Origin of the sequence: uncultured Methanobrevibacter sp. (assembly GCF_937881195.1) — an archaeon.
Lineage (GTDB): Archaea > Methanobacteriota > Methanobacteria > Methanobacteriales > Methanobacteriaceae > Methanobinarius.
This window is the reverse complement of the sequence record NZ_CALGFC010000024.1, coordinates 57,672-115,342: the sequence shown is the minus strand read 5'-3', so window position 1 is coordinate 115,342 and position 57,671 is coordinate 57,672. Positions and strand designations below refer to the sequence as shown.

Here is a 57,671-nt window from a genome sequence, read left to right as displayed (position 1 = left end):
GATTTGCCATGGATTATCTACCATCAAGAACATTTCAAGACCAATAGCCCATTGAACAGAGTGTACACTGTTTCTTCCAGAGTAGATAAATGGTACAATACCAGCAGCTGTTTCGAGTTCAATATCTTTATTAGCCCATTTAAGGCCATTTAATTGGTGAAGATCGAATTCCATAGGAGCATCTGCTGTCATAGTAGTAGTTTCATCCAATGTAATTTGACCAACATCACAAGTAACATAATCATTTTTATTAATAAATTTTGCAACTTCTTCAGCACCAGATTCAAAGTCTCTCCAATTGTTTCCAGCATAAGAGTGATATTGAATATGAGTCATGTGAACAGTTTGATCTCTTACAGGAGAATTTTTAGATATGTCTTTAATAAGATCCATGGTGTCTACTGTAGTATTATAGTTACCTGGATGTCCTAAATCATTAGGATGAAGATGTATAGAGTGAGGAAGTCCTAATTTTTCATTAGCTTCTGCTAATGCATGAATAACTTCACGAGAAGTGACATCCCAATATGGGACTGGATCATCTAACCCATGTACATTCATACCCCAACCCCAAGCTTCACTACCACCAGGGTTTACAATTTTAACACCATAACCTCTTGTAATTTTCAACCATTTAGATATAAAAGTAGCCAAATCATCAATATTTTTTTCTTTTGCATATTCTAATACAAACCAGTTATTACCAAACAAAGGTAATGCTGGGATATCAAGATTAGGAATTGCTAAAATTTCTTCATGAGTATGTTTTGCTTCTAAAGGAGGCATAGCTGCTTCCACAACAGTTCCATACCCCATTCTTGAATATCTGTAACCAGTTGCAGGACAACTTGGAATAGAAAATCCAGTTTCTGCACGAGTAGTAGCGGTTTTAGGTTTAACACCCCTTCTTGAATCTTCAGGCCTGTATAATCTTCCAACAACTAATTTTGGCCCAGCAATATGAGAATGAGGATCAACACCAGCAGCCATAACAACTTTATCTGTTGCATCAAGCACTTTAGCATCAGAAGAAACGCTGTCTACAATTTTACCATCCTTAAACATTACGTCTTTCTTTTCCCCTTCTACTTTATTAGTAGGATCATAAACGATACCATTTTTAATTATGTATTCCATTAGATCACCTATTTATTTAGCAGCCATCTGTGAGCCTTTAATTTTTTGAACTCTTTCGTGGAGTTCTCTAACAATCCATTCGTCATCCCTACAAGTTTCAGGTTTATCGATAGCCTTTTTCATATAAATTGGAACACCATCCATCCTATAACTAGTTCCAGCAGCTTCTACACCAATGAAAGAACCAGGTAGAACAATATCAGCAAGTTCTGTAGATGGCCCCCAATGAATATCAATTTGTATAACAGGGATATTAGCTAAATGTCTGTTAGCGCCTCCAGGGAAATGAGCTCCAGGATCAGCAGCTATTACCATAAAAACATCAGGTTCTTGTCTTGTTAATAAATCAATAGTGTTAGTTTCACCATTCATATATCTTGGATAACCTCTTGAAAAGTCAACACCATATGGGAATCCCATTTCAAATGCCATGAAAATATTAAATCCATTAACATTAAAGTGTCCTCTCATAGGAACTAGATTCCATTTGGTAAACTTGTTTAAATCTTGGATTAAATTAATCGCAATATCAATATTTCTTTGTTTAGATAAAGTATGAGTTAATCCTAAACCAAAGAAAAGAGAACCATATTGAGTAGTTTTCATAGCTTCAACAAGCTCTTCAATATCTTCTTTAGGAATTCCAGAAATTACATCTTTTTTAAGTTTTTTACCTCTTAAAACAGCCCTCATAGCATTGTAAAATTCATAATCCCCATTTTGTTCGAATCCTACCCATATATCAGACATCTTTGCAGTATCTGTATATCTTGGATCCATAGTAACAACAGTCTTGTCAAATCTTCCTCTTTTTCTGAAATATCCTCTAGGGAAAGCAGAATATCTTCCTAAATGTCTTGGATGAGAATTCATTGCGTTGTTTCCAGAAAATACAATCATATCTGCTCTATTTTTAACTTCTCCTAAAGTGTTAACAGGATATCCTGCATTTTGAACAGCCTGAAGAGAAGGCCCGTGACAAATAGTAGCTTGATTATCTAAAACTGCACCTACTAATTCTCCTAATTTAATACCATGTTTCATGGTTTCAATAGAAGTTTCACTCCATCCATAGAATACTGGCCTTACAGCACCAGCAATAAGTTCTGCAGCTTTATCCAATGCAGTATCCCAGTCAGTTTCAACAAGATCTCCTTCTTCATTACGAATCATAGGAACCAATAATCTTTGATCCATATCTTCCATAACTTTACTTGCACCTAAACGACAAGCATGTCTTACTCCAACAACATGCCCATTTTTAACCAAATAGGCCAAATCATCACAATTACAACCACAGAAAGCACAAGTACAATTTTCGACTATTTCATCATAGTCTGTAATTGGTTCTTCATATGCCATATTTACATCTCCTATTTATTCTTCTGGCTTGGTTATACCTACATTAATTCTTTTGTCAGTTAGACAATTAGTAGATTTTTCGGCATCTTTATCATATTTCATATAAACTTCTGCCATTAAATCAGCCATAAGTAATGGTTCTTTATCAGTTTTTTCAATGGTTGCTTCAACCCCTTTATATGTAGGGTCACAACAACAGTAAGTCTCAGGACTTACAACAACATTTGCCCATGGCCCTTTACAAATAAAAATTTGGCCTTCATGAGGAGCATCCCTGGAATGAGCTGTAAAAACTACAACTTCTCCCCAAGCAGTCTTCACTAAAGCAGTATCCCAATTTTTAACACCTAATCTTGCCATATCTCTAGGATCCATATAAGCAGTACCAGAAGCATGTCTATATTCATCTTTTAAAGTAGAACCTCTCTTTTTACATGCTCCTTGATAAATATCAGACCCAGTGTTTAGCATAACTTCAAGTTTATTTCTCTTAGTTGCCATAGGTTCATCATATTTAACAACATTTGGAACAGGTGGTTTTTCAATATATGTCATAATTAGCACCTCTATTCTAAAAATATGGCATCAACAGGACAAAACATTTGACAAGTTCCACACTTAGTACATTTGTCCTCACTAAAAAGTTTAATAACACCATTTTCAACCATCATTATTACTTCTTCTGTTCTAGATCCATGCCCACCAGCAACTTCATTACTGATTGAAACATTTACTGGGCATGCAACTACACATACCCCACATCCAAGGCAGTTATCTTGATTTACTTTAAGTTCCATATAATCACCAAATAAATAATAAAATAGCTATATTATAGCTATTAGTTTTTTAAAGCCTCAAATTTCTCTATCCAGGATTTAGATTTAGTTGGAGTGTGATCAACATTAGTAATTTTAACATCTATAGCATCAACAGGACATGCTCTCTCACATGCACCACAGTGTATACAATATTGTTCATCTTTGTTGATTTTATCAACCATAGTAGCTGGTCCAGGAGACTCAGGGAATGATAAAACATCACAAGGACATACATCAATACAAGTTCCACAGACAGTACATTTATCTTCATCAACATCTAAAGTTCCTTCATATTGTTTTTTAACTTTAGCTGCATCTACTGGACAAATTTCTTCACACCAACCACATTTAACACAAAGTTCGTCATCAATAAATGAACTTCCAGTTGTTACAGCATCCGCAGGATTTATATCATATTCTCCATAAGAACAAATCCGACAAGCTGCTTTAATTGCATCCACAGGACATGATTTCTTACAGATTAGACAATATACACATTTATCTTTGTCGATATCAATATTTTCTGCACCAGGAGTCCTATCAACATCTATAGCATCAGCTGGGCACATCTCATCACATATTCCACAATGAATACAAGTATCCTCATCAACTTCTATTTCACCTGTAACTAAGTTTGGTCTTTCTGGTAAAGATCTAGCTATAGTTATAGCATCTCTTGGACATGCGATTTCACATCTTTGACAATAAATACAAGCATCATCATCAATTTCAGCAGATGCTACATAATGAGGATATGAAGCAATAGCAGAAATAGGTTCATTATCTATAGTGAAGTCCAAAGCATTTACTGGACATAAACCACTACACATACCACAAAGAACGCATTTATCTTCATTAATATCGATTTTAGAAACATCTACTTCTTCTCTTACAATAGGTCCCATATCAGAAACAGATATGGCCTCTACAGGACAAGTAGACTCACATATCCCACAACCAATACAAACATGATCTTTGAAAGATAAATTTCTTACTTCTTCTGCTGATCTTTTAATGTCAAAGCCTTCATCTTTAACTTCTTTCGTATTCGCGATCATTTTTTACCTCCAAAATTTTTATAGAATTTGTTGGGCAACCTTCTTCACAAAGGAGACAACCACAACAGTAAATGGAGTCTATATGAGCTTTCAAGGAGTCTAAAGTGACAGCCTTCATTAAGCACAAATCTACACACAATCCACAGCCAATACATGAATCTGAAACTTCTGCACAGTAATCTCCATTTTTACAAATTAGAGTAATTTTACGAGTTTTTTGCTCATCTTTAAACAAAGTTTGTGTCATAATTAAAAAATCTTTGGGACACATATTTGTTATAGCCTTAGCTACTTCGATAGAATTCCAAGATAAATTTCGACCATTAAGATAATGAGAAACAGTTGAACGATCGATATCAAGTTCATCTGCAATCATTTGCTGATTAAAACCTTGTTTTTTCAGCTCAATTGCAGCTAAGTATTTAAGACCAGAAGCAATATGATTTGGCATGCTCTCTCACCATGTGTATTATATACACATTTAATTCCTATTAATATAAAGATATCTACTAGACATATGTAGAAAGATTTATATAATAAAGTGTAATTAGTACACAGTGGACATTTATTAAAAATGATTAAAATAAAGCAAATAATGAATAAGACGATTAATAGCTGTATTAAATTGAAAAAAATGATTTAAAATTATATTCAAATAATATAAGTTTAAATATAAGATATTTCAGAAATATAAAGATTTTGAAAAAATAGAAAATTTCAAAAAATGAAACAAAAATTAGGAGTTCCAAAAATATTTTATTAATATATCTAAATGATAAAAATATAAAGAAAATTAAATAAAAAATTATAGATAAATAAAAATTAAATAGATAAAATAAATTTAAATATAATTTTTAAAATCAATTTATTTAAAAAATTAATTTATTATAAATTTATGATATCAATATATGAAAAATAATATTTAAAAATTTTAGTTGAATAATGATAGAATATAATAAGTCAAATATATTTTTGATTAGAAATTGATTCTTTATTTAAGTTATGTCTTTCTAGACTTATATCTAAAATACTTTCATTTAGAGATTCTCCATTGAAATAGTTAGAAATAATTAGAGATATAACAATAGCTAGAATAGAAAATAAAGAAGTTGAAAAGCTACCACTTATCTCAAAACAAAAAATAAATGCAGTAATAGGAGTTTTTACACTAGAAGCCATAAATGTTATCATTGAAATTATAACTATTGTACCATAATAAGAATTATTTAAACCTCCAATTATCAAAAATTCTGCAATTATTCCACCAATTAATGCTCCAACTACAAGCATAGGTAAAAATAAGCCCCCAGTAGATCCAGTAGCGGTTGAAAATCCTATAAGGAATATTTTAATAATTAGAATAAAAATTAAAGCATATAAAAAATATTTAAATTCAAAAATATGGAATATGATATCTATTCCACTTCCAGATGTATCTATAAATAATAACCCAATAAATCCAGATAGCGTGAAAGCTAAAGTTATTAACAAAAAAGACAGATAATTATTAGATTTGAGTTTAAGAAAGAATATTAGGAAGTTTTTAATAATTAAATTATAAATTAAGGATAAAAAACCTATAAAAACACCAATTATAATGGGAATATAAATATAATTTAAATTTAGATTAATATTTCCAGATACATCTAAAAGTATGAAATTAATATTAAACAAATAGCATAATAAATAAACTATACAAGCGGCAGACAATCCACCAATAATAATAGAGATAATTAAATAAAATGTATGCTTGTTTTTTAAATCAATTATAGAAATTGTGTGGTTTTCTTCAATGGAAAATAATATTGCAGATAATGGAGTACCCAATGCAGAAACAAACCCTCCAGCTGACCCAACTGTTAGAATTACTTTTTTAAGATGAGAATTAAAAATATTTAACTTATTAAATATCTCATTTCCAATAAGAGTTCCTAAAAAAACAGAAGGTCCTTCAGCACCTAAAGATAAACCTCCAAAAAAACTTAAAAAACTACCCAAAGTTGTTGCAATAATTATTTTTAAATTATCATGAAAATTTATAGATCCTCCAATTAATGCCATACTTCTTGATATACCACCACCAGAAGATTCTCTAACATTTTTAATATTAAAATACATTAATATGCTTAATACAAATAATAATATAAAAAATAGAGGAGCATAATTAATATTTAAAGAGAAAAAATTATATAAATCTTTAGAAAGTTCCATTAAAAAGTTAGAGGAATATCTAAAGAAAAAAAGAATAAAACCAGAAATGACGCCAGTAATTATACTATAAAATATATATTCTCTAAATTTATTGCCCTGATTAAAATTATCCTCACTCAATTTATACACCATAATAATATAACATTAAAACAAAAAAATTACTAATTATTAAAAAATTACTAGTTACTGAAAAATTGTTAATTAGTAGAAAAATTATAATATAAAACCTATTAGAAAATAAATAAAAAAGCAATAGAATATTTATTGGCTTTCATTAGTATAAAAAGGTTTTCGATTGTTAATTCCATCTAAGAATATTTTTTGAAGAGTTTTATCAGAAGCACCTTCTCTTAAAGGAGTAATTATATCAATGAGATTATCATTTCTAAGCAAACAAGGTTTAATTTTTCCTTCTGGAGTTATTCTAAGCCTAGTACAATTTTCACAAAATTTGGTATTATCCATTGGGCGAACAATTTCAATTTCACCATCATCAATGAAGTACTTTTTCCTATCTTGCATAAACTTACGAGTTCTAACTTTTTTTGCTATCTTTTCCAAATTTTTTTCTATTGAACTAATATCAAAATGATATTCTTCACTAAAAGCATTATCATCACAATTTTCAGATGTCATTAATTCAATTAGTTGAAGAACAATACCATTATTTTTTGCAAATTTAAACATTTCCATAACTTCATCATTATTAATATTTTTCATGACAACCATATTGAGCTTAACTGGATTTAAACCAACTTTAACTGCCTTTAAAACCCCCTTTTTCGCTTCTTTAAGATAATCTTTTGTAGTAATCTTTTTATAAGTTTCAGCATTTAATGTGTCAAAACTAATATTAACCCTATTTAAACCAGCATTAACAAGATCCTGAGCATATTTAGCTAAAAAAATCCCATTGGTAGTTATTGAAATATCTTTAAATCCTAAAGAAGAAGTTTTTTCAATTATTTCAACTATGTCTTTCCTAATAAGAGGTTCTCCGCCAGAAAATCTTATTTTTTCAACACCTATTGATTTGGCAATTTTTAAAATTTGAAATATTTCATTTGGAGTCATCTCATTATTGGAAGGCATCATACCATCATGATGACAATATAAACAGTTTATATTACATCTATTAGTTATAGAAAGTCTAAGAGAAATTATGGGACGATTATATCTATCTTGAACTTTTTTTGAGGAATTATTATCCAGAGTATCCTCTAAAAAAGGAGATAGTTTCTCTTTTATATTATTCTTTGTTTCCATTATCAATCACAAGTTCCACTTTATCAAATTTTTTTATCCCATATTCTTCAGTTTTAAGAGAATCTAACATCCCTAAAATACTATTTTTCATGAAACTACTTACAAATGAGTTTACTCCAATGACTTTTTCATTTATAGAAAGAAGTACCTCAACATCATCAGTTTTAATTTGATTTTTTTGATTTATAATAGCTTTTGCAATAGATTCACCATCATTAAGTCCACAAATATCAGTATACAATGTGTCAACTATATCATAACTATTATTCTCAATTAAATCAACAAGATCAGGTATTTCAGAATCTTTAATATTCAATGCATCTACATTTTTTAAAGTAAAGTCATCAGTAATCTCTTCTGATGTGGAAATTTTAGCATAATTATAATTTTTGAACCCCTCAATTACAACAAAATCTGGTTCATCAATTATTTTTATTAAAAATAGCAATCTTTCTAAAGGTAAATCTTTAGCTATGTTAAAAAAAGTACGACTACCTATCCCAACTACTGTTTCAGAACCGGCTTCTTTATGTTTCCAAGTATCAGTGTTTTCTCTATCCATTTCAAGCATATGATGAGAATGTTTAATACTGGCAACCTTTAAACCCCTATTTTTTAGTTCTTCTATTATTTTAACAGTTAAAGAAGTTTTACCAGTGTTTTTCTTACCCACAACAGAAATTACTTTAATCTTAACACTCTCCCAATCTAATAAAACTTATTTAATATCTTCTCCAAATCTAATGAAAACTATTTAATACATGAAAAATCTAATTTAAATCTAATTTAAATCTATTGATATATATAAAGATAATGAATTCAAACATTATAATTAATGTAAATTTATATAATTATAATAATTATTATGATAATAATTTTTATTTTAATTATACATAATACATTATTTATAAAATTTTTTGATTAGATAATTTTTTAGTTTATAATATATATAGTTTATATTTTATTTAATATTAAATTTATCATACCCAATATTATAGTTAAAAATAATAATGAAAATAATGAATAAAAACATTTTAAATTAATAAACAAAGACAATGATAACTTAATATTTTTGAAATCTAAATAAAAAAAGAAGAAAAATAAAATAAAGACATTGATAAATTTAAATGATGAAATCTTAATTAATCAGATGAGCGGTTCTGATATTATTAAAGAGGGTACCTATTTCCAATATCTAATTCTTATTTTCTTCTGAAAAAAATTTTTCTACTATAAATAATTTTATTACCAAATTTAAAATAATATAAATTTTCTCGCCATTTTAAATTTATAGAAATCCAAATTTTAGTCATTGAAATTATGAATTTTAGTTATATCCAATTTTACAACTAAAAATTAATAATTTTTTTAATTAAAATAGTAGAAAAATAATCTAATAGGAAAAATCTATCAGATTCTAATATAGAAATATCTTAATATAAATTACATAATTCCTATTAGAGTAACATCTACCAATACAATATATTAAAAATATTTTCTAATTTAATATTATTAATAAACTCAATCTTTCAATCCTTTATCCTGATAGTAGGTTAATGGAGAAACAACTCCACCAAATTCATCTTCTACACCACGATAATAGTCAAAGACTTCTTGTATTTTAGCATTAATAGTATCCCATACTTTAGCTACGGGAATTTCAGAAGGGCATACTTCTTCACATTGTCCACAATTAGTACAAGAATCTACCATATGAATCATTCTTTCTAAATGGAACATTGGAGCTGCAGGAATTAAAGCCTTTGTAAGCCATTCAGGACCATTAGATTCTAAAGAACATTCTGAACAGTAACATATAGGGCAAGCTTCACGACAACCATAACATTTCATACATCTAGAGAATTCATCTTGATATTCTGCAAATACTTGAAGGATATCTCCTTTAATATCCCCATAAGCAAAATTTTTAGATTTATTAGCCAAATTAACCATTGATTGATTAATTTTACCTCTGATTTCGATTCCTTTAGGATTAGCTTCTTCAATATTCACTACTCCAGCACCTATAGCTTTATCTAAAACTTCTGCACCTTTATCTGAGAAAACTTCAACAAATGTTGCTTTTCCAGCTAATGGACCAATGACTCCCCAGTTACCTAAAGCCATGTCAGCCATTTGAGGTATGTTGACTTCACATCTTTGACAGTTAGATCTTCTACCTAACCCCTCTTCTTCAAGTTCATCAATACCAAATGATTTTTCATCATTTTCTGTTTCAATTATTAATTTTCCCTTAGCTATTTCTTCTTTAACTACCTTATCTGGATCCATTTCATAGACTTCTTCAATCATTTGTCTTGTTTTGACAGGAGGCATTGTTCCGCCACAGTTAACACCAACCATGATCAAATTATCTTCTAAAACTCTTCCTTTTTTGATAAGCTCCCGTATAGTCATTGCATCACATGGTTTACATGTAACTGCTACTTTAATATCATGTAACCCATCAAGATATTTTTCCACAACTTTAGCAATATTTAGAGTACCACAATGAAGAGAGCCCGCAGATTTTTCAATATCTTTAGGATCATTTATCAAAGTAGGAACAGCATCATAAAGGTCAGCTCCTTTTTCAACAGCCAAAACTGCATCAACTATCCCATTTTCAAGCATATATTTCATTAATGTAGTTACAGCACCACCATATTCACCTTTTTTAGCTAAATCATCATCAGCAGACCACATATAACACATATCATTAACTTTTACTGACATTTCAAATCACTTCCTTAACCAGTTACCCATTATTCAATTTTTTCAACAACTGCAGCACAAACTTTTAGCTCTGCCATTTTTGACTTAGGGTCAAGTTCTTTAGAAGTAGTTAACCTATTCGCTGAAGCTTCTGCAAAATGCATTGGTATGTTAATTTCTCCTTCTTTTATATCATCAGTTACTCTTGCAGAAATTTCAATTTCTCCTCTTCGAGATTTAACTTTTACAAATTCCCTGTTTAATATACCTAACTTTTTAGCATCATTTGTATGAATTTCAACATAGCCCATCGGCAACTCATTGTCAAGAGTTTTACATCTTCTAGTCATACTAGCATGATAATGGAATAATGTTCTTGTTGTAGTTAATATTAAAGGGTAATCTTTATCTGGAAGTTCAGATGGCCCAATATATTCTGCAGGTTCAAATACTCCCATTCCATCAGGATGAGCAAATGTATCTACATGCATTAAACCAGTACCGGGGTGATTTTCATCAGGACAAGGCCAATGTAATGCTTCAGGACGTTCTAAACGTTCTCTATTCATACCTTTATATTGAGGAGTAATTTCTCTCATTTCATCAAAAATTTCTTCTGCATTTTCATATGTAAATTGTTCTGGTTCTGCCCCCATTTTAACAGCAATTTCTTTCATAATTTCCCAGTCAACTTTAGCTTCACCTGGTGGGTTAACAGCTTTTCTTACAAGTTGAACTCTTCGTTCACCATTAGTAAATGTTCCTTCTTGTTCACCCCAACCTGCAGCAGGAAGGACCACATCAGCATATCTACCAGTTTCAGACATGAAAATGTCTTGAACAACTAAGAAATCTAGATTTTCCATTGCTTCAATAACATGATTAGTATCGGGATCTGAAAGTACAGGATCTTCACCAGTTATATACATTGCTTTAATATTACCTGCAGCTGCAGCATGAATCATTTCAACAACGGTAAGTCCAGGTGCACAATCATCTAAAGTACAAGTCCAATTCTGTTCTACTCTCCTTTTAGCATCTACATCAACTACTTTTTGATATCCCGGATAATCTGTTGGAAGTGCACCCATATCACAAGCACCTTGAACATTATTCTGTCCTCTTAGAGGATTTACACCAGTTCCATCCCTTCCAATATTCCCAGTTAACATTGCTAAATTAGCTGTTGACATTACATTATCAGCACCATGCCTATGTTCAGTGATACCTAATGAATAAACAATTGCTGCTTTATCTGCTTTTGCATACAACATTGTAGCTTCAACTAATTTCTCAACATTTACTTCAGCTATTTCAGAAACTTTTTTAAGGTCATATTTACTAACAACTTCTTTTAACCTTTGATAATTTTTAGTTCTATTTTTAATAAATTCATCATCTTGTAATCCTTCATCGATGATAATTTTCATCATAGCATTTAAAAGTGGTACATCTCCACCAGACCTAAATTCCATATAAATATCTGCAAGCTTTGCTGTTGGAGTAAATCTTGGGTCAGCAACAATAATTTTTGCACCATTTTTTTTAGCTCTTATGACCCTTCTACCAAATAAAGGATGAGCTTCCATATTATTGGAACCAATAATAAAAATTACATCTGCTTCTTCAATGCTTTTAAAGTCATTGGTCATGGCCCCAGACCCAAAAGTTCTTGCGAGCCCTGCTACAGTAGGCCCATGACAAATACGTGCACAATGGTCTACATTATGAGTACCAATAACTTTTCGTGCAAATTTCTGGGTGACATATATGTTTTCATTTGGTGACCTTGCACAAGCTAAAAAGCCAATATTATCAGGATTTTCACTTTTAATTTCACCTAACTTATTTGCAATAAGATCTGTAGCTTCATCCCAGCTAGACTCTTTAAATTCACCATTTGGTTGTTTTATAAGTGGTTTAGTCAACCTATCTTCCCTATGAATAAATTCATGAGAAAACATCCCTTTTGGACATAATTTTCCTTCATTTACTGGATGTCTTTTCCATGGTTCTACACCAACGACCTTTTCATCAACAACAACAAGGTTAAGTCCACACCCAGTTCCACAATATGGACATATTGTAGGAACATATTTCATTTCAATCATTCAATACTCTCCTTAAATGATTTATATAAGTCTTAAATGACTTATATAATAATATAATTATTATTCTAATAAAATTATTTTTCAATATAAATTTAACAGGACAATTTAAGAAATAATCAATTATAATGAATCAATATAATTGAAAGTACCTTATATTAAAGAAAAGTTGTATAGATAATTGAAAACATTTGCATATAAAGCAAATTAAAAAAATTTATAGTATAATGCCTAATGCTAAATTAATTATCTAAATACTATAATATTTAGTATATTAGTCTTAGTTAATATATTATTCTATTATTCTATCATAAGTCTAATTAAATCAACATATTATCAATTTAAAAACTAAATATCTAAATATAAAGTAATATAAGCAATATCTAATGGAATACTATAATAATATCCAAATAAATAAAAATAATATTAATTATTATAAATATTTATATTAGTATTACTCATTAATACTACAAATACATTAAACTTAATAATTTATTACTAACAATTTGGATTCCTATTTTAAAAAATGAAAGCTAATAAAATTTGAATGATTTATTGATAAATAATTATTAATAAAATTCTTATTAACAAAAAATTTAATAATACAATTTAAACTAATTTAAGTAATTAAATCAAGTAATTAAAATATTGTAACCAATATTTATTTTTAAATTAATATTATCAATAAATTTTGTCAAATCGCAACGTTAAATCGTTAAAATTATCATAAACTAATTTTATTAGCTATCTTAAATTATTCCATTTATTATATATCCTGTTTTATTTTAACTTCATAGTCTTAATTTTTAGCTAAGTACTCAGATCCTGTCCTCTTAAATAAGTATACCAATACAAGAATCCTACAAAAATAGCCCCACCAATAATATTACCTAAAGTAACAGGGATTAAATTATTAACAAATAGTTGATACCAAGTTACTTTTCCAAGGAAAATTCCCACAGGTATAAAAAACATGTTAGCAACACTGTGCTCAAACCCTAAAGCTACAAAAGCCATAATTGGGAACCAAATACCCATAATTTTTCCAATAATATCATCAGATGCAATAGCCAAATAAACAGCTAAACAAACAAGCCAGTTACAACCAATAGCCCTGATAAATGCCTTATCCCATGTTAAAGAAACAACAGACTTACCTGCTGCCATAAATTCAGCACCACCTAAAGCTTTAGTCTGAGCAATTGTAAGAGCATTACCCATAAAAGGTTCTACAGTTAGAATACCTGCTAGATATGCAAAAACATAAGCAACAAAAATAGCACCTACAAAATTGAAAATCCAACTAACAACCCAATTCTTACTTAAACCTTTTAAACTTGACTTACCAGTTAAAACACCAACAGCCATATACATATTATTTCCAGTGAAAAGTTCTGATCCTGCTATTACAACTAGCATCAAACCAACTGGAAATACACCTGCGAAAAATAGTTTCACGAGTCCAGGCGGGAATCCAGCAGCAGCCATACCACCAGTAACAACCTCAGCCAATAGACCTCCAAATGCGATATATGCACCAGCAAGGAAACTTAAAATAACAACATTTCCAAATGGTGCTTTCTCTTTAAGTTCTGCAATACCAGCAATAGCTTTAGCAGTATCAACAGGACTTTTAAAAGACGAACCCATAATCTCAACCTCTTAAATATTGTGTTTAGATCATATTAATACATAAAAATGTACTAATATGCAATTTTATTTTATACTTAATTTAATATTAAGTAAATTTATTGTAATACTTTTGTAATAAAATTTCTATATTTTTTAATATATTTTTTAATATAATTAAAAAATTCAATAATACTCTGATGTTACGAATTTTTAAAAACTTATCATAGTATTATTAACATATGATTTGTGAGATAGTATAAAAATAATTATCTTTTAAAAACAAAAGACAAAATTTATATATAAAATAATACAAAAATAATAATCTCCTAGTAAATAATTAATAATATTATAAAAAATCATTAATTATTTAATTAAAACAAACAAAAAGAAATAATAATAAATATAAAGCTTTTAATTAAAATATAACTAATTTTTAAAAAATATTTAATAAAGATAATAATTTTAAACAAATTAAAATTTTAAATATTTTATTTTTTTGATTTTTGTATATACGAATAATTTGAAAATTAATTCAATTATATATAGTATCTAATTGCAAATTACTAACTATTAATTTTGATATAATAATTTTATATTACAAAATATATTTTATTGTATATAAAAGTAATAAAATATTAAAATAATTATTATTATAATAATAATATAATACTTATTTATATTAACATAATAATAAAAATTAAAAATTTAATTAAAATATATAAATAAAATAGTAAAAATCAAATAAATACAAAAAAGTAGAAAAATGATAAATAACAAAAAATAAAAAAATAGGAAATTATTAAGATAGAAATAAAAAAGTAAAATAAAAAATTAAAATAAAAAATTAAAATATTAATAATTAAAATATTAATAATTAACATATTAGTAAGTAAAATATTATACTTAAAAAATTAATCTTTGCCAACAATTTGTTCCTGAATTTTTTTATTTATTTTATCTTTTGTTTCACCCTTAATTTGAGCTTCGATTTCTTTTTCAATTTTTTCATTTACTTTTCCTTTAATCTGTTCTTGTATCTGTTTTTCAACTTCAACTTCAACTTTACCTTTGATCTGATCATCAATTTCAGCTTGAATTTCTGATTTAATTTTTCCTTTAATTTGTTCTTGAATTTCTTTATCAATGTTACCCATACAATCACCTATTAGTAATAAAATAATATTAACTATCAGTATAAATTTCATAATATATATATTTTATTAAATAAAATTCATGCAAATAAAAATTAAAAATAGGGGAAATAATATTACTTATTATGAATAAAAAAAGTTTTAAGGAAGATATATTAAAAATAATTAAAAAATATGGCCCTAAATTTAAAATTAACAAATTAAAATATTTTAATTTAAAAAATTGTAATTAATAAAAAATATTTAGTAATAAAGAGAATATAAGATTTGAAAATTAAATAATTCTATAATATGAGCCTTCAGCACAAGATTTACAAAAAGTTTTTCCACCTATTAAGACCTGTTTACCATCCATTATTTTTTCATTACAAGATGTGCAAAAAACTTTATTTCTAGGACTTCCTGGAAATTCATTCTTATCTAATAAGATCTCTATAGGTTGTAAATGGAATAATTTTTCACTTGGGGTTTTCTTAAATCTTTCAATCATTTCTTCAGTAGTTTCATCTATTTTTTCTTTGGAATTTGCATCTATATCAGTAATTCTAAAAGCTTCGCCTGTAGAAATATTATAAAAAGAAGCTGCAAATTTGCCATAATTCATTTGTTTTAAAGACCTTTTTCCCATAGAACAACCCGTTACAGCCTGAACAGCATCAGACATGCAACGATCAATTTCTAAAAAGACAATTAAATCTTTATTTTTATTATTTAATTCCATCCCTAATTTTCCAATAGCATAAATAGCTAATTTTGTCCCTATTACAATTCCTCCACAAATATCTCCGTGAAATTTACCTGCTTTTTCTAATTGTTCATCAAAAATCTTTTTATTATCAATAATATCCATTCTAACACCAAAAATAATTAAAAAAAATTATTCTGAAAAAATATTGAAATTAAAAGAAGAGTTACTTTTAATAGGAACGCAAATTTTTCTATTTTCAGAGATTTCCAACAACTCCAAATCGATATTATAAAGAAATTTTAAACTTTTCTCAGTTATTACATTTTTTGGAGTTCCAAAATCAATTAAATGTTTATCTTTCATTATAGCTACTTTATTAGAAGATATAAATGCATGATCCGGAAAATGAGAGGACATGATAATAGTCAAACCTTTTTTTGAAAGAGCATCAATAATTTCTAAAAATCTAATTTGATTCCCAAAATCTAAATGAGACGTTGGTTCATCCAAGATAAGTAAATCAGGTTCTTGTGCTAAAACTCTAGCTAAAAAAACTAATTGTTTTTCACCACCACTTAAATTAGTATACTCCCTATTAGCCATGTGAGATATATTAAGATTTTTAAGGACATTCATTGCAATTTTAATGTCTTTTTCTCCAGGAGATTCTGTTAAACCGAGATATGGTGACCTACCCATTAAAATTACATCAAGAACTGAAAATGGAAAAGTTGGAATATGACCCTGAGGAATATATCCTATTATTTTAGCTATTTCTTTGAAACTAAGTGATTTCAATGATTTTCCTTTCAAAAATACTTCTCCTTCTTTAAGATGGTTTAGACCATTTAAAGATTTTAGTAAAGTAGTTTTTCCAGTACCATTAGGACCTAAAATACATAAAACATCACCTTTAGATATGCTAAAATTTATATCCTCAAAAACATTTTTTTCATCATCATACGAAAATGAAGCATTTTTAATTTCAAGTATTTTATCCATAAAATCACTTTAATTACTAAAAACTTTAATTATTAAAATATTTACTCAAAGTATTTTTTTCTAATTATTATAAAATTTAATTCTTCAAATTTATCATGTTGTTTTATATAAAAAATTGGATTAAAACTACAAATAACTTAAGACCACTCCGAATAACCTTTTCTGAGCAAATATAAAAATATTGGGACACCTATAATTGCAGTTAATATTCCAATTGGAATTTCAATAGAAACAAAAGTTCTTGAAATTGTATCAATAAGCAAAAGAAAACTAGCCCCAATGCTTAAACTAGCAGGCAATAAAAGTTTATGATTAGGCCCAACAATCATACGAGATATATGAGGTATTAAAAGGCCAACCCATCCAATTATGCCACTAATAGAAACTGCAGCAGCAGTTACTAATGTAGCTGCAACAATTATAATCAACCGTAATCTTCCAGGATTCACACCAAGAGATTGGGCTTCTTCATCCCCCATAGCTAAAATATTTAACTTCCATCTTAGCATTAAAAGTATTGTTACCCCAATTAAAATAGGAATTATTATAACATATAATCTTTCTATAGTAACATCTGCTAAACTTCCCATTAACCAATAAACTATTTGAGGCAGTTTATCTGTAGGATCTGCAACAAACTTTGCTCCTGAAATTAAAGCATTGAAGAAAGCAGATATGGCTACACCACACAAAACCAAGACTAATATTCCTCCAGCTTTGTAACTTTTAGAAATTAAATAGGTTATTGAAACAGAAATTAGGCCAAATATAAATGCAAAAATTTGAATCATCCAGTTCCCAGCAGCAAATAAAATTGCAATACATGCACCGAAACCAGAGCCCGCAGATACACCCAAAATATCAGGAGATACAAGTGGATTTTTAAAAATTCCTTGAAATGCCGCACCAGCTATAGCAAGAGAAGCTCCAACCAACATAGCAGCTACTATTCTAGGTAATCTGATATTAAATACTATAGAAGTTATTGCAGGAGAAACTGATAAATTAGGATTTATTAAACTCAATAATGTTAATATTACATCAGTGGGAGAAATTGGAAATCTTCCTACTAAAAAAGAGATAAAAAATAGAAAAATTGGTAAAAATACTAAAATAGCTAATGCAAAATATTTTTTACGAAAATTCATTATATCGTCCAATAATTCAGTTTTTTATATTTTTTGAAAGATTTATCGCTATCGAAATGAAATTATTTTATTATAGATAAACATTTAACAAATTTTTATTTCAAAATAACAGATTAAATAAAAAATTTTTTGAAAAAAATTATAAATCAACATTAATGAGATAAAAATAGTAGATTATTTTACAATTTATGCCATTACAATTATATTATAATTATATTAGAGATTGATATATGGATTTTAAGTCCTATAGAAGAATTTAATATTATACTCTCCGATGTGAATTTAAATACATGTCAAACTATTGTATAAATTTCTTTCTATATAAACCTAACCAAAAATAATTTAATCAGATAATAATTAGCTAGAAAATATATCATATGAATAATAAATAGTAATAATATAAAAAATATTGAAAATATTAAAATTATTAAAAATTATTAAAAATATTAAAATTATTAAAAATTATTAAAAATATTAAAAACGATAAAATGAAATTAACAAGAAATATAAATGCCATTAGCTATAAAAATGGGAAAAATATTAAAAAATTTGAAGAAATTGTGTACGATGAAACAACTAACCTAACGATTAATAATAAAGACATATATACCTTTTCAAGCATAAATAATTCTCTTAAAGACTTTGCAATAGGATATATGGTAGGAGAAGGTATAATAGATAGCATAAAAGAAATAAAAAAAATTGAAATTGATGAAACAAATATAGATGTTGAAATAAATAATTATAATGAAAAAAAAGATTTAATTCTACCTTCAGATAGTGCTGGTGGTTGGAGATCGAAGATAAATTCAATAAAGCCTATAACATCCCATTTAAAAGTTGAAAAAGACGAATTAATATTAAATATAGAAAAACTCAAGAAAAATGCCATTATCTGGCAAAAAACTGGAGGAACACATGTAGCAGCATTTGTAAACAATGAAAAAGACGAATTTATTGTTAGAGAAGATGTTAGTCGTCATGTTGCAGTTGATAAAGTAATAGGTGCTGCAAAAAGAAAGAATCTTGATTTTTCAAATTCATATATAATATATAGTGGGAGAATGCCTGCAGACATGGTTATAAAAATAGTTAGATCGGGAATACCATTACTTGCTTCAAATGCAGCACCATCATATTCAGGATATAGTGTTGCGAAAAAAGGAAATGTTACATTAGTTGGATTTATAAGAGGAGATAGATTTAATGTTTACACTCATTTTAATAGGATAATTTTTTAGTTTCAATAAATCTATATTTAATAAGTTTCAATAAACCGATATTTAATAAGTTTCAATAAATCGATATTTAATATTTCAAATGTTAATAAATTTTTAAATGTTAATAAAATGATATAATATTATAAAATAATTATATAATATTGACAAAAAAGGAGATTTTAAAATTAGTTTACCAAAACAATATAAAACAATAAGAGAAAAATTTGAAAGATATGGAAATGCATTGGAAGAACTTGGAAAAGCAAGTAGAGAAGGACCAATTGATGAAAAAACAGTTCAGTTAATACAGTTAGTTGCAAGTGCATCAATTAGATCAGAAGGATCTGTGCATAGCCATACAAGACGTGCTTTAGAAGCTGGAGCAACAAAAGATGAAATTTACCATGCATTGATCTCAATTACAAGTACCATTGGTTTTCCAACCGTAGCAGCAGCAATTTCGTGGGCAGAAGATGTGATGTTAAATAATGACGAATAAATTATTAATTTAATGATGATTGTATAATAAATAATAAAAAAAAGAAAATAAAAAAGAAAATAAAAAAGAAAATAAAAAATAATAACAAATAAAGAATGAGATTTTGATAAAAAGTAAAATAAAAATTAAAAAAGTAAATAAATAAAAAATATAGGGAAATAAAAAATAATTAAAAGATATATAAAAATAGAAATCTATTCTAAAACTGTGTGACGATATTTTAAATCATCTTCTGTTTTACCCATTTTTTGCATTAATTCGGCTATAAGTCCATCTAAAAAAATGAGAGAAGTTAGTTCAAATGCTGTACCAAGAGGAGTTAAAGAAACATAATTTCCATCAATTTGTCTTTTAATATAATCTTCATCATCTATATCAATTTTTGTTCTTCCTTTAACCTTCATAACACAGTCAGCAAGTTTTCCCAATGAAGACTCAGGATAAGAAGTGAGAGCCAAAGCTTTTGAACCCCTATTTTTAGCAATACTTACTGCTGAAACAATAGTCTTAGTTTCACCAGAACCAGAAATAGCCAATATGCAATCATCATCATATATAGCAGGAGAAATGGTTTCCCCAACAACATATGCACTAAGACCTAAATGGACTAATCTCATTGCAAAAGCTTTAGCTACAAGTCCAGAACGTCCTGCGCCCATGACAAATACATTTTTAGATTCTGTCAATATTTTCATAAACTCTTCTATTGTATTTTCATCTAAAAGTTCAGTAGCAGAGCTTATATTGCTTAAAATTTCTTCAATAGCTGTTTTCATTAGATTCATACTTCAACCTTAATATTATATTGATTTTAATAGAGATTAATAATAAATTTATATGCTCACAATGAGCAAAGCTTTAAAAATTGAAATTATAAAGAAATAATATTCATAGAATAATATTACTATATTATATCATGACTTAATCATGAGCTAATATCTTCAATTTAATATCATAATTGCACCAATATTATAATATTATCCATTAGGATATATTTAACTATAGATTTAATTATATATTATACTTTTAATTATAAATTATGAATTTTAATTAAAATAATATAATATTTTATATTTTTCATATAACACACAAAAGGAAATTGCATTAATATACTATGTGCAATATATAATTTTTCTATAGTATAGTACAATATAATTTTTATTAAATTTTAATTTATTTAAAATTATTTATTTAATTAATAAAATTTAATTAATGAAATATGATAATTTATTAAAAATTAAAATTTAATAAAAATTTGAAATCTAAAAAAATAATTTTAAATAATAGCTAGAGACTTAATCTAGATGATAATTAATAATTATCATCAATAAATAAAAATGTGAGTAATTGTATGAAATATAAGATTGAACCAAAAATTGAAATTGAGATTAATGGTGAAGCTTATAGCCATAAACTATTTGAATCGTTAAAACTATTGAATGAAATGAATTCTCAGAGAGCTGTTGCCAAAGAACTTCAAATATCTCACTCAGTTTTAAATAGAAGAATAAAAAATGCTGAAGATAGACTTGGTTTTAAAATAGTTAAAATATCTGGTTCTCGAACATATTTAACTAAAAAGTCTAAAAATTTAGTTAATATTTATGAAAAATATAATTCCCGAGTATCCGAAAATGAAAAAATAACAATTGCAGGAGGACATATAGTAACTAATTTTTTAGATTCTATATCTACCGAGATCCCATTTGAAGCCGATATTTATAGTAGTGATGACATTACTGCATATAAATTAGCAGAAAAAGGATTTATTGATATTTTAGCTCTTGATGATCCACAAATAGCATTTGAAAAGGATTTAGATTTTACAGTGATTGGATATGATAGTTTAGTTCTAGTTTCAAATGATCAAAATGAATATATGAAAATTAAAAAAATGAAGGATATGGAAAATCTTAATTTTGTATCAATAGAAGGTAATGCTCAGAGATTAGCTTGGAATACTTTTGATAAAAATAAAATACCTTATAAAATTATTAAGATAGTTAAATCAGAATTTGATGCATTTAAAATTGTTCAAAATTCTAATAAATTATACACATTTTTAAATGCTAGTTATTTTAAAGGAAATAAAGTATTAGAAAAGGAAACAAAACATGCAATTAGTTTAATTGCAATTAATCCTGAAAAAAAAGAAGTCCAGGAATTTATAGAGTATTTTTCTAATGAAGGCCAAGAATTAATATCTCAAGAAGGTTTTGTACCGATAAGACCTTGGAAAACAAAGAAAAGAAAAATAAAATTATCAATTTAAAATATTTAAAAAAAATTCAAAATAAAATGAAAAATTCCAAAAATCTTTTAAAAAGATTTAAAATATTTAAAAAATTAAAAAACATTTGAAAAAGAATTTATATGTTTGAAAAAGAACTTAGTATTTTTTAAAAGGAGTTTAATAATCTTTTATAATTTATATCACTTTAATTATAATAGTATTAAATTTGATAATTCACTTAAAATACAATAATTTAAGAATAATATTTAATCAAATTAAGTAATTGTTTTAGATTTAAAAACTGTTTGAATATATAAAAAGCCCAAAAATTAAAAATAAATAAAATAATATGTCCTACATATCCATCATCTAATGTTTCATGAAACTAATAAGAATAAGCTCATGTATGGGTTCGTCTTTTCATGCATTAGACAATAAATTATGTAAGAATTTATTATCTCATCAAGGCTTAAATATATTTACATTATAATACTTATATTTTTCTATTTTTAAAGATATTTTCTGTATATAGATATATAACATAATTATAAATGAATGAAAAATGCTAAAATAATTATTTAATCTTTAAATAAATATTAAATAACTAACTAAATAAAAATAATAGAAAATATTGAAAACCAATAGGAAAAAATTATTTTTATTAATATATAAAGATATAATAGAATTTTTAATAAAAAAAGATTATAATAATAAATAATAAAAATAAATAATAAAACAAATAAAATATCATAATATTGTCAATTTAATTTTCAATATTATAACCTAATTCATTATTAAAATCTTATAAAAATCAAAGAAAGAGAGGTTTTTAATTGACTAAAAAAAAGGATTTACTTGTTATAGGCCATACAGCAATAGATTATATAATGACCGTTGAAGAATTTCCAAACCCAAACTCATCTACACCTATAAAAACAATGAAAATATTCCATGGAGGAGCAGGAGCTAATGTAGCTATGGTTGGATCAAAATTAGGTCTTAAAACATCACTTATATCCGCAGTAGGAAATAAATTTTTAAAATCAGAATATTTAGATAAAATGCATGATTTAAATATTAACACCGAATCAATGATCATGTCTAAAACTGAAGATACTCCAACTGCTTTTGGTATGACAAATAATAAAGAAGACCAAGTATTTTATTTTTATTGGGGGGCAGGAAAAGAATTTTTAAAAGCTGATCCTCCCGAAAAAGTAATCCAATCTAGTGAAGCCATTCATTTAGCTACTGGAGATCCAACATATAACCGAAAAAGTAGTATAATAGGTAAAAATAATGAAAAAACAGTTTCATTTGACCCTGGTCAAGATTTAAACATGTATGATTCAAAAAAACTTAAAGAAGTTATAAAGAATAGTACAATACTATTTGGAAATCATCATGAAATAGAAAGAATTCAAAATTCTTTAAATTGCGACATAGCTGGATTAAGAGAATTAGGCCCAAGTATTATTGTTAAAACTTGTGGAAAAGAAGGCAGTATTGTTTATACTCAAAAAGAAAAGATAAAAGTTGATTCCATATACCGACCTGCTGTTGATCCTACGGGAGCAGGGGATTCATATAGAGCTGGTTTTTTATATGAATATATTAATGGAGAAAGTCTTGAAAAGTGTGCTAAGTTTGCATCTGCAGTTTCTTCATTTATTGTAGAAAAAAAAGGATGTCAAACAAATATTCCTATTTTTGATCAAGTAATTGATAGAATGAATAATTTTTATAATAATCAATATTGAACAATTATTTTAAATTATTGATTTAAATTATTATTTTAAACTATTATTCTAAATTATTATTTTGAGCTATTATTTTAAAGTATTATTTTAAGCTATTTCAATAAGATTAGAGAAAATTATTAATCTAATTTATATAAAGAATAATAGAATAAAAAATAAAAATTGAAATAAATATATAAAAAAAATTTAATGAAAATATAATTAATAATTTATTAATAGCTAATTAATAACTTATTTATATTATTTTATATTTTTAATAAAAAAATAATATTTAATAAAAAGATCAAATATAATTTAAATTTTTCAAGTGTAATTTAAGCTTATTATTCAATTATGAATATAAAATAGATTAGTTTATAAACTATGAGCTTATAATAAGATATATTCAATCTAAATGTATTTAAATTCAAATTAAATTTATAAAATTAAATACTATTTGAACTAATTTTGGTTGAGATAAATTTCATTTTTAAAATGTTTTTATTAGTCCCTCTGAAAATTTAAAAAAACATAGAAAATTTGAAATTATTGCAAAAACTTTGAAAAAAAGTGAAAATTTTAATATTATCTAATTTAAAATGTGATTAATTATGACACAAATAGAAGATGCAAAAAATGGTATAATTACAGAAGAAATGAAAATAGTAGCTAAAAATGAAGGAGTTTCCGAAGAATTTATAAGAAGCTCCGTTGCTAATGGTACCATTGTAATTCCCTCAAATGTCAATAGAAATATAACTCCATGCGGTATTGGAGAAGGGCTTAGAACAAAAGTAAATGCAACAATTGGAACATCAACAGATATTGTTGATTTTGATGAAGAAGAACTAAAAGCCCAAATAGCTATAGATAACCAAGCAGACAGCCTAATGGAACTAAGTATTGGTGGAGACCTTGATGAAATTAGAAGAAGAATTTTAAAAATGTCTGATATTCCTGTTGGAAGTGTACCAATTTATCAAGCAGCTATTGAAACAATTCGTAAAACTGGATCCGCTATTGATATGGATGAAGAAATAATGTTCAAAACAATTGAAAAACAAGCCAAAGACGGTATAGATTTTATGGCTATTCATTCAAGTGTTAATATTGAAACTTTAGCTCGCCTTAAACGTCAAGGAAGAGAAGGAGGGCTTGTAAGCCGTGGTGGAGCATTTATTTCTGCATGGATTGTAGAAAATGAAAGAGAAAATCCTTTATTTGAAAATTTTGATTACATTCTCGAAATAGCAAAAGAGCACGATGTCGTACTATCATTAGCTAATGCTATGAGAGCAGGAGCAATAGCAGACTCTACAGATAGAGCTCAAGTGCAAGAATTGATTATACTTGGAGAATTAGTTGATAGATGTCGTGATTTTGGTGTTCAATCTATGATTGAAGGACCTGGACATATCCCTATTAATGAAATTCCTGCTAATGTGACAATACAAAAGAAAATGTGTAGAGGAGCTCCATTTTACATGTTAGGACCTATTGTATGTGATATTGCACCTGGTTATGACCACATTGTTTCTTCAATTGGTGCTGCTGCTTCAGCTAAAGCAGGAGCTAACTTTATTTGTTATGTTACACCGGCAGAACATTTAGCATTACCAGGACCAGAAGATGTTAAAGCAGGAGTCATATCAACAAGAATTGGTACTTATGTTGGAGATATGGCAAAAGGAGTTCACAATGGAGAAAGAGATTTAGCTATGGCAAATGCAAGAAAGAAACTTGATTGGGAATCACAATATAATTTAGCTATTTGTCCAGCTGATGCAAGAGCTATAAGAGAAAACAGACCTCCAGAAGATCCAGAAACCTGTACAATGTGTGGAAACTATTGTGCAGTTAAAATAGTTAATGAATGGTTAGATCAAGCTGAACCTGATTTCTTTGATGAAGTTTAATAATATATTAAAATTTAATACTATAATTTTTAATTAAATTTAGTATTATTTATTTTAAATTTATTATTTTTAGTGAATTTATTTCTTTTAATTAAATAATAATCAATTATTATTAAAAATAAATATAATAATTATTTATTTTATTTTTTAATTATTATAAAATTACAATTACCAATATGTAATTATAAATGTATTATACCCATATACTCTAATTTATTCTATTAATTTTTATTTTTTAACATACTTGTCACATTTAATTTATTTTATACTTAATAAATAGATAATTATATAATAATTAGTATTATATAAAAATATTAAATATTATCTATTGAATAGTTTAAAAATTATTAATAATAATATTTATAAGAATTGAAAATAAATTTATATAATGCTTATTATTTAATACTGATTTTAAATTTAATAAAGAATTTAAAAATAAAAAATATAATCAAAATAATTCATTACTATATTTTAAATAAAATTACAAATTATTATTTTACTGGTGAAATGATGAAACATTGGATAGAGAGAATAGCTGACGATTTAAAAGAATGGAATGTGGAAAAACATGTTATTGCAAGTGGTACATCAATATCAGGGTCAATACATATTGGAAATTCATGTGATGTATTTATAGCAAATGCTGTGGGAAAGAAATTAAGAGAAATGGGTGAAAAATCAGAAACTATATGGATAGCTGATGATCATGACCCCCTTAGAAAAGTTCCACACCCATTACCAGAGAGTTATGATAAATATCTTGGTATGCCTTACTCAAATATTCCATGTCCTGATGGATGTTGCGATAGTTTTGTAGAACATTTTGAAAAACCACTTTTAGATGTTTTAGATGATTTTGGAATTGAATTAACTCCTAAATCTGGTTTTAAAATGTACAAAGACGGAACTTATGATGAATATATAAGAATTTCATTGAAAAAAGCAGCAGATATTAGAAAAATATTCAATAAGTATAGAGAACATCCATTAGCAGAAAATTGGTTGCCATATAATCCTATATGTGATGAGTGTGGAAGAGTAAATACTACTACAAGTTATGGTTTTGATGAAGAAAATGATATAATTTCCTATAAATGTGAATGTGGGCACGATGGGAAAATGGATATAAAATCTGGAAATGGTAAACTAACTTGGAGAGTAGAATGGGCAGCTAGATGGAAAATATTTGGAGTTACTTGTGAACCATTTGGTAAAGATCATGCTGCTAGTGGTGGATCTTATGATGTAAGTAAAATAATATCTGAAGAGATTTTTAATTATAGAGCACCATATCCAGTTCCTTATGAATGGATTACACTAAATGGAGATGCAATGAGTAAATCCAAAGGAGTATTTTTTACTCCAAAACAATGGTTAGAAATTGGGCCTGCAGAAAGTCTAAATTATTTTATATTTAGAAGTAAACCAATGAAACATAAAGATTTTTCACCAAATATGGCTTTTCTTGACTTCATAGATCAATTTGATAAAGTTGAAAAAGTTTTCTTTGATGAAGAAGAAGCACCATCAGAAAAAGAAGGTAAAAAATTCAAAAAGATTTATGAAATAGCTCAAATAAAAGAAGGAGAGTCTCTCCCATTTAGGCCCCCTTATAGATTTTTAACAGTAGCTTATCAAATAGCTGGAAATAATCCTGAAAAAATATTTGAAATTTTAAAAAATAATTCCCAGTTGACAAAAACTTTTGAAAATAAAAAATTTGAAGATTTGAAAGAAAAAGAAATTATTCAATTTGAGGAAAGGATTGGACAAGTAAAGAATTGGTTAGATAAATATGGACCTAAATTTGTTAAATTCCAAGTTATGAAAAAAATCCCTAGATTAGAGTTATCCGATGAACAGGAAGCATTTCTTAAAGATTTAGCCAATTTAATTGATGAGAAAGACTTTAAATCAGCCGAATCACTACACGATGAAATGTATGAAATATTAAATAGCTATGGATTAAAACCACAAAAAGCATTTCAAGCCATATATAAAATGATTCTTGGACAAAAACAAGGCCCTAAAGCAGCTTCATTCCTATTATCATTAGATAAAGACTTTGTAATAAAAAGATTAAGAATGGAAGAGTAATTAAAATTATAAGAATATAAAGCTATTTAATATACTACTTTTATTATAGTTTATTCTTATTCTAATTTACTCTTATTTTAATTTATTATTATTCCAATTTATTTTTATTCCACTTCTTTATTATTATTATTATTATTATGATTCTTTATTATTCCAATTGATTTTTATTCCACTTCTTTATTATTATGATTCTTTATTATTATGATTTATTTTTATTCTAATTCATTTTTTATTTATTACTTTTTTTATTATTTTTTCTTATCTTTATTTAATGGATACTTATTTCTATTTTTATCTATTTAGTAATTATTTTTATTTGATTATTGCTTACCATATCAGTTTAAATCTTCTAAATGTTTTGGAGTGAACCATTTTTGAGCAATAATTGTTGGTAAAACAGCACTTAAAACTAAAACTCCTGTTAATATAGAATAAGAATAAGTGTCTATAAGACCAATATTTAAACCAAATAAAGTAGCTATTAAACCAAAAGTCAAACCTGTACTCATCATTAATGTAACATAATTAGTATTAGAATCTAAATACTTTTTTGTTACAAAGTAAACACCAATAAATTTAGCTACCTGTCTAAAGGCAAAAATTAATATGAAAATTCCTATTCCAGAAATTACTAATGGTATAGATACTTTCATCCCCCCCACAATGAAAAAAACAGGAGTTACAACTGCAAATGCAACAGTTTTTATTCTTTCTTTTGCTTTTTGACCATTAGACTTTCCATTTAAAGTATTTGAAAGTAGCATACCTAAAATAAAAACAGGCAAAATAGCTTGTCCACCCCCTAATGCTGCAAAAAACATTAAGATAAAAAGTAATAGAAATATATATTTTATTTCTATCTCCAATACTTTTTCTTTTAAAAATTTAGAGTTATCTAAAAATTTATAAGAATATTTAAAAGCAAGTACTAATAACAAGATAGATACTGCATAAAATATAATAATATAGATATTAGGGCTAGTAAAGAGTATACTCAATGCAATAGCAGTACATATATTTGTTATAAATGTTGCTCCCATTAATATTTTACCAATATCATAGCGAAATAAGTTTTGTTGGAGTAATGTTGAATAAACAACAGCTATTGATGTTTCAGATAAAGCTGTTCCTGCTAATAATGATGCCATTAAGTTCCATCCAACTAAAAAATGAACAACTAAAAAAATTAAAATAAATGGAATTAAAAAAGATAAGAATCCTATTAAAAAGGTTTCTTTAAATTTTTCCCGCATAAGTTTAACATCAATCTCAGTTCCAGACAAGAAAGTTAGTAATATTCCTCCAAAACTTGCAATGAAAATCATCCAAGTTTCAGAATGAATTATGCCTAAATTCCCCGCTATAACGCCAAAAACTATCTCTATAACTGATACAGATAATCCCAAACGGACTGAAATTAAACTTGATAAAAAAACTAGTATACCTAATATTACTAAATACAAATCTGCCATAATAATCATCAACTAATATATTATAAATAGTAGAAGTCATCATCCAGATTTAAAAAAATGGCGGTTAAATAGGTGGAACCTCATCACCTTAATTCTATAATAAACATCTTAATCTAATAATAAATATTCTTAATCTAATAATAAAAGATTAATAAATATAATAAAATTCATTAAAAAATAATGATAAATTTAAATTACAATTATTTATAAGTATATAATATATTTTTCTTTATTATAATATTTATATTTTTGTATATACTTTTTTTAATTATATATTTATCACCATTTTTATAAAAATTAATATTATAATGAAAAATCTTAATTAAAAAATCTTAATTAGAACTTCTTAATTAAAACTTCTTAATTGTTGCTTAAAATAAATTAATAGTCAAAAAGCGAAGATTGTCTTGATTTTTTGTGATAAAACTTCATTTTTTCTTTAATCGCCTTTGAATAATTAGTTTCAAGAGAATATTTATTTTTAAAGTTTTTAATTTTCATGAATAAATCTTTATTATAATCTTTATCAACTTTACCATTTTTATACAAAGAAAACAAATCATGATAAATATTAGGAAACTCTTTTTTAATAAAATTAAAGAAATATCCTCTTGTTTTGCCATATAAGTTAAGAGGTCCGGAAATAATAGAATTTACATTTATTTTTTCTGCATTTTTAAAGACTGAATTGATATTCTCATAGTTATCAGTTAAATATGGAATAATTGGCATGAAATGAAGTCCACATGAAGCATTGGTATTCTTTCTTATCTTTTTTAAAATATTTAGTCTCTTCTTTGGAGAAATTGCATTTGGTTCAATTGATTTTTGAATTTTATCATCAAAAGTAGTTATTGATACAGCTATATTTAAAAAATTAACTTCAGATAATTCATTTATTAAATCTAAATCACGAAATATTAAATCAGACTTCGTTGAAATTACCGCAGGATTTTTATATTTTATTAAGGTTCTTAATATATCGGGCATTAATTCATATTGCTTTTCAATAGGTTGATAAGTATCTGTTACAGTTCCTATAGCTATCATCTCATTTTTCCAACTTGTTTTAGAAAATTGTTTTTCAAGATGTTCATTTATATTAGACTTTATGTAAATATTATCAAAGAAGTTATTAGATTTTGAGCTTATATTCTCATTATAATTATGTTCAATATATTTATGAGAATATAAAGCATAACAATATTTACATCTATGTTCACAACCCCGATAAATATTTAAATCCCATTTATAAGGCATAGAACGTTTAGTTTTTATACATGCACTTTTACAAATAACTTCTTTATAAACTTGTTCCATATGACCACTAAAAATATTGTAATTAATTATTTTAGAATAAAGTGTTAAAATAATTAGTGAAAGCACTTGCAAAGTAATTAAAAAAATAATGAAAAAATAATGAAAAAATTAATAATTATATAAAAATGGAAATGGATATAAATAAAATAATAATTAAAAATTTAATATAATAATAAAAGAATAAAAACTAATATTAGAAGAATAAATCTTCTAAAAATTTATCTAATAATAAAATATATTATAATATACTAGATATAATAGATTTAAGATAATAATTCATGGAATAAAAGAACTTAATATAATTATAAAAATATCAAGTTTTATTTAATATAGAAATATAAACTTTTATTTAATATATAATTATAAACTTTTATTTAATATATAATTATAAACTTTTATTTAATAATTATCTAATCATTGATAATACATAAGATAATATGAGAGAATATAAAGTCACTTATTCAAAAAGAAAAACGATTTCAATTAAAATAAACGAAGATAGTAGCTTAGAAGTTAAAGCCCCTTATTATTTATCTAAAAAAGAAATAAATGATTTCGTTAATTCAAAAGAAGAATGGATAGCTAAAAACACAAAAGAAATTTCAGAAAAATATCGATTGAAAAGAGATTTTAATCTTAATTTTAACGATTATGTTTTTGTTTACGGTGAAAAAGCAAGCATTAATCCCATTAACGGTAATACTGCAAGTTATGATAAAAAAGAAAAAATATTCTATATCCCAGAAATAGCTAATTCTAAACAAATTAAAGAAATAATAATCGAATTATATAAAATAATAGCTAAATCACACATTAATCAGCGGATTAAGTTTTTTTCAAAACAAATGAATGTGAAACCAGCTAAAATAGGAATAACAAGCGCTAAAACAAGATGGGGAAGTTGCAGTGGAAAAAATAGTGTTAATTTTTCATGGAAACTTATTATGGCTGATGAAAGCACAATAGATTATGTTTTAATTCATGAATTAGCACATATAAAACAACACAATCATTCGCCTAAATTTTGGAACATAGTAGAATCTATAATGCCAGACTATAAAGAACAAAAAGAAAAATTAAAAATACTTGGTGAAAAACTTAGCAAAGAGAATTGGGATTTGAATAATTAATAATATCTGAAAAATAATAATCTAAATAAATAATAATGCAAAAATAAGAATTTAAATAATAATAATAATAATCTAAATAAATAATAATGCAAAAATAAGAATTTAAATAAATAATTAATAATTAAAATTATAAAAAATAAAAATTAAATTATAAAGAGTCTGTGAAAATACTATAGCTTCTTTTTAAAACAAAATGAATCAGGATCTCCTATATAAATCCCAAAACCTTCAGTTAATTCATAATTGAGTTTTTTATATAATGATTGAGAAGAAATATTATTTACTCCTGTCACGAGTACGATTATTTTTATACATATTATTTTTCATCACCTCTCTTGGAAAAAATAAATACAAATTGAGAGGTAATAAATATGAATATGGAAAATAATGATTTAAAAATTTTAAATCAAATAATGAGTAAAAGAAATGTCGAAAATAGAACATACTACTCATATAAATCTTCTTTAAAAAATTATATCCAATTTCAAGGAACAACTTTTGAAAAATTAATAAAAGAAGCAGAAAAAGAACAAAAAGCTAAAATAAGTTGGTATGATAAAACAATAGTTAAAAGATTAACTGCTTATAGAAAATATTTATATAAAAATTTCATGGGTACAACAGCAGCCGCTAGATTAAATAATATTATAAGGTTATATAAGGCCTGTAATATAGAAATGAATGAGCTACCATATTTCAACAAAAAAAATGCAAAATATAACGATCCCCTAACTTGGGATGATTTAGCTACCCTAAATGAATTAAAAGAAATGATTGACATAAGTGATCCAATTGTGCCTGCGATATTTTTATTTATGCTATCCTCTGCTTGTGCAAAAATAGACACATTAAATGTTACTATTTTAGATTTTTTAAAAGCAACAGAACCATATCACAAAATTGAAACTTATGAGAATGAATCTGAAGAGGAAATAATTATAGAAATATTAACTAAACTTTTCAAACATAAAAAAGACATGATTCCAACATTTCGTTTGAAAAGACAAAAATCAAGAAAATATTTCACTGCATATTGCAGTCCTGAAGCAGTTAAAGCTATTGTAGCTTATTTAATATCACGAACAGATAAACTATCTTATAATAAGAGATTATTTAAAATTAATCAAAGATATTTTGATGATAAATTTAAAGAAGCAAATAATAAATTAGCTCGGTTCAAAACTAGAGAAAAGAAAAGATTCACAAGCCATATGCTTCGTAGAATGAATGCTAGTTTATTATATAAGAATAATTATCTTGATACTAGCGAAGAGTATAAAATAGCTTTAGAAAAAGATCAAATAGAAGCATTACATGGCCGTTCCAAAGGTGATTCAATAGAAGTTGCTTATTATAAAGATAATCCTGAAATATTGCGGAATCTCTATATAAGGGCGTTGCCCCTGATAACTGTTTCTCATGAATATACTAATGAAGAATTAAATGATATTATTAATTTTGAATCTGAGAAAAAAGCTGATGATAAAACAGAAGCTATTAGAAAGGAATTAGATGAGAAAACCAAATCAGAAAAAGCTATGAAAGAAGAAATTAATGATTTAAAGAAAACTCAGGATTTAATTCTCTCAAAACTTAATTAAATAAATACATAGTATTACTTATAGAGCTGACTTAGTAATACTATTATTTTTCAATAGCTCTCCAGGTTAAAATGTTTTTATAATATTTTACAAATTTTTATCACTTGCTCAAAAAAAAGATGACTTTTAAGAAAAAGGTGATAATAATCATGAAAACTGTAGAAAACATATTCGACGAAGTTATTCAACAGGAAGGAACACTATTCAAACAACCAGAAGTATTCACACTAGAATATTTACCAGAAATATTAAGATTTCGTGACAAACAAATAAGAGCAATGATAAACCATAGCAAAGCATTAAATAGTAACCATGCCCCTACAAATATGGAAATTACAGGACCCTATGGAACAGGTAAAACAACAGCAGTTAAAAAATATTTTGAAATAATCGAAAATAAATTTAATGTAGCAACAGCTTATATCAACTGCGAATTTGAAAAAACAGAAAACCAAATTCTAACCAAAATATATAATAAACTCTATAAAAAAAGTGTGAAAGCAGGAATAACAACAAACATGCTCAAAAACAAAATAGTAAACTACCTTGCTAAAACAGAAAAAATACTAATAGTATGTTTAGATGACTATGGATCAAATAAAATAACAAGTGAAGATATAGACCAAATAAACAAAGTCATGTACACTTTACTAAGAGCTCATGAAGTAAACAACAAAGCCAAAATCAGCCTTATAACAGTAACCAATAGAAGATATATCAACTTTGTACTATCCCAGAGCGTTGAAACAATATTCAGACCAGCCAATGTTAACTTCGATGCATATAGCTTAAATGAGATTAATACTATTTTAAGTGATCGTTGTAAAATAGGTTTTGCTAATGGAGTAATCAATGATGAAGTAATTCATATGGTAGCTGAACATGCCTATCGTGAAGGAGATTTAAGAATAGGAATAAGAAGTTTATATGATGCAGGCCGCAATGCTGAGCTTGTAGGCAGTACTAGTATTGAAAGAGAACACTTAGATTTTTAAAATCTTTATAATTTATATTAATTATTAGAGATATTGGTTAAATAGAAATATTTAATATTAACTTATTATATATAAGAAAATTGCTTTTTTAATCAGGTTTAAATTTAAATGAAACTAATGAGATAGTAATTATTATAAAATAATTAGAAAACAAAATGTTTTGGCGAAAAAATTAATATTGCCAAAAATATTCATCATTTTCAAAAGAAACATTTATAAAATTATAAGTAAATATAATATATTAATTTAATATTATAGAGGATAAGTATGAATCAATTTAATAAAATTAGTCCTTTTCAACCCGAAGAACCTGTTGAACCTGAGAAGTTTGAAGGTAGGAAAAATATAATTGAGAAAAATTTGCCTTTTTTAAATCAAGCGGCAAATGGTATCCCTACTCATTTTTTCATAAAAGGTAAAAGAGGGATGGGAAAAACATCTTTAGCTTCTTATTTTAAAGATATTGCTGAGCGCAAATATAAGATGGTTGGTGTTCATGTTCTTAATGATGGAGTTCATGATATTGATTCGTTAATTAAACAGATTATTGAAAGATTATTAAATGAAATTGAAAAAGAAACATGGTCTGATAAAATTAAAGAGAAATTAAAAGACCATATAAAAACTGTTCAAATACTTGGTAATAAAATAGAATTTAATCCCGATAAGAGAACTACTTCTCACATAAAAGATAATTTTCCTTTTTTCTTGAAAGATCTTGTTGAAAATTTTGATGATAAAAAAGGACTTTTTATAATAATTGATGATATCAATGGGTTAAGTGAAACTCCTGATTTTGCTAATTGGTATAAAAGTTTTGCAGATACTTTGTCTACACGCTTTAGAGGAGAATTGCCTATTGCATTTATTCTTACTACTTATCCCGAAAATGCTCAGAAATTATATGATCATAATTATTCCTTTAATAGGCAGTTTAAGCACATTGATATTGAAGGGTTGGAAAATAATGAGATTAGGGATTTTTTTATAAAGTCTTTTGGTAGCCTGAATATCGATATTGAAAAAGAAGCTATGGATTTAATGGTGAGCTTTTCATCAGGTTTACCTAACATGATGCAAGAAATTGGAGATGGGGTCTTTTGGATTAATAATGATTTTGTTATAAATAAGGAAATTGCTTTAAAAGGAATTATTCGTGCAGGGGGAGAGATAGGAATCAAATATTTACAACCGGCTTTAGATAATTCTATTAGAAGTGAAAGATATTTAACAATATTTCGAGAATTAGGAAATGATTTTACGAGCTCAGACTTAACAAAAGAATATACCTTCAGAAAAAGAGATTTCGCATCTAAACTTAATACTAAAGAACAGAATGCATTTGGAGATTTTTTATCTAGGGCTAAAGAATTAAAGATTATTGAATATGCTGCTGCTCCAAATACAGGGGTTTATAAATTTACAAATAATTTGTACCCTATCTATTTTTTTATTCAATATATTGATTATCAAAATAAAAATTAATCATCTCTCATATTATTTTGATATTACTTTTTAAATATTTTATTTTTTACACTTGCAATGTTACTTTTTTTCTCTTATTTTTAGCTATTATTTATTCTTTATCTTTTTTTATTCTTTTTGGGACTTTTTTACACTTGAAATCTTACTAGGGTGTCGCTCGATTTTATATATTATACGGTATAATATATTAATTGGGGGTTTTAATTGAGGTTAGGAATATTTATTCTTAACCTCTTTCTTCTAAAAATTTAGTAGTGCTGATAATAAAAAGTATTACTAAAAATTGTAAATTTTAGCATTCATATATAAAAGAATCCAAAATATACAGCTAATAACATTTTCCCAGGGAAAGTAAAAAGTAATATTTTGTAAATGGTAAATATGTAAAAAAATATTATAAATAATTTATAATTTTTTATTTATTATTAATAAATCCATTTATAAAGAATTATATACCTATCATAACAAAAAAAAACATAGAACTATCATTAATAACTAATGAAAATATAAAAAATTTAATAAAGGAATTTCAATGAATATTTTTAAATATTTCTGCCATCAAAAACCTGAAAGAAGCTTTAAAATAAATAACTATCAGTTCCCTGTTTGTGCTAGATGTACAGGCTTTTATATAAGTATATTTGTATATGTAATTATAGCAATGAATATCGCAATTACATATACATTATATACTACACTATTAGCACTTATATTAATAATTCCGACTGTTGTTGATGGAACAACACAGTATTTTGGATTAAGAGAAAGTAATAACACTTTAAGATTAATCACTGGTTTGATGGGAGGATTTGGATTGATGATAATTTTAAAAACATTGAAATTCATGTTCATTTATTAATCAAATGAAAAAATAATTAAAATTGAAATAAATGAGGTGCAAAATGACTGAAGAAAATAAACAAAACATAAATGAAGAAAATAAAGAAAAGAAACCAATCTATAAACAGAAAAAAGGAATAATAGGAATTATTATAGGTGTATGTTGTATAGGAATATTAATAATTGCTGCAGCAGGAATGTTCAGCTCAGATAAAACTGGCACAAATGTTTCAACTGATACAGACTCTCAAGATCCTTTTAATGGGAAAAATGCAAAGATGGAAAATGTGACTATATCTTCTAGCTATGGTTATTTTGATGTAAATGGAAAAATAATGTTTAAAAATAGTGAATCTGTTTATACTGAATTATCAGCGGTTGTTACTCTAAATGATGGTAGTAAAGTTGAGGAGTCTATAGTTAAAAATTGGAATAATGTTGAAAAAGATCAATGGTATCAAGTTGATGGTAATTTATTCTCTACTAGTGGAAATGATTACTCTTTATCTGATATAAAAAGTGTTGATTTTACTCATGATGGGGAAACTATTTATACCTGGACTAATGAATAATTTATGGATAATTTTATAGTGTTTGTGTTAGTATAAACACTATTTTACTTATTTTTTATTAAAACTTTTATTTTTTTAAAAATTAGTTAAATAAGTAAAATATTATATATGAGTAAAAATAAACAATAAAATCGGTAATCGTGAGATTTTATCAGTAGTGAAAGGTTCAAACGGTACGGCAATACCTCACCAATCTCTACTGAACGGTTACCAAATCTCATTACTCTGTAGGAGACAATAAAATTAGAGCAACCAATAATAAATATGATTGCTATGGTATAAATAGCTTACCATTATCCCTTATAAACTTATCTATGGGTTTATTATGGGTAGCTTGGGCTATAAATAATTTTTATATATTATCCAATAAAACTAGTTTATTTATTATAAAAAATATATTTAAAAAAATAATTCAATTTTCTTTTTCTTTTTGTAGAGATACATATAATTCGTTATTCTCAGCATTAACTACATATTCAACGGTATCTCCATCTTCAACATTTAATATTTCTGCAACTTTTACTGGCAATGTTATCCTTAGTGACTTGGAAACATTATTTGCAGGATTTGCTTTTACTTTAAATCTCATTACTTCCATACCTCCATATATATATTTCATAGTATATAATTATACTTTTATGTTATATAAATATATCCTATAAAAATTATAAATATAGGTAACATTTATATACTATAAAAAACAACTTAATATTAAGAAAAATTGAGAACGGCAATTTTCAATATTTTTCTAAAACTCTGTAGGAGACAAAATTAAATGAATAATGAAAATAGTAAAGGGAACTTAACCCAGTCCCAGAAAAATGCGGGTTGTAACACAGACGGTTTAAATCAGCTGAAAATAGTAAGTGAAGCTAAACAATTATTAACTGATTTTGGATATACAATTTTAAGTCCAAATCGGAAAAAAGAGATTATTGGCTTACTAAATGATCAGTCAGAGAAGATTGAAAATCTTGAAAATAGATTAAACCAAAATACTAATTTTAAAAACACTAGCTCAAAAGCTAACCCTGTAAGGGTGAGAGCATGAGCTCTGAATTACAAGACATAGATCATGCTGTGGTAGCTAATTCTAATTCTAAAATATATCACCATCCTAAATGTCATTGTGTACCTGCAATATTAACAGCTAATATAGTTGATATTGATATGGCTCATTATGATATTAAAGGAAGAGATTATCGACCTTGTAGTAAATGTTTAGCTGAGATTAAAAAAATATGGGATGCTGAACATGAAACTCTAGATTTATTAGATAAAGGCCAAAAAATATTGAATGATTGTTCTGAGGAGGCATCATAATGTCTCTTTTTACTTTTATAGGTGTTCCTCAGATTGAAAAAGTTGCAATGGTTAGTAATATTTACAAAGATTTTGTAGATCAAAAATACACCTGTGAAATTGAGATCACTCATGAACATTATCTTGATACTGATGGGTATAGTATTGAAGAAAATACTGCTATTAGTTTTTATTGTGAAGTTAAAAAAATAGTTGATGAAATACCTGATGACTATTGCTTAACTTTCCACGATGGTGAAAGAAATATCAATTTATCAAAAAAAGAGTTTTATAAATTATTCTGTAAGGTATTAAATGAATATACTCCTAAGAATAATTATCTTGAGCCTTTAGCGGATTTGGCTAGAATTAAGGATGTTTTATAATGAATCATCCTTCATTATATCCTAAAAAAAAGAAGTCTTTCACACAAAAACACACTTTTATTATTCTTTTTTCCCTTTGTGTTTTAGTTGTTTTCATTTTTTTCATGGTAGCGATAGCTATCAATGATCCTAGCATTTACACTAGTTTAGGAGGAATCTAAATATGTCTCCTACTATTGAAAAACTAAAAAAAGAATGGAACACTCTAGTTGATATTGGTTGGGTTAAACATATCTCAAAAAATGGAGATGTTAAATTGAATCCTTCTGCAACTATGAAAGCCAGTAATGGAGAGTATATTAATACTGAAACATTAGAACAGATGTTTAAAGAAGCATTCATTTTAATAGGGGATTATATGCTCAAAACTTATAATGATAGTTTTTATCATAGAGGAGCGGTTTTATGAATGAAATAGCTACTACTAATAATGGATTATCTGAGTTAAATTCTAAGGGAATTGTCACTATTGACACTATTCTTGCTCCTAAGTCTATTGATGATGAAATTCATAATAATGAGTTATTAGCTAATGTATTTGCTAAGGTTATTGAGAATAATAGTTATTTTAGTGAAATTCCTGTTAAACATAAGGATAAAAAAACTGGTAAATACATTAAAGAGATAAAAAAATGGGTTAATATTAGTGGGTGGAGTTTTATAGATCGTGTATTGAAAATCACTCCACATATCATACGGATTGAAAGGAAGATTGTTAAAAAAGGTAAACAGGAAATAATTCAACATTGTAGTACTTGTGAGCTTAGAACATTAAATGGGCAAGTTATAGCTACTGGAATTGGTAAGGCTAGTTCTAATGAGAAATTTAAGGATGGATGGTCAGAATCAAAACTTGAAAGTTTATCTCAATCAAGGAGTATTAGTAAGACTCATAGGTTATATTTCCAAGATATTCTTGAAAAACTTAATTTAAATAATGATTGGGTAATAGAAGCCGATTTCGTTGAAAAATCTCCTGAAAATGCAAACGAATTGATTAATCACCATAATGAAATGATGAAAAAACACTCTTTCCAATCAACAGACCAAATAGATAAGAATACTGGAAAACTAGAAAAAGAACTTGAAAATAATCGTGAAGAACAAGTTAAAAAAGAAAAAAGAAAAGGAACAGTAATAACTGGAAATTTCACTAAAAAAGAAGAAGATAAAACCACTGTTGAGAAAGCTATTGAGGATACTGAGAAAAGAGCTAAAGAAAATGAGGATTTTAAAAAGGGTAATGAAGTTGATAAAACTGATCTTGTTGATGATCCTGGTGCTAGACAATTTCTAAAAGATATTATTAGCAATATTAATTCTAATAATCCTTCATTAATCAAGAAAGAAATAGCCGATATGGTTAAAAATAAGGATAGTGGTGTTAGTATGAAAGAAGCTAGTCGTGCTATTAAAGAACTCGAAAGGAATGGGGTGCCAGTATGATTACTAGGATTGAAAAAGCTACTCTTATTTCTTCTGAAGATATTCATGAATCTTATTTAGATTCTGAATATATCTTTTATGAAGTAAAAGGCTCTGATGGACTAGGTCACTATCTTGTAGCTTGTAATCATGACAAACTTTGGAGATGTACTTGTGATGATTTTTCAGGTAGAGGGATCAATAAAGAAGAAGGCAGTTTTCTTTGTAAACATATTATATCGGTCATATTACATATTGCTGAAAAACTGGAGGCCAGTTAAATGAAAAATAAAAAACATCTCTTTGTTGATTTTGATAATAAAACAATTTTTGATTTAAATAATGAATGTAAAGGCCCAGAATGCAATAATTGTAATAAATTCTCAAAAAGAGATATTATGGATTTAGATGCTCAAAAAAAGATTCATGATATTATAAAAGATCTTCCCAAGGCTGAAAAAGTAGGTGTTGTTTTTTCAGTGGTTGATGAATTATTACAAGATGAACATGTTTTAACTCAAACAAAGATGATTAGTTCTTTAATTAATAGCTTAGGATTAGGTGATTAGTTATGTCATTTAAAAATGCATTTAAAGCAATTTTCACTAGTTATGATAATGGTAAACCTTTAAGGGCTAAATATCTTGAAAAAGTAGCTTATCGTGAAAATGTGAATTTTCATAAGCTCCTAAAGGCCGTGATGGATAAGGGATTGGATTTAACTCCTTAGGTGGTTTTTATGGTGTCTGATGGTTGTTTGAAAGTTGATAAGGAATTAATATCTCTTGTTGAGTATAAATTTGGGGTTTCAGCTGAAGAGATAGTTACTACTTATTTTAAAAAGTTAATGTATGCTGATAGTGAAGAATCAAAGTTAATAAAAAATAGTATTTTAAATAGGATGAATACTGAAAAAAAGACAAATTACAGTAGGGATCAACTTCAAAGAGTGGTAAATAAAATTAAAGGTTATGATGAACCAGTTCATAAGAATATGTTAATTGGGATTATGGCGAAGGAGATGGATATTGGAATAATCCATGTAGAAAAGTTAATAAAACAGTTGAAAACAAAAGGGGTGATTTTTGAACCAACTAGAGATCGTCTTCAAATAGTTGATAATTTTGATTTTTTTGAAAATAAAAAAGTTAGGAAAAGTTTAACAAAATCTATTCGTCATGAAGTTTTTAAAAGAGATAATTATCGTTGTGTTGAATGTGGGGCTACAAACAAAGATACTGTTTTACATATAGATCATATTATTCCTTTTAGTAAAGGAGGCTCTGATGAATTAGATAACCTTCAAACATTATGTGAATCTTGTAATATTTCTAAATCTAATAGGTATTGGAAAGGTGGAGATGATGGGGAAAATTAAAAGGACTTTTACTCTTGATGAAGATCTTGCCGAACTTCTTGATATTAAAATTGATAATAAATCAGGTTTGGTTAATGATTTATTAAAAGTTGTTCTTTTTGGTGAAGATGAAGAAGAAAAGATTTTAGCTGAAATTGAAGACTTATCTAAAAAATTAAAGGTGAAAAAAAATAAATTGTGTAAAATTCGTGATAAAAAAAGGAAAGAAGAAAAACTTACAGCTCCTGTGGAAAAAGTTTTAAAATGGGCTGAAGAGGTTAGCCCGCTTAATGATATTACTGGGGAGAGAAAGCCTCTTCTCGCACCTAATATTCGGAATGTTTGTAAGAATTATAGTGCTGATTATGATTTGGCTGTTAATAAATTGAAGAAGTTAGGGTATAATATTTTAGGTTAGTTGCAAATGTATCAAGTGTAACAAGTGAAATTAAAAAATTTACTGAGTTGAGTATGTATTTGTATGTATTATACCTACAAGTATGTATTTTCTTGTTTTAAATTTTTTTTACACTTGTTACACTTGCATTAGTTGAAGCGATTATTATTATTATTATTTATTATATTATTATTAATATTATAATAATTTTAATTTAATTTTTATACACTTGAAACATACGACTAAAAACATGAATAGTAAATAAAAAAGGTGCAATATGATAGCTAAACTAAATTTTTACAACAATGATAAATTATTCTATTTTGATATCACCGAACAATTCAAAACAATTAATAGCTTAGAACAATATTTCAACATGATAAAATCTTTCACAATTAAAAATACTGTTTTAACACTACAAAACTATGAAATTAGACAACTAAAAGATGATTTTGATCGTGATATTGATGTTGATATATATTGTACAGCTGCAGCTGAAATAAAAAATAATCAAAAAAAATTATTTGATTTTAAAGGAGAAACATTATGAGCCCTGAAGAGTTGAATGAACTTAAATTATTATTAGATGAAGGAAACACAGATAAGGCCATTGCAAAGTGTTTAGGTTATTCAGAAGGAACTATTCAGAGAAATAGGATTAATATTTTAGGAATTAAAAGATCTAAAAATTGAAAGGAAGAGAAATAATGAATAATAAGGAATATGATGAAAAACAAAGAAAAGAGACTCAAAAAATCTTAGATGAAGCTCGTAAAGATTATGATGAAATAATGCAAATGGGAAGTGATTAATCATGAAACTTAGTGATTTTATAAATGAAACAGAATTCACAGAATCATTAGAAAATGGTGAGGTTGTAGCTTGTTGTTGTAAAGCACATGAATACAAATCAAAGGAGGATTAGCTAATGATTAATGATAGAACTGTAACAGAAAGAGCATTGACACAAATAGCAATAGAATTACAATATCAAAATGACTTAAAAAAGTATGAATTAACAAAAGAAAAATGGAAAGAAGAGGGAACAGTAGGAATATTAGAATTACCTGAAAGGATGAGAATTATAGATGGATTTGGCAAGGATGTAGGGTTCACTAGGGAGAGCTAGCTAATGAAAGTAATTAAATTTGATAAATATTACTCAAAACTTAAAAATAAAACTTTCACAACAATAAGAGATGATTATAAAAATATTAAACTTGGATCTATTGTTGAATGTAGAGTAGCAAGTAAAAATGGAAGAGAAGACATTATTTTTCATGCTAGATTAAGAAAAATTAAAGTTCAAAGTTTTTGGTTAATAGATAATGAAATTTTAGCTAAAGATTTAGATTTACATTATGATCCTGTTGAAATGTATGTTTGTCTTGATGATGCTGTAGATGCTATGAGGGAATATTATCCTGATTTCAAGGGTGATGATAATGTTTTTGTTTATTGTTTTGAGAGAGAGTGAGGTGTTTTTTTATGGATTGTGAAGAATGTGGTAAAACAATTAATGATGTAAATATAACTAGTTTAGTTGAAAAAGATGGTTTGCATTGTTTTTGCAGTGATAAATGCCGAATGAAACATATTAAAAAGAATAAAATGTCAAATTAAAGGGGATTTAAAGTATGAATCGTGTTGAAAGGAAAGATGGTTATTGTGAAATTTTACTGCTTAGAAATAAAAAGCAGAATCTTACTGATGAATATTATGCATTAGTATCAGCTGAGGATTATAAAAAAATAAAAAATTATGATTGGAAAGTTTATAAAATAGGAGGGAGATTAACTGGAGCTACTTATATTGGCCGTGATTTCACTACTATTAATAAATTGTTATATCCTGATTTAAAAAGAATTCATAGGTATAATGACAATACTCTTGATTATCGTAGGTTCAATATAAAACATTTTAGGAATGAGAAAACTGTTAATAATCAAAAAAAACTACCTGTTGAGAAAAATAAGCTTGTAAGTGTTAGTGCCCCTACTTATAATTCTCTTGAAAAATTTAAAAATGATAATGATCTTGAAGATCAAGACACCGCAATTAACCAATTACTAAATAAGAAAAATAATAGTTTTTTAGCTAAAATTAAAGGAATGGTGAATTTATGAATGTTCAATTATTGTTTAAAGACGATGAAATGTTATATTATGGATTAAAAGAATTTTATAAGCATTTAGAAGATGAATTTGAATTAAATAATAGTACTGAAGAGTTAAGAGTTTTATTTAATAATACTCAAGAATTTGAACTTAATCATAAGAAAGTTGAAGCAGATATTTTTGTTTTTAGTGAAGACGAAATTTATTTTGAAAAGAAAATTGATGAAAAACATGTTAGAACTGATTATTGTAATTATAATAGTATTGATTCTTTGCAATGGATAGTTAATGATGAATTTATTAATTTATGGACTGAATAAGAAAAGGTGATAAAATGAGTATTGAAAAGAAGTTTTTTAGTGAATTAGAAAGCATAAGTGAATTTGAAGGAGTTCAAAATGTTTTGATTGATTTGAATAGTAAAACTATTACAATTGATTATGATGAAGATATGCTTTCAGAGGTTGAAAGAAACATTATCAATAGTACTGTTGTTTTTTATAATGAAAAAAGAACTGATATTGGTTATAGGGTTATTCCAAGAAGTTATTAAGAGATGATTAATATGAATGAAGATAAAAAAACTGAGGATATATGTGAAAAATTAAGAGAAGCTACTGGAACTAAAAATATGAATACTGATAGAACTTCTAAAAAACTTCAAACAAATCATATTAAAATGAAAGCAGAGGAATTAACTCAAGATGATTTTAGTAATGAAAATTGTTGTGATGATGAAAATTGTGAAGAACCAAAACGTAATATGGATAAAGTAGATGCAATAGTAGCTACTAGTAATGCATTTCTAACTCCACGTAAATTAAGCCCAACACGTTATTTAAAACAATTAGGTACATCAACAGATGTAAAAGCTTGTGAAATATTAGAAGATTTAAAAAATGATCATAAAGAATTTTTAAAAGCTAAATATAATTTATACAAAACAAGAAGTGAATTTTACTCAAATAAAGAAAACTGGGATAAATGTAAAGAAAAAACTGGTAAACAATCAGATGGAGTATTCAAAGAATATTTCCAATCATTTGATGAGCATAGAAAATTAATGATAGAAAGAGAAAATGCTGAATTTAAATATAATCAATGTTTAAGAGTCTTTGAAAGCTTATTAAAATGAAATCTAAAATTAAAAACTTATTTAAAATCCTCCTCTTATGGTGGATTTTAATAATAGTAATTACAAGCATATTATTTATTAAAAATTTTGATATTAATTGTTTTACTCCTTTAATAGGTTTGTTTGTAGCTACTATTTGTTTTATTGTTAATTGTCAGATTTTAGGAGAGTTATAATTATGTCGTCTAGATCACAACAGAAAGATGCACGTAGAGAGTTAATTAAAGCTATAGTTCACACTCATTTTTTATCAGAAGAAAAAAAATCAGCTAGTGATCTAGCTTACTTAATAAACCATAATCATTTGATTCGAGGAGGTTCAGTTACAAAAGGAGAGATAGGGCATGTTTTATCACGTGCTACTTTCAACAGTACTAAGAAAAGATTTAAAAATGAAAAAGGAATATGGAGTTTAAATATATAAAAAATAAGGGTGATTATTTTGTCTAAGTGTAAATGGTGTGGAGAGGAATTTGAGAAAAAACATAATAGGGAAGAATATTGTTGTGAGGAACATAGAAGATATGCAAGACAAGAACAGAAAATACAATATAATAGAAAATATAGGAAAAATATAATTAAAGATGATTATTATTATGGATTAGGATCTGGAGGTTTAGGAAAACATATGCAATCAAATTTGAATATTGAGATGGAAAAAGTGAAAAAAGAAAAAGAAAGAATAGGCATAATTTAAGTTTAAATATTTCTTTCTTTTTCTAATACATCTATGAATTCTTTTGTAGCTAACATATATTTTAAAATAAGTTTACTCTCAGCATTATTTAAAAATTTATTATCATGAGCTAAGCTTTGATGGTTTCTAGTGTAATTAAATTTTTCAAATAATGAAACTGACTGTAACATAAGAGTCTTAGTAAAATCACTTTTAATTAATCCTTTTTCTTTTATATCATTAACATATTTTCCCAATATTGAATTCAAAGGATCATTTTCACTAATATTTATTGCATGTCTTTTACAAATCCTTTTCATATATTTTATTAATAATGTATGAAATCTATCTAGGCTCCCAATTGCTCTATCTTCTTTTATTGAAGAAATTATTTCATCAATAAGGATATTTAATTCCTCATTACCTGTTTTTTCAATTATAATATGTTCTTCATGATTTCTGTCTTTTATTTTTTCTGCATAATCATAACACTTTATTAATTCATCTTCATCAATATCCCATTCATCATATTTTTCATAATAATAGTTTATTAAGCAAATAAGTGTTTTTCCTACAACTTCATTTGATTCTATTTCCCAAAAACTCCTTATTTTATTTCCTTTAGATGTTCCTTTTTTTAAATATTTTTTATCTTCAAAATCAACACCTGAACACTCTGCAATTAAATCGTTTAAGCTTGCATGTGATTCATTTAAAAAATGACCTTCTTTCATTCCAAATAATTTTGAAAATGCTGCTTTTTCAGGACCAGTAATATCAGACATTTTTATCACTTATTTTATTATTAATATTTTTAATATTTATTATATTTTTTTCTAATTGTCCACAGTGTATATTGAAGTATGCCTATTACTAAATGTCCTTGCTGTGATGATGATGACATCGAAATTTCATATAATCATAAGCTTAGACAGTATACTCTAACTTGTTTTAATTGTGATAATTATATTAAAATCAATAAAAAGCAAGCAGATCTTAAATGTCCCGAATGTGAAAGTCGTGATATTAGACATGATGATTTAGAGACTGTTTGTGGTGAGTGTGGTTTGGTTTTATCAACTAATACTTATTATGTTGGTGGTTTTAAGATTAAATTAGATTGGGGTTTAATTTTATAGGATTAGTGTTTCGATAGCTAGAGCAGGGTTAGAGGTATTTGCTATTTTTTCCTCCTGCTTTTATTATTTATTGGGTTTTTATGTTCTAGCTATCGAATGACTAATTATTATCTTTATGGTGATTAGGGAATTGTTATGTTAATATTATTCATTATTTTTGATTATAAAACCCCCCATTTTTTTTTATTATAATTTTTCTTTTAATGAATTTTTATTAATTATTTATTTTTTTGTTTCCTAATCATTTCTTTTTTTTATATTAGTATTATTATTTTTTTATTTTTTTGGAGGCGGATTTTTTTATGAATTTATTAATTTTTTTAGCTATATTAATAGCTATTGTACTTAGAATTTGGATTGAGAAAGGTTATTTTTTATTACCTAAGATTTATACAAAAGATGGTAAGACTTATTTTCAGTTGAATATATTAGGAACTGTATTTACTGCCTTAATAACTGTTTTAATTTTGTATCAGGCTCAACCTGAATTGTTTACTAGTTTTATTCCTGCTTTGGTTACTGCTTATACTGTTCCTCATTTGTTTGATAATATTGTTACTAAAGTTATGCCTGATGAATGAAGGGTGATGATGTTGGGTAATAGTGATGATAGTTATCAAGATCACACCATAGTCCAGGATAATAATAATAATAATAATCCTATTATCAATTTTTTACAATCTCAAATAAATGAGTTGAAAGATAAGGTTAATTATTTTGATGATTATTGTAGGAAAAAGGAGTATAATAATGGTAAAAGGCAGGCTAAGATTGATCAGATAATTGAAGATATGGATGATCTTGATCGTAATCAGAAAGAAGCATTGAAAACTTTATTAGCTGATAGTGAATGTCGGGATGATACTTTACAAAGTAAGCTTGATACTCATGATAGGGAGATTAATAATATTAAGGTTTCTATTGCTGAAATGCCTAATAAAGTAACAAAACAAATAGCTATTCTTTTATCAGTATTTGCTGGAGGAATGACTGTTTTATTATATTTAAATGATATTATAATGTTTATAATTTCATTCACACATTAAAAAAAATTTTAACTATCCAATTGGGGGGGTATAGTTAATGCATAATTTAGAAGTAAATAAAATTTATATTGAAAAGATTAATCCTAATAAAGGAAATCCTAGAAAAATACATGATGATAATATTATTAAATTAACTAATAGTTTAAATGAGTTTGGTCTTGTTGAACCTATAATAATTAACACTAAAACTAATGAGATTATTGGTGGGCATCAAAGATACAAAATATTACTTGATGAATACAATAGCAATGGTAAAAATAAGGAATTATTTATTTTAAATCTTGGTGATATTAGTTGGGTTTTTAGTGAAACTGATTTGAAAATAAGATCAAAAGATCATGAAACTGCATTAAATATTACATTAAATAATAATCTTGCTATGGGTGTTTATGATGATTCATTATTATATGATATAACAAGTGATCTTCAAGAAAAAGGTTTGCTTAGTTTAACACAATTTGAAGATTCTGATTTGGAAGAGTTAGAGGTTAAGCTTAAAACAATTGAAGATGATTCTGAAGAGGATATTGATATTGTTGAAGATGAATTTTCATTAGAAGATGAAATAGAATCCAGAGTAAAAAATAATGATTTATGGAAATTAGGGAATCATTATTTGTTATGTGACGATTCAACAAAAAAAGAAAATATTCAAAAGTTAATTAGTGACAATAATATTGATATGATTTTAACAGATCCTCCATATGGTATGAATTTGAATACTAATTATAGTAGTATGGGTAATTCAATAAATCATAATTCAGTTTGTAAAAAACATAGAAAAGTCTTAGGTGATAATGATGACTTTTCAGATGAATTAATAAAAACATTATTTAATAATTTTATAGATGTGCCTGAAGTATTTCTTTTTGGTGCAGATTATTATGCTGAATTAATACCTGAAAGGAAAAAAGGTAGTTGGCTAGTATGGGATAAAAGAAAAGGAGTTGAAGATGTTTTCTGGCAGACTTCTGAGTTTGAATTATTATGGAGTAAAAATAAACATCACAGACAAATATTAAGATATTTATGGTTTGGTTTTGCAGGAAGACAAAATGAAGATGTGCAAAAATCAATCCATCCAACTCAAAAACCAATAAAATTATTAGCTGATATTCTTAAAAAATTTTCAAATGAAAATCATAATATTGTTGATCTATATGGAGGCAGTGGTTCTACTTTAATTGCATGTGAACAATTAAAAAGAAATTGTTTTATGATGGAATTAGATCCTTATTATTGTGATATTATTATAAGTAGATGGGAAGAATTTACAGGAGAAAAAGCTACTAAGATAAATTAAAAAATAAAATTTAATTTTTTTTTTACATCATCGAACTGGGGGGTTAGATGAGTAATAAAACAGATTATACTGAAATAATCAAAGACAATAAAACATATCTATCACACTTACACTCATTATTAAATCAAGATAAAGATAAAAATGACAAATTAGAACTTTCAGCTAATGAGAAAGTTACTATTATAAAAGAAGCTAGGAAGATTCAAAGAGAAATACTCAGCTATGAAAGAAATAGTAAATAATTATGAAAAATATGCACCTTGTACATTTTGTATAACATGTGCAAAATGTGCACATATGTGCAAAAAAAATAAATCAAGATGTGTATTATCATGGCAAAAAAATCTAAAGTAGAATCTTCAGACCATTTCACTGAAATAATGGATATGAAAAAACAAGGTTTCAGTCCACGAAAGATATCTGCTTATTTGTCTGAGGAATATGATGAGTCAATACATTATAATACTATTAATAATTATTTTAAAAAACTTGATGATAAAATAGCTTCTGAATATCAAAGACAACAAAAGACTAAAGAAAAAAAGAAGAAAGTTGATGAAGTTGTTGATAAAGAGGTAGCTAATAAAGAAATTATCGATGAAGTTATAAAAAAAGGTGTTTCTGATATTAATGCTTTAGATAATATTATTGATTTAGCTGATAAGATAGATTTAGATCCTTCAAAGATTCAGGTTGAGTATGGTCCTCAAGGAGGGGTTGTTGTTTCTGAGTTTGATGTTTTGAGGGCTAATGCTCTTGTTGCTAATCTTGTTATTAAAGCTACTAAGGTTCGTTCTGATATTTTAAAAGATGAACCTGACTCTCCAGATATTAATATTTTCAGCTTAGATGGTTTTGATGATGATGAGAGACAAGATATTAAGAAGCTCGCTCAAAGTCTCGCAAAATCAGATACTGTTGAATAATAAAAAAGTAACTCCTAAAATATTAGCTAGTCAAAGTAAAGCTTATTATGGTAAGCATTATCTTAAACTACTAGTTCCAGAACACCAGTATAATTGGTTGGAAAATATTTTATTCCGACATCATCAGGCTGGTTTGTTATCTCCAAGGGATCATGGTAAAACTACTATTATTCCTCGTGTATCTAGTGAACAAATTACTTTATTTAATAAAAAAGAAAATATTTTACTTTTATCTAAAACTCATTCTCAAGCTAAAAAAACATTAGATGCTATTCATAGTGATTTAACTAAAAATCCATTAATACAAGCTGATTTTAAACAAGAATTATCTGATTATCGTAAAGTAGGAAATCAGATATTTTTTAATATGCCTGATGTTTTGGAGGATAATAAAAGAGATGCTAAGATAGAGGCCAATGGTATTCTTGGTGATATTACTGGTGGGCATTTTACAAAGATATTGATGGATGATATTTTTGATGATGAGAATACTCGTACTAGTAGTGGAATAGCTACTATAATGAAGTTTATTAATGGTACTGTTTTACCTTTATTAGAGCCTGATGGTCAGATACTTTTTATAGCTACTCATAAGCATTATAATGATGGTTATAATCAGTTGAAAAATAATCCTGCCTGGAATATTATAACTCAAAAAGCTATATTAGAATGGCCTGAAAGTTGGGATTATGTTTATGATGATACTGGCACTATTGTAGGTGTTAAAAATATTAAAGGTGAATCTAAAGTTTTATGGCCTGAAAAATGGCCGATTGATAAACTTCTTTTAAAATTTAAAGCTATGGGTTCAATACTATTCAGTCGTGAATATCAAAATGAAACCCATCAAATGAAAGGTAAAATATTCAAAGACTCTGATTTAAGGTATTTTGCTATTGATCCTGATAAAGTTGATGGTAATGTTGTAGCTATGCCTCCTCTTGAGCAAATGGATATTTATCAAGGTATTGATTTAGCTATTGGGCAAAAAGCAAAGAATGATTTTTTTGTTATAACTACTAAAGGAGTTACTTACAGTCCTTATCGTAGATATACTCTAGATTGGGTTGTTGGTAAATTCAGGTTTCCTGAACAAGTTAAAATTGTTAAAAATAATTATCATGGTCCTATCCAACCATACCTTATTGAAAATGGGATTAAGAGATGGGATGTTTTGAAAGTAGGTATTGAGTCTAATGCTTATCAGAAAGCTTTAGCTGAAGAATCTATTGAATTGGGTGTGCCTGTAAAAGAAATTTACAGTACTTCAGATAAAACTATGAGGATAACTGCTGGTAGTGTTAATTTTGAAAATCATATAGAATACATTCCTATTGATCATCCGAAACTTGAAATGTTTTTAAAGCAATATCGTGAATTTGATGAAGGAGATCATGAAGATATTCTTGACAGTGATAATATTTGTTCTAGGACTATTATTAGTCCTGATGAAGATGATAAAAATAATGAAGCTATTTTTGACATGATTGATTTATAAAATATTTTTTCTTATTTTGGGAGATTTCTCTTATGAAGATAACAAGCATATTAGGTGAAAAATTACAATTGCCTTGGATTAGAAGGCCCAAAGAATCATCACTATTTGAAGGACTTATGACTCATTTGGGATGGTCATTAAACACATCAAGAAATAGTAATTCTAGTTTAAGATCATGGAATGTTTATTATCAAGCAATGAATAATGTTTGGGTTAATTCTTCTATAAATGCTTTTATTGATGAAATATTAAGTTTAGGTTTTGGTATTAATAATCATGATTCTGAAAATGTTGATTATGCTAATGTTAAATATTTAACTGAACTTTTCGAAAACCCTATGGGATTGTTTGAAGATGATACATTCACTACTTTCACTAGTCAAACTTGGCGTAGTTTTATGGGTTTAGGTAATACTTTTATTGAAGTGATATATGATACTGGTTTTAAAGGAGTTCCCATTGGGTTAAATTATTTGCCTTGTGAAATTATGAAATATCATGATGATACAAGTCAATGGGGATTAATTAATAACCCAGATATTCGCTTTGAAAATGACCAGTTAATACAAGTGAAAGAACCAACATTGGATAAAAGAAAATGGGGATCATCTCCAATTGACAATATTAGTGGAGAAATAGCTAATATTTTATGGGGTAATCGTCATGTTAGAAAACAATTAAAGAATAAAGGTTTTGATCCTAAAGGAGTTCTCTCTTTTGATAAAGACATGGAATATAATCAAGTTCTTTCTGAAATTAATAGGCTTAAAAAAGAACCAGATAAGAAAGGAACTATTGTTACTAAAGGAGCTAATTTTATAAGAGGGACTGTTTCTAATCGTGAAATGGATTATATTGAATTACAGCATGAAGCAAGAGATTGTATATTAGCTAATTATGGAGTTCCTCCATCAAAGGTTAGTATTATAGAAACTGGTAATATTGGTAGTGGTTCTGGAAAATCTCAAGCTGAAAACTTTAAAAAAAGAGTTATTGGTAGATGCAAATATTTTGAAGATGCATATAAAAAAGTTCTTGGAAGATCATCATTTAGCGAAACTTTTGTTTACAATCGTGCGGACTTAGAAGACAAGTTACAAAAAGCTCAAATTGAAAATATCAGAATTAATAATAATTCTCTAACCATAAATGAAGCTAGAAGTAAAAGAGGAGAACCTCGACTTGAATGGGGTGATAAACCAATTAATAATAATTCTTTAAGTGCATTAATTCAGCAATCTAACATGCCAGAATCTAATCATAAAAGTGTTATATCTGATCCAGCTAGTAAAGATTTGATTAAATATAAACATATTTTGAAAGAACAAGGATTGATAGCATGAGCACGATTCTTGTTGATGAAGCTTTTTTTGATACATTACTTGCTAAAGCATTACCTCCTCCTTACTTGGAGGATTTAGATGATTTAGAATTAGAAGATTTAGAAAAAAGTTATTTTGATAGAATAAATGAATTAATTGAAGAACATAAATTTTTAGCTATAGCTTTCTTATCAACAGTTGGAGCACAATTATTAATTAATAATCCTATAAGCTTAAATAATCATTTTTTTGATAATGTTGAGGATGAAATTAGAGCTAATACTTTGAAATATGAATCTGCAATAGATAAGATAATTGAAGATAAATATCATGAAGGTGCAGCTGAAGGATTTAAACAGTTAAATCGAAAATTTGTTACTAGTATAGCTGATGATTATACTTTGAAATTTCTTAAAAATTATAATTTTGATCTTATTAAAACTGTTAGTAATGATTTAAAAGTAGCTTTAAGGAGAGAAATTTGGGAAGGAATCACTAAAAAAGAGTCAGCTAATCAGATAACACGAAGAATTGAGAAACTTAATCTTAAACCTATTCGTGCAGGAAATAGAACTATTTCACCTCATGAAAGAGCTAAAATGATAGCTCGTACTGAAACTATGAGGGTTAAAAATGCAGCTAAGTTAATGAGTTATAAACATTATGGTGTTAAAAAAGTAAGGGTTCCTAGAATATTTGATGCTAGAGAATGTGGGAAATGTATCCTTGTTTGTGATGATTCTCCTTATACAATTGATGAAGCAGAAGGAATACTTCCAGTTCATGTGGTATGTAGGCATACTTTTGCACCAGATGGAGATTGGACTGAAGAACCTGTGGAATTATCGGAGAATGATTATGTTTTTATGATTAATAAAGTAGGAGGATTGATTATATAACTGTAAGTGTTAAAAATCAACCTTTTGAGGTTTTTGCACCTCTTGAGATTAATAAATCACAGCTTGTAACTAATGAGGGTGGTGAGTTAATTCTTGAGGGTGTAGCTAGTACTACTAGTCAAGACCTTGAAGGGGATATAATAACTTCTGAAGCAATAGCTAGTATGAAAAAACAAGCTATACAATGTAACATTAGATTGTCTCATTGGGGAGGTCCTAGTGGTGATTTTGTAGATGTTGTTGTTGGTAAAGTTATAGAAGTTTTAGATTCAAGTAAAAATATATTGAAAATTAAATTTAAGATACTTAAATCATATTCTGATAAAATTAAAGAATATGTTGAAGCTGGAATAAATTTAGGTCTTAGTATTGGTGCTAAGATTACTAAATATGAAAGAGTTACTAATAGTGAGAATAAAACTAGTTTTTTAAAAATATTAGATGTTTTATTAATTGAAATAACATTAACATCACTACCAGTAAATTGGGATACTTATGGGACAGTTACAACTAGTAAAGGTTTAGTTAAGTCTAATTGTTTTAGTGGTGCTTGTTATCAGATTTTTAAAAATTTAAATGAGGAGGATATTTTAATGTCAAATGATAATGGAAATGAGAATAATAATGGTTTATCTGATTCTGATTTAGAAAAGATAAAAAATATGTTGAATGAAGGTTTAAACAAACAAACTGATGTTATAGCTAATAAAGTTCAAGGGGAACTTGAACCAAAGCTTAAAAGTATTGTTAATGAGGTTTTAGCTGAAAATAATAATGGTGATAGTGGTAAATCTCAAGGGTCAGATAATAATTCTGGAGATAATAATGAAAATAATATTATTGCTGAGGGTATTGATCATAAAGCAATAGCTGAAAGCATGGCTAAAGAAATAACTAAAAAAGTTAAAGAAGACTTACTTGAAGAAGTTAATAAGAACAGGCAACCTCAAGGATCAGATAATAATTCTAATAACAATGTGAATAATGAGAATAATGGTAGTGATGCTAATAAATCTCAACCAGATCATCTTGGATTAGTTCCTGAATCTCCTGAAGATATAGCTAAAACTTATAATCCAAGTAAAAAAAGTGCTTTAGCTGAAATATTTAATTTATAATAAAAATCTTTTTTTTGGATTGGAGGCGAAAATAATGACTAATGAATTAATGGATAAAATAAAATCTGAATTTGTAAGTAATGCGGAATTTGAAGAATTAAAAAAAGCTATGATTGATAGTACTGTGACAGATGAAATAAGGAAGATAGATTATTCTCCTGGTGTTCAAAATCAAATTTTCCAAGAAGCACCATTATATGCTTATCTTAAAAGTAAATCAAGAGAAATAGCTTCAACAAGTGGAAAAGTAGGATATAGGAAATACACTAAAAAAGGTAGTTCAACTTTCATAAATGAAAATGATGCTATTCCTGATAATGCTGCACCAGAATATACTAAAGAAACTGATGAAATGAAAATTATAGTTTATAAAATTGAGTTAGGTGATTTAGCACAAGCTGGTGTGGATAGTGTTAATGTTAAAACAAAAGAATTAGAATCAGCTTATGCTGATATTTCAACTAATATTGAAAGAACTATTTTACATGGTGAAGGTACAGCTGCCACTAAAGATTGGAAAGGAATAACTAACATGAGTGGTGTTAATACAATAAATGCTGCTGATGCTGAACTTGATGAAGAAATGTTAGATGTGGCTGCACAAGATATTATAGATAATGGAGGCACTCCTACTTGTGTTATAGCTACTGCTAATGCTGGAAGACAAGTTAAAAATGTTCTTAAGCCTTATTTAAGGGCTAATATGATGAATTCTGCAGAGTTACATGCAGGGTATAATGTACCTACTTATGAAACTCCAAAAGGGAATAAAGCACCTATTATAGTTACAAGCAATATTAATAATTCTAATGGTGAGAAAATTATCATGTTAGATGAGAATACTGTAGATATAAGACCGTTCTTAACACCTACATTAATCCCATTAGCTAGGGTTAAATTAGCTTCTAATGATGTTGTAGCTTCATTCACTACATCATATAATACATTTGAAGCTAAAAATTCAGTAATTGATAATTTAGCTACTATCTAAAAAAAGTATCTTTTTTTTTAGATATTTTATTATTATTTTTTCAAGGAGATTTTTATATGGTTAAAGTATATTTTAGAAATAAAAAAGCAAAACACAGAGCACAAGTAAATGGTAAATTAATACAATTTGTTGATGGTGAAGCAACAGTTGATAGTAAAAAAGATGCTGAAACTCTCACTAAATCAGGCGTTGATTATGATTTGAAACCATTTAATGATGAAAATAACACTCAAGCACAAAGAAAAGCAGATTTGATTGTTAAAAATGCAGAAGAAAAAGCAGCTCAAATTGTTGCTGAAGCTAAAGAAAATAGTGATTTAATTATTAAAGAAGCAGAAGGTAAAATTGCTACTATGCTTAAAAATGAACAAAGCCCTGATAAAAAATAGTGAGGAGGAAAAGTAATGCCTGAAGAAAGTATTAAAATAATAACTCCTGAAGAATTTAAATCAATAGCTCTAGCAAAAAACATTATTATTAATGAAATCTCTAATGATAGTTTACAATTAGTAATTAATAACGCTATTAATAAAATTGAGGGTTTAAGTGGCCTTAATATTATAAAACCTCAAGATAAATCAGAAGTTAAAATATGTTTTTCAGGCAACACTTTACTTTTAGATAATAATGATTTATATACAATAAATGAGATTATTCTTGATGGTAAAGTTCTAGATCCAACTGAATATCCAGTTTATTCTCCAGAAGGTATAATTTATTTTAATAAATCTTATGAAGCTAATCTTTTAATTGTTAAATATTCAATTAGAGTAAGTAAAGATTATTATGATAAAAATGTAGCTTCCTTGTTAGAAGAATTATTATTATATTCTCTTGATACTAATCCTAATAAAGATTATTCAAATATTAAAGAAGGGGATTTAACAGTTCAATTTGCTGGTAGAAAAGATTCTCCTTTAGATATAATTGAAAATAAAATTAGATCTTTAGGAAATAGGCCAATAGTTAGAATGATTTAGTTAGGAGGTTCTTTTTAATGTCTTTTTTTCCAAAGGATAAAGTAACTATTTATGAAGAAAAAGAAGATAATTCTTTCGGTTTAGATAGTTATGGTAATCTTAAAAAAGGTTTAATTGAAATAGCTACTGTTTTTGGGGATTTGCAACCTATGAGTAATAGGGAGTATGCAATGCCTTCAGGTGAAGCTCAACAATCACAATTTAAAATTTTCTTTAAAAAAGACACTCCTATTACAGAA

The 57,671-nt window shown here is 26.6% G+C and carries 72 protein-coding genes and 1 riboswitch (2 of these 73 cut by a window edge); of the genes, 50 read left to right on the top strand and 22 right to left on the bottom strand.

Annotation, left to right across the window (positions count from 1 at the left end):
* The 16 genes from Q0087_RS03415 to Q0087_RS03340 all read right to left on the bottom strand — a co-directional run.
* Positions 1 to 1,137, bottom strand: the 5' portion of a protein-coding gene (locus Q0087_RS03415; protein WP_297898274.1) for a formylmethanofuran dehydrogenase subunit A. Its footprint begins 573 nt before the window's first position; 1,137 of the gene's 1,710 nt are visible here — the first part of the coding sequence; it begins with the start codon at positions 1,135 to 1,137; its stop codon lies off the left edge, out of view.
* A gap of 12 nt (positions 1,138 to 1,149) precedes the next feature.
* Entirely contained in the window at positions 1,150 to 2,499 is a 1,350-nt protein-coding gene (locus Q0087_RS03410; RefSeq protein WP_297898273.1) for a formylmethanofuran dehydrogenase subunit B, read from the bottom strand.
* 15 nt (positions 2,500 to 2,514) lie between these two features.
* The gene (locus Q0087_RS03405) at positions 2,515 to 3,000 is read right to left on the bottom strand and encodes a molybdopterin dinucleotide binding domain-containing protein (protein WP_297898309.1); all 486 of its coding nucleotides are present in this window, start codon (positions 2,998 to 3,000) and stop codon (positions 2,515 to 2,517) included.
* A 65-nt stretch (positions 3,001 to 3,065) separates the two neighbouring features.
* A complete protein-coding gene (locus Q0087_RS03400) occupies positions 3,066 to 3,296 on the bottom strand; it encodes a ferredoxin family protein (protein ID WP_297898272.1) in 231 nt (76 codons plus the stop codon).
* A 41-nt stretch (positions 3,297 to 3,337) separates the two neighbouring features.
* A complete protein-coding gene (gene fwdF / locus Q0087_RS03395; protein ID WP_297898271.1) occupies positions 3,338 to 4,375 on the bottom strand; it encodes a tungsten-dependent formylmethanofuran dehydrogenase subunit FwdF in 1,038 nt (345 codons plus the stop codon).
* On the bottom strand, positions 4,350 to 4,826 hold the full coding sequence (locus Q0087_RS03390) for a 4Fe-4S dicluster domain-containing protein (protein WP_297898270.1): 477 nt from the start codon (positions 4,824 to 4,826) through the stop codon (positions 4,350 to 4,352). The genes fwdF and Q0087_RS03390 overlap by 26 nt, the downstream gene beginning before the upstream one ends.
* A gap of 509 nt (positions 4,827 to 5,335) precedes the next feature.
* Positions 5,336 to 6,706: a chloride channel protein gene (locus tag Q0087_RS03385; protein WP_297898269.1), complete on the bottom strand. Its 1,371-nt coding sequence runs from the start codon at positions 6,704 to 6,706 to the stop codon at positions 5,336 to 5,338.
* Between the two features lie 141 nt (positions 6,707 to 6,847).
* The gene (moaA, locus tag Q0087_RS03380) at positions 6,848 to 7,852 is read right to left on the bottom strand and encodes a GTP 3',8-cyclase MoaA (RefSeq protein ID WP_297898268.1); all 1,005 of its coding nucleotides are present in this window, start codon (positions 7,850 to 7,852) and stop codon (positions 6,848 to 6,850) included.
* Positions 7,836 to 8,525 (bottom strand): molybdopterin-guanine dinucleotide biosynthesis protein B, encoded by a 690-nt coding sequence (mobB, locus tag Q0087_RS03375; RefSeq protein WP_297898267.1) that lies wholly within the window; start codon positions 8,523 to 8,525, stop codon positions 7,836 to 7,838. The genes moaA and mobB overlap by 17 nt, the downstream gene beginning before the upstream one ends.
* A gap of 848 nt (positions 8,526 to 9,373) precedes the next feature.
* Positions 9,374 to 10,588 carry a Coenzyme F420 hydrogenase/dehydrogenase, beta subunit C-terminal domain gene (locus tag Q0087_RS03370; RefSeq protein WP_297898266.1) on the bottom strand — a complete coding sequence of 405 codons (1,215 nt, stop codon included), beginning with the start codon at positions 10,586 to 10,588 and terminating at the stop codon, positions 9,374 to 9,376.
* A gap of 29 nt (positions 10,589 to 10,617) precedes the next feature.
* Positions 10,618 to 12,678: a formate dehydrogenase subunit alpha gene (gene fdhF, locus Q0087_RS03365; RefSeq protein WP_297898265.1), complete on the bottom strand. Its 2,061-nt coding sequence runs from the start codon at positions 12,676 to 12,678 to the stop codon at positions 10,618 to 10,620.
* Positions 12,679 to 13,485: 807 nt separating this feature from the next.
* A complete protein-coding gene (locus Q0087_RS03360) occupies positions 13,486 to 14,325 on the bottom strand; it encodes a formate/nitrite transporter family protein (RefSeq protein WP_297898264.1) in 840 nt (279 codons plus the stop codon).
* Between the two features lie 893 nt (positions 14,326 to 15,218).
* A complete protein-coding gene (locus tag Q0087_RS03355) occupies positions 15,219 to 15,461 on the bottom strand; it encodes a hypothetical protein (RefSeq protein ID WP_297898263.1) in 243 nt (80 codons plus the stop codon).
* A 271-nt stretch (positions 15,462 to 15,732) separates the two neighbouring features.
* Entirely contained in the window at positions 15,733 to 16,299 is a 567-nt protein-coding gene (locus Q0087_RS03350) for an FmdE family protein (RefSeq protein WP_297898308.1), read from the bottom strand.
* A gap of 36 nt (positions 16,300 to 16,335) precedes the next feature.
* Positions 16,336 to 17,148, bottom strand: coding sequence for an ABC transporter ATP-binding protein (locus Q0087_RS03345; RefSeq protein ID WP_297898262.1), 813 nt, complete (start codon positions 17,146 to 17,148; stop codon positions 16,336 to 16,338).
* A gap of 137 nt (positions 17,149 to 17,285) precedes the next feature.
* Complete coding sequence (locus tag Q0087_RS03340; protein ID WP_297898261.1) at positions 17,286 to 18,296, bottom strand: iron ABC transporter permease; 1,011 nt, start codon at positions 18,294 to 18,296, stop codon at positions 17,286 to 17,288.
* A 488-nt stretch (positions 18,297 to 18,784) separates the two neighbouring features.
* Between Q0087_RS03340 and fdhD the strand changes: the two genes are divergently transcribed.
* Both fdhD and Q0087_RS03330 read left to right on the top strand, forming a co-directional pair.
* Positions 18,785 to 19,537, top strand: a complete 753-nt coding sequence (gene fdhD / locus Q0087_RS03335; RefSeq protein ID WP_297898260.1) for a formate dehydrogenase accessory sulfurtransferase FdhD — start codon at positions 18,785 to 18,787, stop codon at positions 19,535 to 19,537.
* Between the two features lie 223 nt (positions 19,538 to 19,760).
* Positions 19,761 to 20,015 (top strand): carboxymuconolactone decarboxylase family protein, encoded by a 255-nt coding sequence (locus Q0087_RS03330; protein ID WP_297898259.1) that lies wholly within the window; start codon positions 19,761 to 19,763, stop codon positions 20,013 to 20,015.
* A 194-nt stretch (positions 20,016 to 20,209) separates the two neighbouring features.
* Here Q0087_RS03330 and hxlB read toward each other — a convergent pair whose 3' ends face one another.
* Positions 20,210 to 20,800 carry a 6-phospho-3-hexuloisomerase gene (hxlB, locus tag Q0087_RS03325; protein ID WP_297898258.1) on the bottom strand — a complete coding sequence of 197 codons (591 nt, stop codon included), beginning with the start codon at positions 20,798 to 20,800 and terminating at the stop codon, positions 20,210 to 20,212.
* A 566-nt stretch (positions 20,801 to 21,366) separates the two neighbouring features.
* Between hxlB and Q0087_RS03320 the strand changes: the two genes are divergently transcribed.
* The 4 genes from Q0087_RS03320 (at position 21,367) to lysS (ending at position 28,000) form a co-directional block, all read left to right on the top strand.
* On the top strand, positions 21,367 to 22,287 hold the full coding sequence (locus Q0087_RS03320) for a LysR family transcriptional regulator (RefSeq protein WP_297898257.1): 921 nt from the start codon (positions 21,367 to 21,369) through the stop codon (positions 22,285 to 22,287).
* A gap of 794 nt (positions 22,288 to 23,081) precedes the next feature.
* Positions 23,082 to 24,008, top strand: coding sequence for a carbohydrate kinase family protein (locus Q0087_RS03315; protein ID WP_297898256.1), 927 nt, complete (start codon positions 23,082 to 23,084; stop codon positions 24,006 to 24,008).
* Between the two features lie 590 nt (positions 24,009 to 24,598).
* On the top strand, positions 24,599 to 25,903 hold the full coding sequence (gene thiC / locus Q0087_RS03310) for a phosphomethylpyrimidine synthase (protein WP_297898255.1): 1,305 nt from the start codon (positions 24,599 to 24,601) through the stop codon (positions 25,901 to 25,903).
* Positions 25,904 to 26,413: 510 nt separating this feature from the next.
* Complete coding sequence (lysS, locus tag Q0087_RS03305) at positions 26,414 to 28,000, top strand: lysine--tRNA ligase (RefSeq protein WP_297898254.1); 1,587 nt, start codon at positions 26,414 to 26,416, stop codon at positions 27,998 to 28,000.
* A gap of 335 nt (positions 28,001 to 28,335) precedes the next feature.
* On the opposite strand, the gene Q0087_RS03300 is transcribed toward lysS, so the two are convergent.
* Positions 28,336 to 29,472, bottom strand: a complete 1,137-nt coding sequence (locus Q0087_RS03300) for a cation:proton antiporter (RefSeq protein ID WP_297898253.1) — start codon at positions 29,470 to 29,472, stop codon at positions 28,336 to 28,338.
* Positions 29,473 to 29,495: 23 nt separating this feature from the next.
* Positions 29,496 to 29,569, bottom strand: a riboswitch (Fluoride riboswitch).
* 284 nt (positions 29,570 to 29,853) lie between these two features.
* Positions 29,854 to 30,792, bottom strand: a complete 939-nt coding sequence (locus Q0087_RS03295) for a radical SAM protein (protein WP_297898252.1) — start codon at positions 30,790 to 30,792, stop codon at positions 29,854 to 29,856.
* A 437-nt stretch (positions 30,793 to 31,229) separates the two neighbouring features.
* Here Q0087_RS03295 and Q0087_RS03290 point away from each other — a divergent pair, with 437 nt between their 5' ends.
* Positions 31,230 to 31,922, top strand: a complete 693-nt coding sequence (locus Q0087_RS03290; RefSeq protein ID WP_297898251.1) for a M48 family metallopeptidase — start codon at positions 31,230 to 31,232, stop codon at positions 31,920 to 31,922.
* 170 nt (positions 31,923 to 32,092) lie between these two features.
* Here Q0087_RS03290 and Q0087_RS03285 read toward each other — a convergent pair whose 3' ends face one another.
* A complete protein-coding gene (locus Q0087_RS03285; protein WP_297898250.1) occupies positions 32,093 to 32,215 on the bottom strand; it encodes a hypothetical protein in 123 nt (40 codons plus the stop codon).
* A gap of 78 nt (positions 32,216 to 32,293) precedes the next feature.
* On the opposite strand from Q0087_RS03285, the gene Q0087_RS03280 reads away from it, so the two are divergent.
* The 5 genes from Q0087_RS03280 to Q0087_RS03260 all read left to right on the top strand — a co-directional run bounded on the left by Q0087_RS03280 (position 32,294) and on the right by Q0087_RS03260 (position 37,415).
* The gene (locus tag Q0087_RS03280; protein WP_297898249.1) at positions 32,294 to 33,523 is read left to right on the top strand and encodes a hypothetical protein; all 1,230 of its coding nucleotides are present in this window, start codon (positions 32,294 to 32,296) and stop codon (positions 33,521 to 33,523) included.
* 278 nt (positions 33,524 to 33,801) lie between these two features.
* Positions 33,802 to 34,518, top strand: a complete 717-nt coding sequence (locus Q0087_RS03275) for an NB-ARC domain-containing protein (protein ID WP_297898248.1) — start codon at positions 33,802 to 33,804, stop codon at positions 34,516 to 34,518.
* Between the two features lie 267 nt (positions 34,519 to 34,785).
* Positions 34,786 to 36,003: an ATP-binding protein gene (locus tag Q0087_RS03270; protein WP_297898247.1), complete on the top strand. Its 1,218-nt coding sequence runs from the start codon at positions 34,786 to 34,788 to the stop codon at positions 36,001 to 36,003.
* A 532-nt stretch (positions 36,004 to 36,535) separates the two neighbouring features.
* Positions 36,536 to 36,862 (top strand): DUF2085 domain-containing protein, encoded by a 327-nt coding sequence (locus Q0087_RS03265; protein WP_297898246.1) that lies wholly within the window; start codon positions 36,536 to 36,538, stop codon positions 36,860 to 36,862.
* A 43-nt stretch (positions 36,863 to 36,905) separates the two neighbouring features.
* Positions 36,906 to 37,415, top strand: a complete 510-nt coding sequence (locus Q0087_RS03260) for a hypothetical protein (RefSeq protein WP_297898245.1) — start codon at positions 36,906 to 36,908, stop codon at positions 37,413 to 37,415.
* A gap of 412 nt (positions 37,416 to 37,827) precedes the next feature.
* Here Q0087_RS03260 and Q0087_RS03255 read toward each other — a convergent pair whose 3' ends face one another.
* Positions 37,828 to 38,004, bottom strand: coding sequence for an AbrB/MazE/SpoVT family DNA-binding domain-containing protein (locus tag Q0087_RS03255; RefSeq protein WP_297898244.1), 177 nt, complete (start codon positions 38,002 to 38,004; stop codon positions 37,828 to 37,830).
* Positions 38,005 to 38,190: 186 nt separating this feature from the next.
* On the opposite strand from Q0087_RS03255, the gene Q0087_RS03250 reads away from it, so the two are divergent.
* From Q0087_RS03250 to Q0087_RS03140, 23 genes are all read left to right on the top strand, one after another.
* Positions 38,191 to 38,466 carry a hypothetical protein gene (locus Q0087_RS03250; RefSeq protein ID WP_297898243.1) on the top strand — a complete coding sequence of 92 codons (276 nt, stop codon included), beginning with the start codon at positions 38,191 to 38,193 and terminating at the stop codon, positions 38,464 to 38,466.
* Positions 38,463 to 38,738 carry a hypothetical protein gene (locus Q0087_RS03245; RefSeq protein WP_297898242.1) on the top strand — a complete coding sequence of 92 codons (276 nt, stop codon included), beginning with the start codon at positions 38,463 to 38,465 and terminating at the stop codon, positions 38,736 to 38,738. The genes Q0087_RS03250 and Q0087_RS03245 overlap by 4 nt, the downstream gene beginning before the upstream one ends.
* Positions 38,738 to 39,103 carry a hypothetical protein gene (locus Q0087_RS03240; RefSeq protein ID WP_297898241.1) on the top strand — a complete coding sequence of 122 codons (366 nt, stop codon included), beginning with the start codon at positions 38,738 to 38,740 and terminating at the stop codon, positions 39,101 to 39,103. The genes Q0087_RS03245 and Q0087_RS03240 overlap by 1 nt, the downstream gene beginning before the upstream one ends.
* Entirely contained in the window at positions 39,103 to 39,264 is a 162-nt protein-coding gene (locus Q0087_RS03235; protein WP_297898240.1) for a hypothetical protein, read from the top strand. Before Q0087_RS03240 ends, Q0087_RS03235 begins: the two co-directional genes overlap by 1 nt.
* Positions 39,265 to 39,266: 2 nt before the next feature.
* Positions 39,267 to 39,512, top strand: coding sequence for a hypothetical protein (locus Q0087_RS03230; RefSeq protein WP_297898239.1), 246 nt, complete (start codon positions 39,267 to 39,269; stop codon positions 39,510 to 39,512).
* Positions 39,509 to 40,549: a hypothetical protein gene (locus Q0087_RS03225; RefSeq protein WP_297898238.1), complete on the top strand. Its 1,041-nt coding sequence runs from the start codon at positions 39,509 to 39,511 to the stop codon at positions 40,547 to 40,549. Before Q0087_RS03230 ends, Q0087_RS03225 begins: the two co-directional genes overlap by 4 nt.
* Positions 40,546 to 40,809 carry an SWIM zinc finger family protein gene (locus Q0087_RS03220; protein ID WP_297898237.1) on the top strand — a complete coding sequence of 88 codons (264 nt, stop codon included), beginning with the start codon at positions 40,546 to 40,548 and terminating at the stop codon, positions 40,807 to 40,809. The genes Q0087_RS03225 and Q0087_RS03220 overlap by 4 nt, the downstream gene beginning before the upstream one ends.
* Positions 40,810 to 41,097, top strand: coding sequence for a hypothetical protein (locus Q0087_RS03215; protein ID WP_297898236.1), 288 nt, complete (start codon positions 40,810 to 40,812; stop codon positions 41,095 to 41,097).
* Between the two features lie 2 nt (positions 41,098 to 41,099).
* A complete protein-coding gene (locus Q0087_RS03210; protein ID WP_297898235.1) occupies positions 41,100 to 41,258 on the top strand; it encodes a hypothetical protein in 159 nt (52 codons plus the stop codon).
* Positions 41,259 to 41,267: 9 nt separating this feature from the next.
* Positions 41,268 to 41,906, top strand: a complete 639-nt coding sequence (locus Q0087_RS03205) for an HNH endonuclease (RefSeq protein WP_297898234.1) — start codon at positions 41,268 to 41,270, stop codon at positions 41,904 to 41,906.
* Positions 41,893 to 42,303: a hypothetical protein gene (locus Q0087_RS03200; protein ID WP_297898233.1), complete on the top strand. Its 411-nt coding sequence runs from the start codon at positions 41,893 to 41,895 to the stop codon at positions 42,301 to 42,303. Before Q0087_RS03205 ends, Q0087_RS03200 begins: the two co-directional genes overlap by 14 nt.
* 256 nt (positions 42,304 to 42,559) lie before the next feature.
* Positions 42,560 to 42,832 (top strand): hypothetical protein, encoded by a 273-nt coding sequence (locus Q0087_RS03195; protein WP_297898232.1) that lies wholly within the window; start codon positions 42,560 to 42,562, stop codon positions 42,830 to 42,832.
* Positions 42,829 to 42,975, top strand: coding sequence for a hypothetical protein (locus Q0087_RS03190; protein ID WP_297898231.1), 147 nt, complete (start codon positions 42,829 to 42,831; stop codon positions 42,973 to 42,975). Before Q0087_RS03195 ends, Q0087_RS03190 begins: the two co-directional genes overlap by 4 nt.
* 235 nt (positions 42,976 to 43,210) lie before the next feature.
* Complete coding sequence (locus Q0087_RS03185; protein WP_297898230.1) at positions 43,211 to 43,411, top strand: hypothetical protein; 201 nt, start codon at positions 43,211 to 43,213, stop codon at positions 43,409 to 43,411.
* Between the two features lie 3 nt (positions 43,412 to 43,414).
* Entirely contained in the window at positions 43,415 to 43,759 is a 345-nt protein-coding gene (locus Q0087_RS03180) for a hypothetical protein (RefSeq protein ID WP_297898229.1), read from the top strand.
* 11 nt (positions 43,760 to 43,770) lie between these two features.
* Complete coding sequence (locus Q0087_RS03175) at positions 43,771 to 43,905, top strand: hypothetical protein (RefSeq protein ID WP_297898228.1); 135 nt, start codon at positions 43,771 to 43,773, stop codon at positions 43,903 to 43,905.
* A 14-nt stretch (positions 43,906 to 43,919) separates the two neighbouring features.
* A complete protein-coding gene (locus Q0087_RS03170) occupies positions 43,920 to 44,408 on the top strand; it encodes a hypothetical protein (RefSeq protein WP_297898227.1) in 489 nt (162 codons plus the stop codon).
* Entirely contained in the window at positions 44,405 to 44,719 is a 315-nt protein-coding gene (locus tag Q0087_RS03165; protein ID WP_297898226.1) for a hypothetical protein, read from the top strand. Before Q0087_RS03170 ends, Q0087_RS03165 begins: the two co-directional genes overlap by 4 nt.
* 14 nt (positions 44,720 to 44,733) lie before the next feature.
* Positions 44,734 to 44,952, top strand: coding sequence for a heavy-metal-associated domain-containing protein (locus tag Q0087_RS03160; RefSeq protein ID WP_297898225.1), 219 nt, complete (start codon positions 44,734 to 44,736; stop codon positions 44,950 to 44,952).
* 12 nt (positions 44,953 to 44,964) lie between these two features.
* Positions 44,965 to 45,534: a hypothetical protein gene (locus tag Q0087_RS03155; protein ID WP_297898224.1), complete on the top strand. Its 570-nt coding sequence runs from the start codon at positions 44,965 to 44,967 to the stop codon at positions 45,532 to 45,534.
* The gene (locus Q0087_RS03150; RefSeq protein WP_297898223.1) at positions 45,531 to 45,710 is read left to right on the top strand and encodes a hypothetical protein; all 180 of its coding nucleotides are present in this window, start codon (positions 45,531 to 45,533) and stop codon (positions 45,708 to 45,710) included. The genes Q0087_RS03155 and Q0087_RS03150 overlap by 4 nt, the downstream gene beginning before the upstream one ends.
* A gap of 2 nt (positions 45,711 to 45,712) precedes the next feature.
* The gene (locus Q0087_RS03145; protein ID WP_297898222.1) at positions 45,713 to 45,958 is read left to right on the top strand and encodes a hypothetical protein; all 246 of its coding nucleotides are present in this window, start codon (positions 45,713 to 45,715) and stop codon (positions 45,956 to 45,958) included.
* An 18-nt stretch (positions 45,959 to 45,976) separates the two neighbouring features.
* Positions 45,977 to 46,231, top strand: coding sequence for a hypothetical protein (locus tag Q0087_RS03140; protein ID WP_297898221.1), 255 nt, complete (start codon positions 45,977 to 45,979; stop codon positions 46,229 to 46,231).
* A gap of 2 nt (positions 46,232 to 46,233) precedes the next feature.
* Here Q0087_RS03140 and Q0087_RS03135 read toward each other — a convergent pair whose 3' ends face one another.
* The gene (locus Q0087_RS03135) at positions 46,234 to 46,995 is read right to left on the bottom strand and encodes a hypothetical protein (RefSeq protein WP_297898220.1); all 762 of its coding nucleotides are present in this window, start codon (positions 46,993 to 46,995) and stop codon (positions 46,234 to 46,236) included.
* 78 nt (positions 46,996 to 47,073) lie between these two features.
* Here Q0087_RS03135 and Q0087_RS03130 point away from each other — a divergent pair, with 78 nt between their 5' ends.
* From Q0087_RS03130 to Q0087_RS03060, 15 genes are all read left to right on the top strand, one after another.
* A complete protein-coding gene (locus Q0087_RS03130; RefSeq protein WP_297898219.1) occupies positions 47,074 to 47,349 on the top strand; it encodes a TFIIB-type zinc ribbon-containing protein in 276 nt (91 codons plus the stop codon).
* A gap of 302 nt (positions 47,350 to 47,651) precedes the next feature.
* Entirely contained in the window at positions 47,652 to 47,930 is a 279-nt protein-coding gene (locus Q0087_RS03125) for a hypothetical protein (RefSeq protein ID WP_297898218.1), read from the top strand.
* A gap of 6 nt (positions 47,931 to 47,936) precedes the next feature.
* Positions 47,937 to 48,395, top strand: a complete 459-nt coding sequence (locus Q0087_RS03120) for a hypothetical protein (protein WP_297898217.1) — start codon at positions 47,937 to 47,939, stop codon at positions 48,393 to 48,395.
* Positions 48,396 to 48,432: 37 nt separating this feature from the next.
* On the top strand, positions 48,433 to 49,698 hold the full coding sequence (locus tag Q0087_RS03115) for a DNA modification methylase (protein ID WP_297898216.1): 1,266 nt from the start codon (positions 48,433 to 48,435) through the stop codon (positions 49,696 to 49,698).
* Positions 49,699 to 49,745: 47 nt separating this feature from the next.
* Positions 49,746 to 49,940, top strand: coding sequence for a hypothetical protein (locus tag Q0087_RS03110; RefSeq protein ID WP_297898215.1), 195 nt, complete (start codon positions 49,746 to 49,748; stop codon positions 49,938 to 49,940).
* On the top strand, positions 49,921 to 50,052 hold the full coding sequence (locus Q0087_RS03105) for a hypothetical protein (RefSeq protein WP_297898214.1): 132 nt from the start codon (positions 49,921 to 49,923) through the stop codon (positions 50,050 to 50,052). The genes Q0087_RS03110 and Q0087_RS03105 overlap by 20 nt, the downstream gene beginning before the upstream one ends.
* A complete protein-coding gene (locus Q0087_RS03100; RefSeq protein ID WP_297898213.1) occupies positions 50,031 to 50,624 on the top strand; it encodes a hypothetical protein in 594 nt (197 codons plus the stop codon). Before Q0087_RS03105 ends, Q0087_RS03100 begins: the two co-directional genes overlap by 22 nt.
* Entirely contained in the window at positions 50,563 to 52,122 is a 1,560-nt protein-coding gene (locus Q0087_RS03095; protein ID WP_297898212.1) for a hypothetical protein, read from the top strand. Before Q0087_RS03100 ends, Q0087_RS03095 begins: the two co-directional genes overlap by 62 nt.
* Before the next feature lie 32 nt (positions 52,123 to 52,154).
* Positions 52,155 to 53,465 carry a phage portal protein gene (locus tag Q0087_RS03090; protein WP_297898211.1) on the top strand — a complete coding sequence of 437 codons (1,311 nt, stop codon included), beginning with the start codon at positions 52,155 to 52,157 and terminating at the stop codon, positions 53,463 to 53,465.
* Complete coding sequence (locus tag Q0087_RS03085) at positions 53,462 to 54,343, top strand: phage minor head protein (protein WP_297898210.1); 882 nt, start codon at positions 53,462 to 53,464, stop codon at positions 54,341 to 54,343. Before Q0087_RS03090 ends, Q0087_RS03085 begins: the two co-directional genes overlap by 4 nt.
* A gap of 164 nt (positions 54,344 to 54,507) precedes the next feature.
* Positions 54,508 to 55,461 (top strand): hypothetical protein, encoded by a 954-nt coding sequence (locus Q0087_RS03080; RefSeq protein ID WP_297898209.1) that lies wholly within the window; start codon positions 54,508 to 54,510, stop codon positions 55,459 to 55,461.
* Positions 55,462 to 55,495: 34 nt separating this feature from the next.
* Positions 55,496 to 56,452 carry a hypothetical protein gene (locus Q0087_RS03075; RefSeq protein ID WP_297898208.1) on the top strand — a complete coding sequence of 319 codons (957 nt, stop codon included), beginning with the start codon at positions 55,496 to 55,498 and terminating at the stop codon, positions 56,450 to 56,452.
* Positions 56,453 to 56,508: 56 nt separating this feature from the next.
* Positions 56,509 to 56,841: a hypothetical protein gene (locus tag Q0087_RS03070; protein ID WP_297898207.1), complete on the top strand. Its 333-nt coding sequence runs from the start codon at positions 56,509 to 56,511 to the stop codon at positions 56,839 to 56,841.
* A 15-nt stretch (positions 56,842 to 56,856) separates the two neighbouring features.
* Positions 56,857 to 57,432, top strand: coding sequence for a hypothetical protein (locus tag Q0087_RS03065; RefSeq protein WP_297898206.1), 576 nt, complete (start codon positions 56,857 to 56,859; stop codon positions 57,430 to 57,432).
* Positions 57,433 to 57,449: 17 nt separating this feature from the next.
* Positions 57,450 to 57,671, top strand: the 5' portion of a protein-coding gene (locus tag Q0087_RS03060; protein ID WP_297898205.1) for a head-tail adaptor protein. Its footprint extends 126 nt past the window's final position; only the first 222 of its 348 coding nucleotides appear in the window; the start codon lies at positions 57,450 to 57,452; the stop codon falls past the right edge of the window.

Coding starts and splice junctions, on each gene's coding strand:
- fdhF (WP_297898265.1), bottom strand. CDS start 12,678: ATGATTGAAATGAAATATGTTCCTACAATATGTCCATATTGTGGAACT.
- Q0087_RS03150 (WP_297898223.1), top strand. CDS start 45,531: ATGAAATCTAAAATTAAAAACTTATTTAAAATCCTCCTCTTATGGTGG.
- Q0087_RS03225 (WP_297898238.1), top strand. CDS start 39,509: ATGAATGAAATAGCTACTACTAATAATGGATTATCTGAGTTAAATTCT.
- Q0087_RS03390 (WP_297898270.1), bottom strand. CDS start 4,826: ATGCCAAATCATATTGCTTCTGGTCTTAAATACTTAGCTGCAATTGAG.
- moaA (WP_297898268.1), bottom strand. CDS start 7,852: ATGGAAACAAAGAATAATATAAAAGAGAAACTATCTCCTTTTTTAGAG.
- lysS (WP_297898254.1), top strand. CDS start 26,414: ATGAAACATTGGATAGAGAGAATAGCTGACGATTTAAAAGAATGGAAT.
- Q0087_RS03070 (WP_297898207.1), top strand. CDS start 56,509: ATGGTTAAAGTATATTTTAGAAATAAAAAAGCAAAACACAGAGCACAA.
- Q0087_RS03215 (WP_297898236.1), top strand. CDS start 40,810: ATGAAAAATAAAAAACATCTCTTTGTTGATTTTGATAATAAAACAATT.
- Q0087_RS03345 (WP_297898262.1), bottom strand. CDS start 17,148: ATGGATAAAATACTTGAAATTAAAAATGCTTCATTTTCGTATGATGAT.
- Q0087_RS03130 (WP_297898219.1), top strand. CDS start 47,074: ATGCCTATTACTAAATGTCCTTGCTGTGATGATGATGACATCGAAATT.
- Q0087_RS03185 (WP_297898230.1), top strand. CDS start 43,211: ATGATTAATGATAGAACTGTAACAGAAAGAGCATTGACACAAATAGCA.
- Q0087_RS03095 (WP_297898212.1), top strand. CDS start 50,563: ATGAGAGACAAGATATTAAGAAGCTCGCTCAAAGTCTCGCAAAATCAG.
- Q0087_RS03155 (WP_297898224.1), top strand. CDS start 44,965: ATGAATGAAGATAAAAAAACTGAGGATATATGTGAAAAATTAAGAGAA.
- Q0087_RS03100 (WP_297898213.1), top strand. CDS start 50,031: ATGGCAAAAAAATCTAAAGTAGAATCTTCAGACCATTTCACTGAAATA.
- Q0087_RS03125 (WP_297898218.1), top strand. CDS start 47,652: ATGAATTTATTAATTTTTTTAGCTATATTAATAGCTATTGTACTTAGA.
- Q0087_RS03410 (WP_297898273.1), bottom strand. CDS start 2,499: ATGGCATATGAAGAACCAATTACAGACTATGATGAAATAGTCGAAAAT.
- Q0087_RS03355 (WP_297898263.1), bottom strand. CDS start 15,461: ATGGGTAACATTGATAAAGAAATTCAAGAACAAATTAAAGGAAAAATT.
- hxlB (WP_297898258.1), bottom strand. CDS start 20,800: ATGAATCTAATGAAAACAGCTATTGAAGAAATTTTAAGCAATATAAGC.
- Q0087_RS03295 (WP_297898252.1), bottom strand. CDS start 30,792: ATGGAACAAGTTTATAAAGAAGTTATTTGTAAAAGTGCATGTATAAAA.
- Q0087_RS03320 (WP_297898257.1), top strand. CDS start 21,367: ATGAAATATAAGATTGAACCAAAAATTGAAATTGAGATTAATGGTGAA.
- Q0087_RS03120 (WP_297898217.1), top strand. CDS start 47,937: ATGATGTTGGGTAATAGTGATGATAGTTATCAAGATCACACCATAGTC.
- thiC (WP_297898255.1), top strand. CDS start 24,599: ATGACACAAATAGAAGATGCAAAAAATGGTATAATTACAGAAGAAATG.
- Q0087_RS03265 (WP_297898246.1), top strand. CDS start 36,536: ATGAATATTTTTAAATATTTCTGCCATCAAAAACCTGAAAGAAGCTTT.
- Q0087_RS03090 (WP_297898211.1), top strand. CDS start 52,155: ATGAAGATAACAAGCATATTAGGTGAAAAATTACAATTGCCTTGGATT.
- Q0087_RS03065 (WP_297898206.1), top strand. CDS start 56,857: ATGCCTGAAGAAAGTATTAAAATAATAACTCCTGAAGAATTTAAATCA.
- Q0087_RS03240 (WP_297898241.1), top strand. CDS start 38,738: ATGTCTCTTTTTACTTTTATAGGTGTTCCTCAGATTGAAAAAGTTGCA.
- Q0087_RS03170 (WP_297898227.1), top strand. CDS start 43,920: ATGAATCGTGTTGAAAGGAAAGATGGTTATTGTGAAATTTTACTGCTT.
- Q0087_RS03275 (WP_297898248.1), top strand. CDS start 33,802: ATGATAAACCATAGCAAAGCATTAAATAGTAACCATGCCCCTACAAAT.
- Q0087_RS03235 (WP_297898240.1), top strand. CDS start 39,103: ATGAATCATCCTTCATTATATCCTAAAAAAAAGAAGTCTTTCACACAA.
- fwdF (WP_297898271.1), bottom strand. CDS start 4,375: ATGATCGCGAATACGAAAGAAGTTAAAGATGAAGGCTTTGACATTAAA.
- Q0087_RS03105 (WP_297898214.1), top strand. CDS start 49,921: ATGAAAGAAATAGTAAATAATTATGAAAAATATGCACCTTGTACATTT.
- Q0087_RS03110 (WP_297898215.1), top strand. CDS start 49,746: ATGAGTAATAAAACAGATTATACTGAAATAATCAAAGACAATAAAACA.
- Q0087_RS03075 (WP_297898208.1), top strand. CDS start 55,496: ATGACTAATGAATTAATGGATAAAATAAAATCTGAATTTGTAAGTAAT.
- Q0087_RS03230 (WP_297898239.1), top strand. CDS start 39,267: ATGTCTCCTACTATTGAAAAACTAAAAAAAGAATGGAACACTCTAGTT.
- Q0087_RS03080 (WP_297898209.1), top strand. CDS start 54,508: ATGAAAAAACAAGCTATACAATGTAACATTAGATTGTCTCATTGGGGA.
- Q0087_RS03300 (WP_297898253.1), bottom strand. CDS start 29,472: ATGGCAGATTTGTATTTAGTAATATTAGGTATACTAGTTTTTTTATCA.
- Q0087_RS03165 (WP_297898226.1), top strand. CDS start 44,405: ATGAATGTTCAATTATTGTTTAAAGACGATGAAATGTTATATTATGGA.
- Q0087_RS03175 (WP_297898228.1), top strand. CDS start 43,771: ATGGATTGTGAAGAATGTGGTAAAACAATTAATGATGTAAATATAACT.
- Q0087_RS03190 (WP_297898231.1), top strand. CDS start 42,829: ATGAGCCCTGAAGAGTTGAATGAACTTAAATTATTATTAGATGAAGGA.
- Q0087_RS03145 (WP_297898222.1), top strand. CDS start 45,713: ATGTCGTCTAGATCACAACAGAAAGATGCACGTAGAGAGTTAATTAAA.
- Q0087_RS03245 (WP_297898242.1), top strand. CDS start 38,463: ATGAGCTCTGAATTACAAGACATAGATCATGCTGTGGTAGCTAATTCT.
- Q0087_RS03205 (WP_297898234.1), top strand. CDS start 41,268: ATGGTGTCTGATGGTTGTTTGAAAGTTGATAAGGAATTAATATCTCTT.
- Q0087_RS03160 (WP_297898225.1), top strand. CDS start 44,734: ATGAGTATTGAAAAGAAGTTTTTTAGTGAATTAGAAAGCATAAGTGAA.
- Q0087_RS03220 (WP_297898237.1), top strand. CDS start 40,546: ATGATTACTAGGATTGAAAAAGCTACTCTTATTTCTTCTGAAGATATT.
- Q0087_RS03180 (WP_297898229.1), top strand. CDS start 43,415: ATGAAAGTAATTAAATTTGATAAATATTACTCAAAACTTAAAAATAAA.
- Q0087_RS03195 (WP_297898232.1), top strand. CDS start 42,560: ATGATAGCTAAACTAAATTTTTACAACAATGATAAATTATTCTATTTT.
- Q0087_RS03260 (WP_297898245.1), top strand. CDS start 36,906: ATGACTGAAGAAAATAAACAAAACATAAATGAAGAAAATAAAGAAAAG.
- Q0087_RS03200 (WP_297898233.1), top strand. CDS start 41,893: ATGGGGAAAATTAAAAGGACTTTTACTCTTGATGAAGATCTTGCCGAA.
- Q0087_RS03270 (WP_297898247.1), top strand. CDS start 34,786: ATGAATCAATTTAATAAAATTAGTCCTTTTCAACCCGAAGAACCTGTT.
- Q0087_RS03280 (WP_297898249.1), top strand. CDS start 32,294: ATGAATATGGAAAATAATGATTTAAAAATTTTAAATCAAATAATGAGT.
- Q0087_RS03210 (WP_297898235.1), top strand. CDS start 41,100: ATGTCATTTAAAAATGCATTTAAAGCAATTTTCACTAGTTATGATAAT.
- Q0087_RS03255 (WP_297898244.1), bottom strand. CDS start 38,004: ATGAGATTTAAAGTAAAAGCAAATCCTGCAAATAATGTTTCCAAGTCA.
- fdhD (WP_297898260.1), top strand. CDS start 18,785: ATGAAATTAACAAGAAATATAAATGCCATTAGCTATAAAAATGGGAAA.
- Q0087_RS03360 (WP_297898264.1), bottom strand. CDS start 14,325: ATGGGTTCGTCTTTTAAAAGTCCTGTTGATACTGCTAAAGCTATTGCT.
- Q0087_RS03340 (WP_297898261.1), bottom strand. CDS start 18,296: ATGAATTTTCGTAAAAAATATTTTGCATTAGCTATTTTAGTATTTTTA.
- Q0087_RS03405 (WP_297898309.1), bottom strand. CDS start 3,000: ATGGCAACTAAGAGAAATAAACTTGAAGTTATGCTAAACACTGGGTCT.
- Q0087_RS03250 (WP_297898243.1), top strand. CDS start 38,191: ATGAATAATGAAAATAGTAAAGGGAACTTAACCCAGTCCCAGAAAAAT.
- Q0087_RS03085 (WP_297898210.1), top strand. CDS start 53,462: ATGAGCACGATTCTTGTTGATGAAGCTTTTTTTGATACATTACTTGCT.
- Q0087_RS03400 (WP_297898272.1), bottom strand. CDS start 3,296: ATGGAACTTAAAGTAAATCAAGATAACTGCCTTGGATGTGGGGTATGT.
- Q0087_RS03290 (WP_297898251.1), top strand. CDS start 31,230: ATGAGAGAATATAAAGTCACTTATTCAAAAAGAAAAACGATTTCAATT.
- Q0087_RS03370 (WP_297898266.1), bottom strand. CDS start 10,588: ATGTCAGTAAAAGTTAATGATATGTGTTATATGTGGTCTGCTGATGAT.
- Q0087_RS03135 (WP_297898220.1), bottom strand. CDS start 46,995: ATGTCTGATATTACTGGTCCTGAAAAAGCAGCATTTTCAAAATTATTT.
- Q0087_RS03115 (WP_297898216.1), top strand. CDS start 48,433: ATGCATAATTTAGAAGTAAATAAAATTTATATTGAAAAGATTAATCCT.